Source organism: Paractinoplanes toevensis, assembly GCF_018332695.1.
Taxonomy (GTDB): Bacteria; Actinomycetota; Actinomycetes; order Mycobacteriales; family Micromonosporaceae; genus Actinoplanes; species Actinoplanes toevensis.
Genome location: NZ_BOQN01000010.1, coordinates 1 through 56,489, shown reverse-complemented (window position 1 = coordinate 56,489; position 56,489 = coordinate 1). Strand labels below are relative to the sequence as shown.

At 70.4% G+C, this 56,489-nt stretch carries 53 protein-coding genes and 2 tRNA genes (1 of these 55 running past the window's edge); 26 read left to right on the top strand and 29 right to left on the bottom strand.

The genetic code is table 11. The annotated features are described in order from the left end of the window. On the top strand, positions 1-2,050 hold the 3' portion of the coding sequence (locus Ato02nite_RS03720; RefSeq protein WP_213004928.1) for a serine/threonine-protein kinase. 11 nt of this gene lie to the left of the window's left edge; only the last 2,050 of its 2,061 coding nucleotides appear in the window; its start codon lies off the left edge, out of view; its stop codon occupies positions 2,048-2,050. On the opposite strand, the gene Ato02nite_RS03715 is transcribed toward Ato02nite_RS03720, so the two are convergent. The 3 genes from Ato02nite_RS03715 to Ato02nite_RS03705 form a co-directional block, all read right to left on the bottom strand. Further along, positions 2,051-2,857, bottom strand: coding sequence for an alpha/beta fold hydrolase (locus Ato02nite_RS03715; RefSeq protein ID WP_246606029.1), 807 nt, complete (start codon positions 2,855-2,857; stop codon positions 2,051-2,053). Between the two features lie 63 nt (positions 2,858-2,920). Further along, the gene (locus Ato02nite_RS03710) at positions 2,921-3,829 is read right to left on the bottom strand and encodes an RNA polymerase sigma factor (protein ID WP_246606028.1); all 909 of its coding nucleotides are present in this window, start codon (positions 3,827-3,829) and stop codon (positions 2,921-2,923) included. Continuing rightward, the gene (locus Ato02nite_RS03705; protein ID WP_213004927.1) at positions 3,789-4,469 is read right to left on the bottom strand and encodes a class I SAM-dependent methyltransferase; all 681 of its coding nucleotides are present in this window, start codon (positions 4,467-4,469) and stop codon (positions 3,789-3,791) included. The genes Ato02nite_RS03710 and Ato02nite_RS03705 overlap by 41 nt, the downstream gene beginning before the upstream one ends. A gap of 129 nt (positions 4,470-4,598) precedes the next feature. Here Ato02nite_RS03705 and Ato02nite_RS03700 point away from each other — a divergent pair, with 129 nt between their 5' ends. Continuing rightward, positions 4,599-5,015, top strand: coding sequence for an RpiB/LacA/LacB family sugar-phosphate isomerase (locus tag Ato02nite_RS03700; RefSeq protein WP_213004926.1), 417 nt, complete (start codon positions 4,599-4,601; stop codon positions 5,013-5,015). Between the two features lie 44 nt (positions 5,016-5,059). Here Ato02nite_RS03700 and Ato02nite_RS03695 read toward each other — a convergent pair whose 3' ends face one another. Next, on the bottom strand, positions 5,060-6,019 hold the full coding sequence (locus Ato02nite_RS03695) for an NPCBM/NEW2 domain-containing protein (protein WP_213004925.1): 960 nt from the start codon (positions 6,017-6,019) through the stop codon (positions 5,060-5,062). Positions 6,020-6,321: 302 nt separating this feature from the next. Here Ato02nite_RS03695 and Ato02nite_RS03690 point away from each other — a divergent pair, with 302 nt between their 5' ends. Then, positions 6,322-7,041: a pectate lyase gene (locus tag Ato02nite_RS03690; RefSeq protein WP_246606027.1), complete on the top strand. Its 720-nt coding sequence runs from the start codon at positions 6,322-6,324 to the stop codon at positions 7,039-7,041. 205 nt (positions 7,042-7,246) lie between these two features. Beyond that, positions 7,247-8,101, top strand: coding sequence for an SGNH/GDSL hydrolase family protein (locus Ato02nite_RS03685; RefSeq protein WP_213004923.1), 855 nt, complete (start codon positions 7,247-7,249; stop codon positions 8,099-8,101). A 47-nt stretch (positions 8,102-8,148) separates the two neighbouring features. Here Ato02nite_RS03685 and Ato02nite_RS03680 read toward each other — a convergent pair whose 3' ends face one another. Then, the gene (locus Ato02nite_RS03680) at positions 8,149-8,625 is read right to left on the bottom strand and encodes a VOC family protein (protein WP_213004922.1); all 477 of its coding nucleotides are present in this window, start codon (positions 8,623-8,625) and stop codon (positions 8,149-8,151) included. A gap of 198 nt (positions 8,626-8,823) precedes the next feature. On the opposite strand from Ato02nite_RS03680, the gene Ato02nite_RS03675 reads away from it, so the two are divergent. Next, entirely contained in the window at positions 8,824-10,440 is a 1,617-nt protein-coding gene (locus Ato02nite_RS03675; protein WP_213004921.1) for a cellulase family glycosylhydrolase, read from the top strand. 112 nt (positions 10,441-10,552) lie between these two features. On the opposite strand, the gene Ato02nite_RS03670 is transcribed toward Ato02nite_RS03675, so the two are convergent. The 5 genes from Ato02nite_RS03670 to Ato02nite_RS03650 form a co-directional block, all read right to left on the bottom strand. After that, positions 10,553-10,753 (bottom strand): DUF7489 domain-containing protein, encoded by a 201-nt coding sequence (locus tag Ato02nite_RS03670; RefSeq protein WP_213004920.1) that lies wholly within the window; start codon positions 10,751-10,753, stop codon positions 10,553-10,555. Positions 10,754-10,784: 31 nt separating this feature from the next. Next, positions 10,785-11,471, bottom strand: coding sequence for a hypothetical protein (locus Ato02nite_RS03665; protein ID WP_213004919.1), 687 nt, complete (start codon positions 11,469-11,471; stop codon positions 10,785-10,787). 468 nt (positions 11,472-11,939) lie between these two features. Continuing rightward, positions 11,940-12,016, bottom strand: a tRNA-Ile gene (locus Ato02nite_RS03660). 47 nt (positions 12,017-12,063) lie between these two features. After that, on the bottom strand, positions 12,064-13,326 hold the full coding sequence (locus Ato02nite_RS03655) for an NAD(P)/FAD-dependent oxidoreductase (RefSeq protein ID WP_213004918.1): 1,263 nt from the start codon (positions 13,324-13,326) through the stop codon (positions 12,064-12,066). Positions 13,327-13,733: 407 nt separating this feature from the next. After that, positions 13,734-13,806: transfer RNA gene (locus tag Ato02nite_RS03650), tRNA-Asn, on the bottom strand. 187 nt (positions 13,807-13,993) lie between these two features. Between Ato02nite_RS03650 and Ato02nite_RS03645 the strand changes: the two genes are divergently transcribed. Next, complete coding sequence (locus Ato02nite_RS03645) at positions 13,994-14,284, top strand: hypothetical protein (protein WP_213004917.1); 291 nt, start codon at positions 13,994-13,996, stop codon at positions 14,282-14,284. Positions 14,285-14,330: 46 nt separating this feature from the next. Here Ato02nite_RS03645 and Ato02nite_RS03640 read toward each other — a convergent pair whose 3' ends face one another. The 3 genes from Ato02nite_RS03640 to Ato02nite_RS03630 all read right to left on the bottom strand — a co-directional run bounded on the left by Ato02nite_RS03640 (position 14,331) and on the right by Ato02nite_RS03630 (position 18,656). Beyond that, complete coding sequence (locus Ato02nite_RS03640) at positions 14,331-15,614, bottom strand: Lsr2 family DNA-binding protein (RefSeq protein WP_213004916.1); 1,284 nt, start codon at positions 15,612-15,614, stop codon at positions 14,331-14,333. A 186-nt stretch (positions 15,615-15,800) separates the two neighbouring features. Further along, positions 15,801-16,235, bottom strand: coding sequence for a hypothetical protein (locus Ato02nite_RS03635; protein WP_213004915.1), 435 nt, complete (start codon positions 16,233-16,235; stop codon positions 15,801-15,803). A gap of 90 nt (positions 16,236-16,325) precedes the next feature. Continuing rightward, positions 16,326-18,656 (bottom strand): NPCBM/NEW2 domain-containing protein, encoded by a 2,331-nt coding sequence (locus tag Ato02nite_RS03630; RefSeq protein ID WP_213004914.1) that lies wholly within the window; start codon positions 18,654-18,656, stop codon positions 16,326-16,328. A gap of 97 nt (positions 18,657-18,753) precedes the next feature. Between Ato02nite_RS03630 and Ato02nite_RS03625 the strand changes: the two genes are divergently transcribed. Next, positions 18,754-19,749 carry a LacI family DNA-binding transcriptional regulator gene (locus Ato02nite_RS03625; RefSeq protein ID WP_213004913.1) on the top strand — a complete coding sequence of 332 codons (996 nt, stop codon included), beginning with the start codon at positions 18,754-18,756 and terminating at the stop codon, positions 19,747-19,749. A gap of 158 nt (positions 19,750-19,907) precedes the next feature. Next, positions 19,908-21,281, top strand: coding sequence for a cellulase family glycosylhydrolase (locus Ato02nite_RS03620; RefSeq protein ID WP_213004912.1), 1,374 nt, complete (start codon positions 19,908-19,910; stop codon positions 21,279-21,281). Between the two features lie 202 nt (positions 21,282-21,483). On the opposite strand, the gene Ato02nite_RS03615 is transcribed toward Ato02nite_RS03620, so the two are convergent. The 3 genes from Ato02nite_RS03615 to Ato02nite_RS03605 all read right to left on the bottom strand — a co-directional run bounded on the left by Ato02nite_RS03615 (position 21,484) and on the right by Ato02nite_RS03605 (position 24,045). Further along, a complete protein-coding gene (locus Ato02nite_RS03615) occupies positions 21,484-22,320 on the bottom strand; it encodes an SDR family NAD(P)-dependent oxidoreductase (protein ID WP_213004911.1) in 837 nt (278 codons plus the stop codon). Between the two features lie 114 nt (positions 22,321-22,434). After that, positions 22,435-22,842 carry a peptidoglycan-binding domain-containing protein gene (locus tag Ato02nite_RS03610; RefSeq protein ID WP_213004910.1) on the bottom strand — a complete coding sequence of 136 codons (408 nt, stop codon included), beginning with the start codon at positions 22,840-22,842 and terminating at the stop codon, positions 22,435-22,437. Positions 22,843-22,899: 57 nt separating this feature from the next. Beyond that, a complete protein-coding gene (locus tag Ato02nite_RS03605) occupies positions 22,900-24,045 on the bottom strand; it encodes a DUF1996 domain-containing protein (RefSeq protein ID WP_213004909.1) in 1,146 nt (381 codons plus the stop codon). A 116-nt stretch (positions 24,046-24,161) separates the two neighbouring features. Here Ato02nite_RS03605 and Ato02nite_RS03600 point away from each other — a divergent pair, with 116 nt between their 5' ends. Beyond that, positions 24,162-26,150, top strand: a complete 1,989-nt coding sequence (locus Ato02nite_RS03600) for a prolyl oligopeptidase family serine peptidase (RefSeq protein ID WP_213004908.1) — start codon at positions 24,162-24,164, stop codon at positions 26,148-26,150. A gap of 44 nt (positions 26,151-26,194) precedes the next feature. Here the strand turns inward: Ato02nite_RS03600 and Ato02nite_RS03595 are convergent, their stop codons facing one another. Then, on the bottom strand, positions 26,195-27,028 hold the full coding sequence (locus Ato02nite_RS03595) for a Tat pathway signal sequence domain protein (RefSeq protein ID WP_213004907.1): 834 nt from the start codon (positions 27,026-27,028) through the stop codon (positions 26,195-26,197). 257 nt (positions 27,029-27,285) lie between these two features. Here Ato02nite_RS03595 and Ato02nite_RS03590 point away from each other — a divergent pair, with 257 nt between their 5' ends. The 9 genes from Ato02nite_RS03590 (at position 27,286) to Ato02nite_RS03550 (ending at position 35,997) form a co-directional block, all read left to right on the top strand. Beyond that, entirely contained in the window at positions 27,286-27,567 is a 282-nt protein-coding gene (locus Ato02nite_RS03590; protein WP_213004906.1) for a DUF1905 domain-containing protein, read from the top strand. Positions 27,568-28,227: 660 nt separating this feature from the next. Beyond that, complete coding sequence (urtA, locus tag Ato02nite_RS03585; protein WP_213004905.1) at positions 28,228-29,526, top strand: urea ABC transporter substrate-binding protein; 1,299 nt, start codon at positions 28,228-28,230, stop codon at positions 29,524-29,526. Between the two features lie 108 nt (positions 29,527-29,634). Further along, on the top strand, positions 29,635-30,519 hold the full coding sequence (gene urtB / locus Ato02nite_RS03580) for an urea ABC transporter permease subunit UrtB (protein WP_213004904.1): 885 nt from the start codon (positions 29,635-29,637) through the stop codon (positions 30,517-30,519). Further along, positions 30,516-31,613, top strand: coding sequence for an urea ABC transporter permease subunit UrtC (gene urtC / locus Ato02nite_RS03575; protein ID WP_213004903.1), 1,098 nt, complete (start codon positions 30,516-30,518; stop codon positions 31,611-31,613). Before urtB ends, urtC begins: the two co-directional genes overlap by 4 nt. Further along, positions 31,610-32,413, top strand: a complete 804-nt coding sequence (urtD, locus tag Ato02nite_RS03570; RefSeq protein ID WP_213004902.1) for an urea ABC transporter ATP-binding protein UrtD — start codon at positions 31,610-31,612, stop codon at positions 32,411-32,413. Before urtC ends, urtD begins: the two co-directional genes overlap by 4 nt. A 1-nt stretch (position 32,414) precedes the next feature. Next, positions 32,415-33,098, top strand: coding sequence for an ATP-binding cassette domain-containing protein (locus Ato02nite_RS03565; RefSeq protein ID WP_213004901.1), 684 nt, complete (start codon positions 32,415-32,417; stop codon positions 33,096-33,098). A gap of 84 nt (positions 33,099-33,182) precedes the next feature. Further along, the gene (locus Ato02nite_RS03560; protein ID WP_213004900.1) at positions 33,183-34,859 is read left to right on the top strand and encodes a purine-cytosine permease family protein; all 1,677 of its coding nucleotides are present in this window, start codon (positions 33,183-33,185) and stop codon (positions 34,857-34,859) included. Beyond that, positions 34,859-35,425, top strand: coding sequence for a TetR/AcrR family transcriptional regulator (locus Ato02nite_RS03555; RefSeq protein ID WP_246606061.1), 567 nt, complete (start codon positions 34,859-34,861; stop codon positions 35,423-35,425). The genes Ato02nite_RS03560 and Ato02nite_RS03555 overlap by 1 nt, the downstream gene beginning before the upstream one ends. Beyond that, positions 35,422-35,997, top strand: coding sequence for a TetR/AcrR family transcriptional regulator (locus tag Ato02nite_RS03550; protein ID WP_213004898.1), 576 nt, complete (start codon positions 35,422-35,424; stop codon positions 35,995-35,997). Before Ato02nite_RS03555 ends, Ato02nite_RS03550 begins: the two co-directional genes overlap by 4 nt. A 395-nt stretch (positions 35,998-36,392) precedes the next feature. Here the strand turns inward: Ato02nite_RS03550 and Ato02nite_RS03545 are convergent, their stop codons facing one another. Next, on the bottom strand, positions 36,393-37,457 hold the full coding sequence (locus Ato02nite_RS03545; RefSeq protein ID WP_213004897.1) for a substrate-binding domain-containing protein: 1,065 nt from the start codon (positions 37,455-37,457) through the stop codon (positions 36,393-36,395). Positions 37,458-37,484: 27 nt separating this feature from the next. Here Ato02nite_RS03545 and Ato02nite_RS03540 point away from each other — a divergent pair, with 27 nt between their 5' ends. From Ato02nite_RS03540 to Ato02nite_RS03525, 4 genes are read left to right on the top strand one after another with little or no spacing between them, the layout of a single operon-like run. Beyond that, positions 37,485-37,916 carry a MarR family transcriptional regulator gene (locus Ato02nite_RS03540; protein ID WP_213004896.1) on the top strand — a complete coding sequence of 144 codons (432 nt, stop codon included), beginning with the start codon at positions 37,485-37,487 and terminating at the stop codon, positions 37,914-37,916. Positions 37,917-37,955: 39 nt separating this feature from the next. Continuing rightward, a complete protein-coding gene (locus Ato02nite_RS03535) occupies positions 37,956-38,528 on the top strand; it encodes a flavoprotein (RefSeq protein ID WP_213004895.1) in 573 nt (190 codons plus the stop codon). 44 nt (positions 38,529-38,572) lie between these two features. Then, the gene (locus Ato02nite_RS03530) at positions 38,573-41,176 is read left to right on the top strand and encodes an ATP-binding protein (protein ID WP_213004894.1); all 2,604 of its coding nucleotides are present in this window, start codon (positions 38,573-38,575) and stop codon (positions 41,174-41,176) included. 10 nt (positions 41,177-41,186) lie between these two features. Next, positions 41,187-41,990: a class I SAM-dependent methyltransferase gene (locus Ato02nite_RS03525; protein ID WP_213004893.1), complete on the top strand. Its 804-nt coding sequence runs from the start codon at positions 41,187-41,189 to the stop codon at positions 41,988-41,990. On the opposite strand, the gene Ato02nite_RS03520 is transcribed toward Ato02nite_RS03525, so the two are convergent. Both Ato02nite_RS03520 and Ato02nite_RS03515 read right to left on the bottom strand, forming a co-directional pair. Continuing rightward, positions 41,987-42,487, bottom strand: coding sequence for an SRPBCC family protein (locus Ato02nite_RS03520; protein ID WP_213004892.1), 501 nt, complete (start codon positions 42,485-42,487; stop codon positions 41,987-41,989). The genes Ato02nite_RS03525 and Ato02nite_RS03520 overlap by 4 nt on opposite strands. 50 nt (positions 42,488-42,537) lie before the next feature. Next, positions 42,538-42,984, bottom strand: a complete 447-nt coding sequence (locus Ato02nite_RS03515) for a protein-tyrosine phosphatase family protein (protein ID WP_213004891.1) — start codon at positions 42,982-42,984, stop codon at positions 42,538-42,540. 149 nt (positions 42,985-43,133) lie between these two features. Here Ato02nite_RS03515 and argS point away from each other — a divergent pair, with 149 nt between their 5' ends. Then, a complete protein-coding gene (gene argS, locus Ato02nite_RS03510) occupies positions 43,134-44,753 on the top strand; it encodes an arginine--tRNA ligase (protein WP_213004890.1) in 1,620 nt (539 codons plus the stop codon). A 120-nt stretch (positions 44,754-44,873) separates the two neighbouring features. Beyond that, positions 44,874-46,691: a bifunctional metallophosphatase/5'-nucleotidase gene (locus tag Ato02nite_RS03505; RefSeq protein ID WP_213004889.1), complete on the top strand. Its 1,818-nt coding sequence runs from the start codon at positions 44,874-44,876 to the stop codon at positions 46,689-46,691. A gap of 38 nt (positions 46,692-46,729) precedes the next feature. Here Ato02nite_RS03505 and Ato02nite_RS03500 read toward each other — a convergent pair whose 3' ends face one another. The 4 genes from Ato02nite_RS03500 to Ato02nite_RS03485 all read right to left on the bottom strand — a co-directional run bounded on the left by Ato02nite_RS03500 (position 46,730) and on the right by Ato02nite_RS03485 (position 50,054). Continuing rightward, positions 46,730-47,572 carry a MerR family transcriptional regulator gene (locus Ato02nite_RS03500; RefSeq protein WP_213004888.1) on the bottom strand — a complete coding sequence of 281 codons (843 nt, stop codon included), beginning with the start codon at positions 47,570-47,572 and terminating at the stop codon, positions 46,730-46,732. Between the two features lie 36 nt (positions 47,573-47,608). Continuing rightward, positions 47,609-48,985 carry a serine/threonine-protein kinase gene (locus Ato02nite_RS03495; RefSeq protein ID WP_213004887.1) on the bottom strand — a complete coding sequence of 459 codons (1,377 nt, stop codon included), beginning with the start codon at positions 48,983-48,985 and terminating at the stop codon, positions 47,609-47,611. A gap of 73 nt (positions 48,986-49,058) precedes the next feature. Continuing rightward, complete coding sequence (locus tag Ato02nite_RS03490) at positions 49,059-49,631, bottom strand: YdeI/OmpD-associated family protein (protein WP_246606026.1); 573 nt, start codon at positions 49,629-49,631, stop codon at positions 49,059-49,061. Between the two features lie 63 nt (positions 49,632-49,694). Then, positions 49,695-50,054: a hypothetical protein gene (locus Ato02nite_RS03485; RefSeq protein WP_213004885.1), complete on the bottom strand. Its 360-nt coding sequence runs from the start codon at positions 50,052-50,054 to the stop codon at positions 49,695-49,697. 317 nt (positions 50,055-50,371) lie between these two features. On the opposite strand from Ato02nite_RS03485, the gene Ato02nite_RS03480 reads away from it, so the two are divergent. Further along, a complete protein-coding gene (locus Ato02nite_RS03480) occupies positions 50,372-50,731 on the top strand; it encodes an STAS domain-containing protein (protein WP_213004884.1) in 360 nt (119 codons plus the stop codon). A 15-nt stretch (positions 50,732-50,746) separates the two neighbouring features. Here Ato02nite_RS03480 and surE read toward each other — a convergent pair whose 3' ends face one another. The 4 genes from surE to Ato02nite_RS03460 all read right to left on the bottom strand — a co-directional run bounded on the left by surE (position 50,747) and on the right by Ato02nite_RS03460 (position 53,925). After that, a complete protein-coding gene (surE, locus tag Ato02nite_RS03475; RefSeq protein ID WP_213004883.1) occupies positions 50,747-51,598 on the bottom strand; it encodes a 5'/3'-nucleotidase SurE in 852 nt (283 codons plus the stop codon). Further along, positions 51,595-52,527, bottom strand: coding sequence for a 1-phosphofructokinase family hexose kinase (locus Ato02nite_RS03470; protein ID WP_246606023.1), 933 nt, complete (start codon positions 52,525-52,527; stop codon positions 51,595-51,597). The genes surE and Ato02nite_RS03470 overlap by 4 nt, the downstream gene beginning before the upstream one ends. Positions 52,528-52,581: 54 nt before the next feature. Beyond that, positions 52,582-52,893, bottom strand: coding sequence for a hypothetical protein (locus Ato02nite_RS03465; protein WP_213004882.1), 312 nt, complete (start codon positions 52,891-52,893; stop codon positions 52,582-52,584). Between the two features lie 117 nt (positions 52,894-53,010). Further along, positions 53,011-53,925 (bottom strand): cation diffusion facilitator family transporter, encoded by a 915-nt coding sequence (locus Ato02nite_RS03460; protein WP_213004881.1) that lies wholly within the window; start codon positions 53,923-53,925, stop codon positions 53,011-53,013. Between the two features lie 139 nt (positions 53,926-54,064). On the opposite strand from Ato02nite_RS03460, the gene Ato02nite_RS03455 reads away from it, so the two are divergent. Continuing rightward, the gene (locus Ato02nite_RS03455; protein WP_213004880.1) at positions 54,065-54,973 is read left to right on the top strand and encodes an NHL repeat-containing protein; all 909 of its coding nucleotides are present in this window, start codon (positions 54,065-54,067) and stop codon (positions 54,971-54,973) included. On the opposite strand, the gene Ato02nite_RS03450 is transcribed toward Ato02nite_RS03455, so the two are convergent. Further along, a partial coding sequence (locus tag Ato02nite_RS03450; protein ID WP_213004879.1) for a HelD family protein occupies positions 54,954-56,489 on the bottom strand: 1,536 nt, incomplete at its 5' end. The two genes, Ato02nite_RS03455 and Ato02nite_RS03450, sit on opposite strands and share 20 nt — an antisense overlap.

Below are 56,489 nucleotides of genomic sequence, written 5' to 3'. Positions count from 1 at the left end.
ACTATGGCCGGCCGATCCGCGGCGGCTCGGCGACTACGAGCTGCTCGGCCGGCTCGGCGAGGGCGGCATGGGCGCTGTCTACCTCGGCCGGGCGCCCGGCGGCGGGCTCGTCGCGGTGAAGGTCATCCGCCCGGAGTACGCGTGGGACACCGAGTTTCGCGGCCGGTTCCGCAGCGAGGTCAACCGGGCCCGCGAGGTGCCCGGCTTCTGCACCGCCGCGGTGCTCGACGCCGACCCCGACCACGCCACGCCCTACCTCGTCGTCGAGTACGTCGACGGGCCCAGCCTGCGCGAGGTGATCAAGGAGCAGGGCCCGCTCTCCGGCGGCACTCTGCACAGCGTCGCGGTCGGCGTGGCCACCGCGCTGGCCGCCATCCACGGCGCCGGGGTGATCCACCGCGATCTCAAGCCGGAGAACGTGCTCTTCTCGCTCGGCACTCCCAAGGTGATCGACTTCGGCATCGCCCGGGCGCTGGAGGTGACCAGCCGGCACACCCGCACCGACCAGATGGTGGGCACGGTCTCCTACATGGCCCCGGAGCGGTTCGAGTCCGATCAGGACGCCGGGCCGCCCGCCGACGTGTTCGCCTGGGGCGTGGTGGTGGCGTACGCGGCGACCGGGCGCACCCCGTTCCGGGCCGACTCGCCCGCCGCGACCGCGGCCCGGATCCTCACCCAGCCACCCAACCTGACCGGCCTGGACGGGCCGTTGCGCGAGCTGGTCGGCCGGGCCCTGGCCAAGAAGCCGGAGGACCGGCCGACCGCGAACGAGCTGCTCGACCTGCTGCTGGCCACCGATTCCCGGCAGGCCCTGGCGGAACGGCCCGAGCTGCGCCGGGCCGCCGAGGCGGCCGCGCACACCGGCCGGTTGCGACCCGATCCGGTACGCACCGACGCCGTTCCGCGACGCCGCCGGACCGCCCGGATCCTGGCCGTCGCCGGCGCGGCGGTGGTGCTGGCCGGTGCCGGCCTGTTCGCCACCGAGCCCGGCCGCGGCCTGCTGGCCGGCCCGCGGGCCCAGCCGACGTTCGAGGAAACCTCCGCGGCGCCGCCGGCCGGCAAGACCCAGCCGCGGGTCCAGGGCGCGTCGGTGATCGACCCGCTGAGCCGGCCGGGCCAGTGGAAACAGACTCGGCCCACCGAGGACTCGGCCGGTTGGTGCCTCTTCGGCGGCGGTCGCCTGCTGGCGACCACCCATGAGTCGAACGTCTACACCTGCGCCGGGCCGACCGACACGTTCGCCGGTGATCAGCGGATCGCGGTCGACGTCACCGTGGCCACCCCGAACGCGTGTGCGGTGATCTGGTTCCGGGTCGTCGACCGGAGCGGCTACCGCGCCTCGTTCTGCACGAAGCAGGTGCGGATCGGGATGGACAACGACGGCGAGGTCACCGGCGAGCAGGCGACCCCCTCGACGGCGTTCCGGCTGGGGCAGACCCACCGGGTCGCGATCGCCGTGATCAACGAGGCCGCCGAGGTGTCGGTCGACGGCGCGGCCGTGCTGACCGCGGAGCTCACCGACCCGCTGCTGGTCGGCGGGCGGGTGCAGCTCGGCGCGCTCAACGACGAGAACAGCGGGGACGCCGGCGCCGCGTTCGCGAACGCCGAACTCCGGTCGCCGACGGTGAGCCCGCAACCGGTGCAGTTCGCCGACCTCAACGGCAAGGGCGAGGTCTCGTCGGTGGTCAAGCTCTACTCGTACGACCCGGTCGCGCACGCCGCGGTGGTCGAGCCGGTGCTGTACCTGTCCGGCCCGGACTACTGCACGCTGCTGAAGATCGAGCCGACCGATGCCCGGTGTGAGCAGGAGACCACGATCGTCGAGAGCCACCTGAAGGTCACCCTCCCGGTGGTGAAACAGCCGGCCCTCACCACCTGGGACGACCCCGGTAGTGAGGGCGACTGCATCGGCACGATGACCAGCGGCGGGATCTGCCCGATCAAGCTGGCCGCGTTCGCGAAGTGGCTGAAGGCCGAGCCTCAGGGCCTGGCCGCGGTCACCACCGACGCGGGCGTCGCCACCCGGCTGGCCGAGATGTACATGCCCTGATCAGCGGACCGACAGTGCGGCGCGGGCGAACTCGGCCGGCTGCTCCAGATGGCCGAAGTGGCCGCTGGAGGCCAGCTCGACCAGCCGCGAGCCGGGGATGCCGGCGTGCAGCATGGCCGCCCACCGCGGCCTGCAGATGAAGTCGTGGACACCGGCGATCACGACGACCGGCACGGCGATCTCGCCCAGCCGGGGGCGTACGTCGAACGGCTCCGCGTCCTGCGGAACCACCCACGCGCGGATCCCGGCGACGAACGCGGCGAACTCGGAGCGCCGGCCCGGGAAGTCGGCGAAGTAGATCGGGACCGCCTCGCGCAGCGCCGCGGTCATCGTCTCGTCGTCGGCCGCGGTCACGGCACGCTGGAACGCGGCCGGGACCTCGGGGGCGACGGCGGCGTACGCGGCGACCCCGGCCATCGCCGACGCCCAGAACTCCGGGCCGGTCACCGGCGACGTGTCGTACAGGATCAGGCCGGCGATCCGGTCCGGGTGATCGAGGGCATAGCGCTGCACGACGAAGCCGCCGTGCGAGTGGCCCAGCAGATACACCCGCGGCGCCTGGAGCTGATCGACCACGGCGGCCAGGAAACGCACGTACGTCGTAAGGCCGTACCCGTCGAGCCGCCCGGACCCGCCGGTGCCGACCGGCTCCAGGTAGACCATGGTGAAGTGCTCCTCGAGCCGAGGCATCCGCAGGTACGCCCAGTCGATGCCGGGCCCGCCGGAGTGCGCCACGCAGAGCGGTCCCCGGCCGGCGACGTGGTAGACCTGCCGGACGCCGTCCACCGTGAGTTCGTGGGTGTTCAAGAAAATCTCCGATCCGGATGAGTGCTGACCGGACCGGATGCGCTCAGGGGCGGAAAAGTTCGCTCACCCGGCGACCGGATGGAAGAGGGTCACCGTCCGCGCCCGCCCGCCGGACAGAGCGTGCAGCCAGACGGCGCCGGGCGGGCAGTGCTCCGGATCCGACGACGGGCTGAGCAACTCGGTCTCCCAGATGAGCAGATCGTCGGCGGCCACCACCGAGATGAGCCGCTGCCGGACCCCGGCCTCCAGATCACACTCCATTCCCCGTACGGCGAAGTCGGTCCCGCCCCGGCGCGCGGCCACCGGCGCGACCAGCTCGGCGTCGGGCCACCAGAGGTCGTCGACGACGTACCGGAAATCGCCGCGCATCGCCGCCGCCATCGCGTCCGCTGCCTCCCGCTCGCGCGCCCCGATCTGCTGGGCGCTGTCCGGATGGGCCAGGTCGGCGGTGTTCCGCAGCGATGCCAGCAGGCTGCGGCGGGCGTGGCTCAGCCGGCTGCGCACGGTGCCGACCGGCACCCCGCAGACGGTCGCGATCTGCTCGTACGATCGGACCCCGCTGAAGTGGCGCAGCACCGTGACCAGCCGATCGGTCTCGGACAGCGCGCCGATGGCGTGCCACACCCAGTCCCGCAGCGCCGCCCGCTCGAGGAACTCCTCGGGGCCGCCGGCGGGCGGCAGGAACCACTCGGCGTCGGCGACCGGCTGCGGCCGCCGGGCCCGCAGCAGCATGCGGCAGTTGTTGCGCACCACCGAGCGCAACCACGCCCCGGCCGCGACCGGATCCCGGACCGCCCCGATCGAGCCGATCGCGGTGACCATCGCGTCCTGAACGGCGTCCTCGGCGTCCGGCCCGTAACCCAGCAGGCTCAGCGCGACCGCCCGCATGCCGGCCTCGTGCCGCCGCACCAGCACCCCCAGCGCCCCGGCATCACCGTCCCGCGCCAACCGCACCAGCTCGGCATCCTCCACCCGGCGATGGTAGCCACGGCTCCCGGGGACGCCGGCAGATATGCACGAACGCCGGCGGCAGGTTGGCCCACACCGTGCGCCCGGTGACCACCTCCTCGAAGTGATCGCCGAGCGCCCGCCGCAGCCGCCGGGCGCCCGGCGCCGCGCGGAAGAGCGTGTAGCCGAACGCGGTGAAGGCACCCGCCGGGGCGAGCGCGCCGGCCACCGCACTCAGCAGCTCGTCCTGCCGGGCCGCGGTGAACGCCGCCCACGGCAGCCCGCTCACGATCACGTCGGCCCGGTCGAGGCCCCGCCCGGCCAGCACCTCGCGAAGCCGGAACGCGTCCGCCACCGCGACGTCGACCTGCGGGAACCGGGCGGCCAGCACCCCCGCGAACCGTTCGTTGATCTCGATCGCCAGATGGTGACCGCGGCCGGCGAGCCGGCGCTGGACGGCCGCCGTGAACGCCCCGGTGCCGGCCCCGAGCTCGACGATCACCGGGTCGCCCCGGTGCGGCACCGGCGCGGTGACCAGGCCGGCGAGCGCCCGGCCGCTGGGCGTGACCGCGGCGACGGAGAACGGGGCACGAACGTATTCGCGCAGAAAGGCGGCCCGGCTCCAGGCGTCGGTCACGTCGTCCTCCCGGGCGGTCAGCCGCAAGATCCCGATGATATCGATCGAGATCCACCGCCCCCGATCAATAAATCGATGGGTGACAATGCTCGGCCCCGCGGATATGAGTTCGCCGCTGCCGCCATCTGGCCGAGCGCCGGGAATTAGGCTGCCGGCATGCGGATAGCGTTCGCCAGCGACGACGAGAACGAGACGACCCGGGCGGTCGTCGAGGCCTTGGCCGCCGCCGGGCACGAGATCGTCCGGCCGGGCGACGCGGGGAACTGGCCCGACCTCGGCCGGTTCGTCGGGCAGGCGGTCGTCGACGGCCGGGCCGACTACGGCGTGGTGATGTGCTGGACCGGCACCGGCACGGCGATCGCGGCCAACAAGGTGCCCGGCGTCCGGGCGGCCCTCGCCTGGGACCCGTGGATCGCGAAGGGCGCCCGGCTCTGGAACGACGCGAACGTGCTGGCGATGAGCCTCAAACGGCTCGCCCCGGACGTGGCGGTCGAGGTGCTGCAGGCCTTCCTGGACACTGCGGAGCCCGACCCGGACGAGGCGGCGAACATCGCCGCGATCGAACGACCGTAAGGACGGTCGCCTCCTCGGCGGTAGGTCATCAGGCCGTACTCCGGTCACTGGGTGAGGATCGGGTCACCGAAGGACGTACGCGTGTTGTGCTCCTTGTTGGTCTTGGCGATCCGTCCGGAGCAGGTGGCCCGCAGGCTCACCGCACCCTTGAGGTTGAGCGACACCTCCTTCGGATGGCCCACCGACACCTCGACCGGCTTGGGCACCAACTGGTGGCCGTCCTGGTCGTAGAAGAGGATGCCGACGACCACCCCGAACGTGTTCTGCGTCTCGTCGTCGATCCCGGCCGTCGTGGTGAAGTGGCCGTAGCCGGCGACGTTCCACTGCAGCCGGCTGTCGGCGTCGGTGTCGCAGTAGAAGGAGATCCCCCGCGGGTAGCGGTGCGCCGAGAAGGTCACGGCGATGGCGTCGTATCCACCGTCCAACGCGGGCTGGGTGTCGAGGTACTTGGTGGCCGGGGTGTCCAACGGGATGTCCGCGGGATCGGTCGGGTCGGCCGTGTCGCTCGGGCGGGCCGTGTCGCTCGGGTCGGCCGTGTCGGTCGGGTCGGCCGTGTCGCTGGGGGAGACGTCGGTGGTCGGCTCCGGTGTGGTCGGTTCCGGCGTGACCGGTTCCAGCGTGGGCGTGGTGGTCGCCGCGGCCGGCGGTGTCGCCGCGTCGGCGGTCACCACGCGCAGTGCGGTCAGCGCCCCGGTGGCCAGTGCGAAGAACGCGACTCCCAGGGTCAGGATCAGCCACTGACGCAACTCCATGGCGCGCATCAGCCGGCTCGGCGGGACGTTGTGCTCGAGTTCGAGGCGGCGGCCGCGCCGGTAGCCCAGCGCGATCCGGACGGCGGCGATCACCAGGACGAACGCGACCAGCGCGCACCCGGCGAGCAGGAAGACCGCCCGGCTGCGGTCACCGGCGTAGACGAAGTACAGGACCGCCCCGCCGACCAGGGCGATGAGTAAGGTGGTGAACACGAGGCCGGCGGCTCGTGTGCTGCGGTTCGAGGGAGACATGTGCCCAGCGTGGCGATCCGCTAGCCGGACTGCATCGGGCCGAGGTACGGCGGCAATCGGACGGCCGGGGTGCCCCTCCACAGCCGAGTGGCCCAGTTTGCAGACGTTTGCATAAACAAGACATTTATGCTTGTCAATAGCATGTTGCAGCAATACTAGCCTTGAAAAAAGCATCGATTAAAGCTCTCTTAAGACATTCATCGATGCTCAACCCCTTTCTGGACCGCCGTACCGGCATATGTTCCTCCCGTACGTCCCGCCTTGACCGAAAGAAGGTGGGTACCCGAGGAAAGGTCCAGAAAATGAAAAGACCACGCTTGCTCATCGGCGCCGCCGTTCTGGCCACCGCCCTCGCCGCCTCCGTGGCGACGGTGGGTCTGGCATCTGCCGCCACCGACGTGAAAGTCACCGCGTCGATCAAGGTGACCGGCACGTTCGACGGTGGCGGGAAGCGCTACATCGGCTCCGGCGACCTCGGCAGCGGTGGTCAGGCCGAGGGTCAGGACCCGCTGTTCGACCTGGCCGCCGGGGCGACCCTGAAGAACGTCATCCTGGGTGCGCCGGCCGCCGACGGCGTCCACTGCGCGGGCAGTTGCAACCTCACCAACGTCGTCTGGCAGGACGTCGGCGAGGACGCCGCGACCTTCCGCGGCAGCAACGCGACCGTCGTGATCGACGGCGGCAGTGCGGCGAGCGCGTCGGACAAGGTGTTCCAGGACAACCGCGGTTCCGGCGGGTCGGTGACCATCAAGAACTTCAAGGTCAGCAACTTCGGCAAGCTGTACCGCTCCTGCGGTAACTGCTCCACCCAGGCCGCCCGCAAGGTGACCATCCAGAACGTCACCGCGACCAGCGGCAAGGTGATTGCCGGCGTCAACACCAACTACGGCGACGTCGCGACGTTGAAGGGCAACAGCATCGGCAGCATCCCGACCTGCTGGCTGTACACCGGCAACAACACCGGCGCCGAACCGGTGAAGACCGGCTCCGGCGCGAACGGCAAGAACTGCATCGTTTCCTGACCGGTAGTCGCACGGCCCCCAGGCGTACGCCGCCCGGGGGCCGTGCTTCTCTTGATTTATGATCTTCAATGTAAAATGTCCACCACCTGCGGCCATACCGCTCGTCGCACGGCGTCTACCGTCCGGCGCAGTGGCCAGGTAAGCGCTTGCCCGGCGATTTTTCGGGGCGTCACGCTGAGGGCTCCGTCCCCCTTCAGGAGGAACCATGCGTACGGTTCGCCTACTGCTCCTCTCCGCTCTCGTGATACCCCTGTCGCTGGTGGCGCCGGGTGCCGCCGCCTCCGCCGCGATGATCGCCCCACCCGGCTGCAGCGTCCGGGCCGATCCGGAGGCGGCCACCGTCGCCGCCGCGGCGACGACCAACGTCTGGATGGCCGGCGACTCGACCATGGCCAACCCCAGCTCCACCTGTCCGGTCGGCTGGGCCACCGAGTTCGACGGCCAGTTCCACACCAACATCGTGGTGAACAACCTGGCGGTTTCCGGTCGCAGCATCCAGACGTGGCTCTACGAGGGCGGCGTGACGTCGACCAAGAACTCGGCCGGTGAGTGCGCCCTCAGCTCGACGACCCCTTCGACCAACTGGCAGAAGACGCTCAACGGCATGAAGGCCGGCGATTACCTCTTCATCCAGTTCGGCATCAACGACGGCGACACCGCCTGCCCCCGGCACGTCGGCAGCGCGCGCTACCAGCAGCTGATGACGATGATGGCGCAGACCGCACAGGCCCGGGGAGCCTTCCCGGTCCTGGTCACCCCGGTCGCGGCCATCGCCTGCTCGGGCAGCACGGCGACGCTGAACCGCGGTTTCTACCCGGAGACCTTCGCGGCCGGCTCCGCTACCGGTGCCCCCGTCATCGACCTGCGGACCCTCAGCGTCAATTACTACAACTCGCTGGGACTTTGCCCCAACAACGGCGACTACACCGCCGGGCTGGTGGGCCAGTTCTTCTGCAACGACCACACCCACTTCGAGGCGTACGGCGCCCGCCGGATCATGCGGCTGGTGACCGGCGCGCTGAGGACGCAGAACATCGCGCTGGCCGGATCACTGCTGTAGCGGACCGGCGACACCGCCGAGACGCGTACGGCCGTGGGTGAACGCCGTCAGGGCCGGTCCTTCACCGCCGGGGGCCCGTCTTTCACCGCCGGGCGCCGGTCTTTCGGCGCCGGGTCCAGGGGCGATCGGTCGCCGACGGACCAGATGTGACCGAAGGGATCGGTGAAGCCGCCTTGACGGTGCGTGCCCCAGGGCGCACGGCGATCCTCGATGTCCGGCCCGGCGGTGGCACCGGCGGCGACGGCGCGCTCGATGATGTCGTCGGGGTCGTCGGTGAACATCTCGACCCGGGCACTCGTGACGCCGGCCCGGCCGGGTTCGGTCTCGGCGGGGTTGTCCGGGTTGACCGCATGAAGGAAGAAGGGTGCGCCGGCGATCTCGAGGCCGACCACGCCACCCAGGTTCCACAGCTCGGTCGCGCCCAATGCCGCCTTGTACCAGGTGGTCGCGGCGCCGGCGTCCGGAACGACGAGCATCACCGAGATCACCGGCGGGGCGGAACGGTCCTTCGGCACCTCGGTCATGCCCACAGCATGCCGGAAATCGCGCGTGGCGTGCACCGGGCGACCCCCGGCCGCATCTGGGGATTCGCCGGCCCTTGACCGCACGGCCATCGAAGCGCTTCGATGGCCGTGCTGGCGCGCCCTCGCGAGACCCTTCGCCGGGCGCGGACCGGAGACACCGCCGGTTCCAGCGCTCGAAACCGTACGAGAGGAAGATCCATGAGTACGAAAGTAAGGAAGGCCGGGCTCGCGTTCTTTGCCGCCGCCCTGGCCTTCGCCGGAGCCGTGTACGGCGTGACCAGGCCGGCATCGGCCGACGTCACCGCCCAGCTGACCGCTCCTCAGCTGGTGGCCGACATGGGCGCCGGCTGGAATCTGGGTAACCAGCTGGAGGCCAACGCCAACGGAATCCCCAGCGAGACGGCCTGGGGCAACCCCGTCGTGACACAGGCTCTCATCGACCGGGTGAAGGCGTCGGGATTCAGGACGATCCGCATCCCGGTCTCCTACCTGGGAAACATCGGGGCCGCCCCGAACTACACGGTCAATTCCGCCTGGCTCAGCCGCATCGCCGAAGTCGTCAACTACGCCTACAGCCAGGGCCTGTACGTGCTGATCAACATGCACGGTGACGGCTACAAGTCGGTCACCGGCTCCTGGCTGATCTGCGATTCGTCCGACCAGACGACGATCAAGGACAAGTACCAGAAGGTCTGGCAGCAGGTGGCGACGAAGTTCCAGAGCTACAACGAGCACCTGATCTTCGAGTCCATGAACGAGGAGTTCGACGGCCAGTACGGCAACCCGACCTCGGCGTGCTACTCGAACATCAACGCCTACAACCAGATCTTCGTGGACACCGTCCGTAAGACCGGCGGCACCAACGCCTCGCGGTGGCTGCTCGTCCCGGGCTGGAACACCAACATCGAGTACACCGCGGGCAACTACGGCTTCGTGCTGCCCACCGACTCGAACCGGTCCAGCACGATCCCCAGCGGCGAACAGCGGATCATGATCTCCGTCCACTACTACGACCCGTGGGACTTCGCGGGCCAGGAGGACGGCACCATCACCCAGTGGGGAGCGGCCGCGACCAACCCGGCCAAGAAGTCGACCTGGGGCCAGGAAGACTACATGGACACCATGCTGAAGAAGATGTACGACACCTTCGTCACGCGCGGCTATCCGGTGTTCGTCGGTGAGTACGGCTCGATCGACAAGACGACGTACGACTCGGCCAACAACACGTACCGGGCGAACTACGCGAAGGCCCTGGTGTCCACCGCCAAGAAGTACGGCGCGGCCACCGCCTACTGGGACAACGGTTACAACGGCCAGCACGGCTTCGGCCTGTTCAACCGCAGCTCCAACACGGTGACCCAGCAGGGCATCATCAGCGCCATCATCACCGCGGCCGGCGGCACGTCCACCACCACCGCACCCACCACACCGTCGACGACCGGCCCCACCACGCCGCCGACGACCGCTCCCACCACGGCCCCGACGACCAGCCCCGGCGGCACCAGCACCTGCCGCGTCAGCAACGCGATCAGCGCATGGAGCAACGGCCTGGTCAACAACATCACCATCACCAACACGGGCACCGCCGCCATCAACGGCTGGACCCTGGCCTTCACCCTGGCCACCGGACAGACGATCACCTCCGGCTGGAGCGCCACCTACGCCCCGACGAGCGGCACGGTGACCGCGACCAACGCCGGCTACAACGGCTCCCTCCCGGCGGGAGGCTCGGCCACCATCGGTTATCAGGCCAACCACACCGGCAACGCGGCCGCCCCCACGGCCTTCAAACTGAACGGCACCACCTGCAGCTGACCCACGACGAGGGCCGGGGCCGCTCAGCGACCCCGGCCCATCGTTCGTCCCTGCCCGGTGGCCGGGATCTCCGAAGACCAACGCCAGGCCCAGCTCGCCGGAGGCTGACGTCCTACTGCTTGACCGGGTCTTCTCCGGCGGCCTTGGTCACCTGGTCGCCTTCGGAAACGGCATCCCACAGGTCCCGGCTGACCCGGACCTTGACGGTGCTGCCGTCGGTGAGCCTGAGTTCCAGGCGCCGGTACATGGACGAGCCGTCCAACAGGCCGCGCGACTTCTTGGTCACGGTGCCGTCCCAAGCTTCCTTCGTCATGGTTGATTCCCTCCTCGGCGATTCCCTTTGTCTAGCTGGTCCGGGCGGCCGCCGTAGGCAGATCACGCCGGTCGGCGGCGCTCCGCGTGCGGAGGATCGCGAGCCCGAGTGCCCCGGTCCAGAGCATGAACAGCGCGCCGATACTGGCGGTGCTTCCCCAGCCGTTTGCGGCGTAGAAGTTTGCCGGCTCCGTCCCGTAGAACAGCGAGGGAACGAACCCCACGTTCACGACGGCCAACAACACCGACCCGATGCGAGCCCACTGCGGCAGCGTGCCGGTCCGGCCGGCTCCGACCGCCAACGCGACCAGAAACGTGGCGATGAGAACGCGGGCGATCGGGCCGTGCAGCAGCACCATGCCGTTGGCCAGCGGACCATCGACGGTCGGGTCCTGGGAGCCGTCCGGGTACTGCAGTGCCACTCCCGCTTCCAGCGAGGCGGCCACCAGCGTCATCGCGGCGTACACGACACCGGCCACCGCAACGATGTCCCCGGCCAGGCCCGCGCGAGCGCCGAGCATCCGCCGCACCCCGCTGACAAAGACCAGAAAGACCGCAAAGGTCACGACCGTAATCAGGTTCCGGACGAGAACGTTGTCGGCCGGCGGCGGCCCGGCGTAGACGAAGTACAGCGGGATCATGATCAGGGACAGCGCACAGGCGAGCAGGGCGCAGGTGCCGGTGAGTTTCCGATCCGCACGAGTGAACATCTCGGTCATGACACCGACGCTAGGGACCGCCTGTCGACAACACCTCCGTCGATGGACGGGTCTTCGCGCTACGACTTCAGGAGGAGCACCACGCCCGAACCACTCCGAGGTCGCACGCCAGGACGACGGCACATTCGATTCCGCGGGACGATCCCGCGACTGCTGCTGTCAACGCTCGCCAGCTGTCTAGCGGCCGCCGGTGACCGACCACGAGTAGTCATTACTATCGCCGGCCGGGACATCGAAGTGGACCTGAAGCCGCTGATAAGGCCCTGATCGCCCAATCTCCACCACGCGAACGTCAAGGGCCGACCTCGGTTGATCTCCACCGAGCGCGCCACATCGGCGACCGTCGGCTCGTGATCTCCGAAGGCGTGAGAGCCGGCCGTAGCGGGCAAGCCGACGAAAGGCGCGACCGCCCCGCCCGGCGCAACCACCGCACCGTGGGGTGTCCGGGGGTCGCCCCCGGAGAGGATATGGTGGGGCGGACGGGACTCGAACCCGTGACCGATCGATTATGAGTCGACTGCTCTAACCCGCTGAGCTACCGCCCCTTACCGGCGGCGATCCTAACCCGGCACATATCTCGCAGGCCACCGATCTACGCCGGTACCCGCGCCCCCAGCCAAGCCAGCACCGCCCCCGCGGTTCGCCAGCCCCCCGCCAAGGCCCCCTGTATCGATGGGCTGTCGCGGTGGTCGCCGGCTACGAACAGGCCGTCGCCGAGGGATACCGGCTTGCGCAGGTTGGCTTGCGGGCCCCGGGCGGACGGCAGTGCGTGGGGGATGCTGACCACGTCCAGGAGTTCCCAGGGCTCGGCCGATACCCCGTACATCCGGGATAGTTCCACCCGTATCACCGTCTCGGAGGCCGCGGACGGTGCCGACACGCCGACCACCGACGCGGCGATCAGGGACTTGCCGCTGGGGGCGTACTCGGGGGCCGCGTTGCTCACCACCACCGTGTTGGCGATGATCTCGCGGCGGTCGCCGTCCAGGAGCAGGGTGGGCTCGTCCAGCGGGGCGCGGTCGGCGCCGAAGTAGAACGTCGTGAGGCCGTGCATGTCCGGCGCGGGCAACTGGGGCAGGAGTTCCGAGGCGGTGCCGGGGTCGGTGGCGACCACCACGGCCTTGCAGTGGATCTCGCCGGCTTCGGTGACGACGATGCCGGGGCCCAGTGACAGGGTCCGCGCGCCGATCAGCAGCTGGGGGTAGGGGAGCGGGCCGGCGATCGCGGCGGGTAACGCGGCCATGCCGGCCGCGGGGACGCCGATGCGACCGCGGGTGAACGATCGCAGCACCATCGAGAAGACGTGGCTCGACGTCTCCAGCGACCGGTCGGCGAAGACCCCGGACAGGAACGGCCGCAGGACCTCCTCGATCATCCGGTGCGACAGCCCGGCCCGGCGCAGCATCTCCTGGGTGGTGGTCTCGCGAGCTTCGAGCAGTTTCGCCGGTGGCGCGGTGGCGCAGCGGGTGGCGAGGGCCGCGAACCTCAGCCGGTCGCTCAGCGTGCCGACCCCGGAGGTGAGGGAGGCGGCCGCGGCCAGCGGCTCGGTCAACGGGTTGACCAGGCGGTGCAGGTCGGCGCCGCGCCGGACGAGGACCCCGGAGGTGAAGAAACGCAGGTCCAGCGCATCGATGTCGATCAGCGCGGGGATCCGCGGATAGGCGGTGTTGAGCACCTGGAAGCCCCGGTCGAGATGCCAGCCGTCGACGATGTCGGTGGTGACGCGCCCGCCGATCCGGTCGGACCCCTCAACGAGCAGCCACTCGACTCCGGCCCGGTCGAGCCGCCGGGCGGCGGCGAGGCCGGCGAGTCCGCCGCCGACGATGACGACGTCCACCTCCACGGGTTGCGACACGGGCACCTCACAAGGGGACGAAACAGGCAAGCCTCAGACTAACGGCGCCGAACCGGCAAGGCAGGCGATTCGGTCACCCTCAAGATGACGTACGCACCACGCCGTCCCATCCCAAAAATGACCGCCCCCACCTACAAGCAACCACCAAGCAAGCCCAGTGCGAAGCGCACCCGACCGCCGCATCGCGGCCCGCAGTGAATCGCAGTGAACGAGTGCGGAGCGCAAGTGGGTCTTTCAACGCGACCACAACATCGCGGGCCGCAGTGAACGAGTGCGGAGCGCAGGTGGGCACTTTCCACCGCGACCACAACATCGCGGGGCGTCCGGGGGCTCGGCCCCCGGAGCAGATATCGAGAAGTCCCCTCGGCCCGCGCTATCAGCGGGCAGAAGGGACTCAGGACTTCTCGCTCCCCGAATAGGACTCGAACCTATAACCTGCCGGTTAACAGCCGGCTGCTCTGCCAATTGAGCTATCGGGGATCGTGCAGCACCGGTGGTGTCCTCGGTGCCGGGGAACAGAGTACATGACCGGGCGGCCGGTGCGCGAAGGGGTTACCCGGGCACGCCGAGACTGGGTGAAACCCATGGTGCATGAGTACAGAACGGGCAGGATGGGTATGGACCCTGCAGAGACGCACAAGCGTCACGTTCGGAAGGAGCCGCCAACATGCGCGGAAAGATGTTGTTCCTCACCGGCCTAGCGGCGGGCTTCGTCCTCGGCAGCCGGGCAGGCCGGGAGAAGTACGAGGAGATCCGGGAAAACGCCAAGAAGCTGTGGGAGAGTCCGTCGGTCCAGGAGGCCGCCGGTGTCGCCCAGGCGCAGGCCAACAAGCTCTACACCGAGGGCAAGGACAAGCTCCAGTCCTCGAAGCTCGGCGAGAAGGTCGGCGAGAAGCTTCACTCGACCACCGGCGATTCGCTGGCCGGCTCGAACAGCAAGTCGCCTGGAACGCTCTGAGACAAGCGCTCCCCCGACGGCCGCTCCGCAAGGGGCGGCCGTCGTCTCATTCCCGCCCGTGTGCGGCCCGGAATGCCTCGTGCACGTGCCGGGGCAGCCGCCCGCGTGGTCCCACTATGTGCCCGTGGGCGTTCGCCCAGGCTCGGACGGTCGCCGCCGGCACCGCCGTGCGGGCCGGTCCGGCCGGCTGCACGTGGGCGGCCAGTTGCTCGAACACTTTGGGCGTGACGATCCGGATGCCGGCCCGCTGAGCCGCCAGCCCTTTCGTCGAGCGGGGCCGGGAGTGCCCGCTGACCAGCACCGCGGTGCGCGCGGCCACGCTGTTGACGACCCGCAGCCCAGCCAGTTCGGCGGCCAGTTCGAGGCGGGACCGCCGGTAGGGCTCGCCGCCGGTGAACGCCACGGCTTGCCCGGCGCGCAGCGGTTCCCCGTACGCCCAATCGTGCGGAAGCGGCCGGAAGCCGCCGCCGAAAGTCGTGCTGAGGTCCCCGCCCGCCTCGGCCAGAATGGCCTTTACCCCGCCGGTCGGAACGCCGAGCGCCTCGGCCGCGGCAACCAATGCCTGCTGTACGGGACCGGTCGTCGCGCCGGCCACGACGGCCGCCCGGGCCAGGGCCGGCACGAACCCGCGGTGCAGTTCCGCGAGGTCGTCCCGGCTGAGCCCGACCGCCCGGCCGTGTTCGGCGAGCCCTTCGACCGTGTGTTCGCCGAGTGCGCCGTCCTCGGTGACCTGCGCGACGAGTTCGAGGTAGCTGCCCGCGGTCACCGGCAGGTCGCTGGACAGGGTGTCGCCGAGCGGCAGGTCGTCGAGCAGCGCCGCCAGCACCCCACGAGCGGCGGGTTCGGTCGCGATCACCCGGCGCCGCGGTTTCACCCGGCTGCTCGGGATGTCCGGCCAGCGGACCGCCGCGGCGAGCGCCGGTAGTTGCCGGTGGACCGGCCCGGCCAGGAAGGAGCGCAGCAGGCCGGCGGCGGCGCGCGCTTCGGCCAGCGGCCCGGCTCCGACCGCCGGGTAACAGTCGCGGAGCCGCCGCCGGGCGAGCCCGGGCAGGTGGATCCGGCTCGCGTCGCAGGTGCAGAGGATCGGGACGGCGGGCATCTCCACCTGCGCCCGCCGGAATTCCGCGGCCAGGAACCGTTGCCCGATGGCCGCCTGATGCCCGGCGATCACCCGCCCGGCCAGCAGCCGGGACAGCTCTCCGGCCAGGTCGGGGAACCGGGGTGCGTCGGCCGAGAGGTCGGGGTCGAGCACGGTCGTCCACTCGCTGCCCGGTCGCCCGCGGGGGTCGGTGGTAACGACCGCGATCTCGATGATCCGATCGCTATCCACGGACAGCCCCGTGGTCCGGACGCTCACCACCGCGAACCCGACTTCCACCACCCAGCCCTCTCCCCAGCGAGAACGCCGATGGTGGCCGAGCGGTGTGAACCGGGGCTTCCCCCGAATAGCCAGCAAAAAACGGATTTCGCCGGTCGGCGGCGGCGTTCCGGTGCTGCCGCCGACCCGGGAGATCGACTAGGTGGTGGTCCCGCTGACGGTGCCCTGCTGCTGGGTGGTCCCCGAACCGTCCTGGGTGGCACCACCCTGTTGTTGCTGGGTGGTGCCGCCCTGCTGGCTGCCGAAGCCGCCGCCGCCCATGCCGCCGCCCGGCCCGCCGTTCCCGCCGCCCGGGAACTGGCCCTGCTGGGTGGTGCCGCCGCCGGAGTCGACGGCCATGCCGATGCCGAAGCCGGCACCCCCGGCGAGCGCGGCGGTGAGCGCCACCGCCGCCGCGACCTTCTTCCCGGTCCACCGGCCGGCGCTGGATTGCGCCGGGCCGGTGGTGGCCGGGACGGAGGCCCATCCCTCGGTGGGCGGCACCCATTCCGTTTCTGGTGAGTGGGCGGAAGGTGAGTGGGCGGAAGGTGAGTGGGCGGAATTGATGGCCGGCGTCACCTGGTCAGTGCTCATCGTGCGGGTCCCTTCGACGGAAGTTCGGGCTCACTCGTCGAAGGTGCGTGACCTCCCTGTCGACGGGCTGTGACCGGCGTACTTGTTTGCTTATTCGGCCCGGACGTCGTCGATCGAGACGTCCCCGCCGGTGTTCAGGAAGACCCAGACGGCCCGGATGTCGGCCGGGTCGAGGGTGACCCCGGCCGGGCAGCTGATCTCGTCGAACGAGCGGGTGACGGTGCGGCTGCCGCCCGCGCCGGTCCACGTCCACTGCCCGCCCTGGCACCAGCTGAACGCGTCGCCGACCTGCACCGCGATCTCGCCGACGCTGCCGGCCGTCTCGACCCGCATGTCGAATTTCAGGCGCGCGAAACCGGTCAGGTCGAGCGGCGCGTCGAGGGCCCGGCCGAACCAGTTGCCGTTGACCGGGGTGTGCACGAGGAGCCCCGCCGTGCCCTCGGTGTGGAAGGCGGTGGCCGGTTCGACGCTGCCGCCGCCGTCCGCGTTGGCGATGGTGAAGCCGTCGGTGCCGCCCTCGAACGAGAACAGGGTGCGTTCGGCCGGCTGCACCGGGCCGGGTTCGCCGCAGGTGAGGATCGGTGCGGCCCAGTCGGCCGGCCCGGCGCCGGTGGTCGTCAGGCGCAGCCAGGTCGCACCGGTCAGGTCGGCGGTCAGCGACTGCGGGGTCGTCGCGGTAGCGGCCACGGTGTCGTCCGCGTAGATCGTGAAGTCGGCCCCGCCGCCCACATCGGTGGTCAGCGAGCTGCACTCGCCGCCCAGGTAGTAGCGGATCGACGTGGGTGCGGTGGTGCCGATCCCGCGGGTGTAGACGTGCTCGCCGATGGTGATCAGGTTGCCGCCGATGGTCTGATCGAGCGCCATCGAGCCGGTGAAGTCGGCGGCGCGCACCGTGCTCAGATACCGGCTGCCGCCATCCGGCGGCGTCACCACGGCCGCCACCAGGATGCTTGCGCTGCTGCTCCGGTGCCGGCCGCCCCAGGTGTACGAGGTGGAGAGGGTCAACGGATACGACCCGGCCGTAACCGTCGCCGGCGCGGTGACCGTCCACGTGGTGACCAGCGATTCGTCGCTGCCCAGCGACCGGTCGCGGGCCGGGGTGCCGGCCGTGACGGTCCACCCGGCCGGCCCGGCGACGGTGACCCGCACGTCGGTGAGCGAGCCGACGCCCCGGTTGGTGACCGTGGTGGTCAGCGGGGTCCCGGCGGCGGGGGTGACGGTGGCGATGGTGCCGCCGACGGTGACCGAGGGCGCGACCGGCCCGGTGTCCCTGATCGGCCGGACCTTGTAGACGACGGTCCCGTGCGCGGGAACGGCTGCCTCGATCCGCGAGCGCGCCTGGGTGACCGCCCCGGTCCACACGTCGGTGAGCCGATGCGGCCGGGTCACCGGCGTCCCGATCGTGGCGAGCACGTCGGTCGAGTTGTAGAGCGCGATCGCGTGCTCCCCGTTCGCGAGCGGCTTGTCGAGCACCATCAGGCCGCCGGTGTCGGAGACCACCCGCCCGGCCACGCCGAGCTTGTCCTGGTCGATGCCGATGATCTCGCGGTTGGTGAGGATGCTGAGGGTCTCGGCCGACGCCGAGCGCAGGTCGGTGCCGATGATCAGCGGGGCGGCCATCATCGCCCACATGCTCATGTGGGTGCGGTACTCGGTGGCGGTCATCCCGCCGTTGCCGATCTCCAGCATGTCCGGGTCGTTCCAGTGCCCGGGCCCGGCGTACGGCGCGAGCGGCGCGTTGGCCGCGATGATCGACCGCAGCGACGGCCAGTTGTCGCTGATGTCGCCGGTGGTCCGCCACAGGTGCCCGACGTCGGCACCCCAGGTCCACGGCTGCGACGTCCCCCACTCGCAGATGGACAGGACGATCGGCCGGCCGGTGGCGGCGAGCGCGTCCCGCATCGCGGTGTACCGCCGGATGTAGTCTGCCTGCGACCCGTCCGACTGGTTGTAACAGTTGTCGTACTTGAGATAGTCGACGCCCCAGTCGGCGAAGGTCTGCGCGTCGAGCGTCTCCCGGCCGAGACTGCCGGGATATCCGGCGCAGGTGTTGGTGCCGGCGTCGCCGTAGATGCCGAGCTTGAGGCCCTTGCCGTGGACGTAGGCGGCGGTAGCGGCGATCCCGGACGGGAACTTGACCGGGTCGGGGACGAGCCGCCCGGTCGCCGGATCGCGTTCCTTCAGCGACCAGCAGTCGTCGATGTTGAGGTACGTGTAACCGGCGTCGCGGAGTCCCTCGGTGATGAACAGGTCGGCGGTCTGCTTGATCAGTTCCTCGGTGACGTCGCAGCCGAACGCGTTCCAGTCGTTGAAGCCCATCGGCGGGGTGCGGGCGAGCCCGTCGTCGAGGGCGAGAGCGGGGGCGGCCGGTGCGACGGCGACGGCCGTCGCGACCAGCAGGGCGGTCAGAATTCGGTGCATGTGAACTCCTCGGTGGGTGGGAGTCGATTGCAACGTTTGTAATACGTCCGCACGGTACGCCAGTAGATTCACATGAATCAATGAGTAGGCTGATCATGTGGCCGACAGCAACGGCATGCGCGAGGTGGCCCGGGCGGCCGGCGTCTCGGTGTCCACCGTGGCCAACGTGCTCAGCCGCCCGTCGATCGTGGCGCCGGAGACCCGCCGCCGGGTGCAGCAGGCGATCGACCACCTCGGTTACGTGCCGAGCGGCCCGGCCCGGCAGTTGCGCGGCGTGCCCAGCCCGATCGTCGGCAGCGTCACGCTCGATCTGGCCAACCCGTTCCACGCCGAGGTCAACCGCGGCATCGAGGACTGCCTCGCCGGGGCCGGCTGCCTGGTGCTGGCCTGCAGCACCGACCTGCGCCCGGCCACCGAGAGCCGCCTGCTGCACCTGCTCCAGCAGCAGAACGTGCGCGGCATCATCATCTCGCCGGCCGGCCCCGACCCGGCCCAGCTGCTCGAGGTGAGCCGGCGCGGCACTCCGGTCGTGCTCCTCGACCACCCGAAGGGCGAGATCGACCTGTGCGCGGTCGCCGTCGACGACGGCCTCGGCGGCCGGTTGGCCGGCGAACACCTGCGGGAGCTGGGACACCGACGGATCGCCTACCTCGGGGCCACCGTCGATCCGGGCCCGGTGGCCCGGCGCCGGCAGGGCCTGCGCGAGGCGGTGGGAACAATCCTCGATGTACGGATGGACGTGCACCCACCGGCACTGGGTGAGGCCGCCGCCGCAGCTGCCGAGCGGATAGTCGCCCTGCAACCGACCGCGGTGGTCTGCCTCAACGACACCGCGGCACTGGGTCTGCTCGACGGGCTGGATGCTCTCGGCGTACGCGTGCCTGATGATCTTTCGGTCGTCGGTTACGACGATCTGCCGTTCGCGCGCCGCCTCGCGCCGCCGCTGACCACCGTGCGCCAGCCGACCTACCGGCTGGGGTTCGCGGCGGCCGAGCTCCTGCTCGACGAGGGGCGACCCGGGCACACCCATCGCGAGGTGCGGTTCGAGCCGGAACTGGTAGTGCGTTCCTCGACCGGGCCGCCCATGCATTGACGGATGGCGATGCGGTCGGTAGTTTGGCGGCACGTCTGTTACAGACGTTACAACGGTGTCTTCACGACATCCCGAGAGGGCGAGCATTCGTTGCCGCGACGGCGACGGGCTGGGGTGCGCACTTTTCCCCTTCCCCGATCCCCGTTCAGAGGCAGGTCATGAAGAAACGTCTCATCGCCCTCGGTGCCGTGCTCCTCGCCGTCGCCGCATCGATCGTCGGCCTCGGCAGTCCCGCCTTCGCGGCCACCGGGCTGCACATCTCCGGCACCAACATCGTCGAGTCCAACGGCAACGTCTTCGTGATGCGCGGCATCAACCACGCGCACACCTGGTACACCAGCCAGACCAGCTCGTTCGCCAACATCAAGGCGACCGGCGCCAACACCGTCCGGGTGGTGCTCTCGGGCGGCCGCTGGACGGCCAACTCGGCCAGTGACGTCGCCAACGTCATCGCGCTGTGCAAGGCGAACAAGCTCATCTGCGTCCTCGAGGACCACGACACCACCGGGTACGGCGAGGACGGCGCGGCCTACACCCTCGACCAGGCCGTGAACTACTGGATCGGCCTGAAGAGCGTGCTGGTCGGCCAGGAGGACTACGTCGTCATCAACATCGGCAACGAGCCGATCGGCAACACCAACCCGGGCCAGTGGACGGCCGCCACGGTCGCCGCGATCCAGAAGATGCGCAGCAACGGCTTCCAGCACCTGCTGATGGTCGACGCGCCCAACTGGGGCCAGGACTGGCAGTACACGATGCGCGACAACGGCCAGACCGTGCTGAACGCCGACACCCAGAAGAACACCATCCTGTCGATCCACATGTACGCCGTCTTCAACACCGCCGCCTCGATCGTGTCCTACCTGGACACCTTCAAGAACAACGGCTGGCCGCTGCTGATCGGCGAGTTCGGCTGGCAGTTCTCGTCCGGTGAGGTCGACGACCAGACGGTGATGTCCGAGGCGGTCAAGCGGAACCTCGGCTACATCGGCTGGTCCTGGGCCGGCAACACCGACCCGATCCTCGACATGACCAACAACTTCGACCCCGCTTCGCTCACCACGTGGGGCCAGCGGATCGTCAACGGCCCCAACGGCCTGAAGACCAACAGCAAGCAGGCCACGATCTACGGCGGCACCACGCCGACGACCCCCACCACCCCGCCGACCACCACCCCGACCACTCCGCCCACGACCCCGCCGACCACGGCCCCGACCACACCGCCGACCGGCGCGGGCTGCGCGGCCGCGTACGCGGTGACCGGCTCGTGGCAGGGTGGCTTCCAGGGCGAGGTCAAGGTGACCGCGGGCAGCGCGGCCATCAACGGCTGGACGGTGAACTGGACGTACGCGAACGGCCAGACCGTAACCCAGTCCTGGAACGCGGCCGTGACCAGCAGCGGCTCGACGGTGACCGCCAAGAACGTCAGCTACAACGGCAAGCTGTCGGCCGGCGGCTCGGCGACCTTCGGCTTCCTCGGCTCGTGGAACGGCACCAACAGCATCCCCGCGGTGACCTGCACAGCCAGCTGACCGTTATCGGTTCGCTATCGCCCTCCTGCTCGGCGCCTGCGACAACGGTGCCGAGCAGGTCGGCGGCGGCCGGCCTCGTCACCGCGAAACCGTCGGCCAGCTCGAAAGGCCGCGACCGGGCCGGTGCTGGGGCCGAACGGCTTCAAGACTCTCCAGCTCGCATGTCCGCCGAGATTACGTTGCAGTACAAGAAGCAGGACTGCTACGAATAGTCGGCTCTTCGCGAGAGCGCCTCGGACGAGCGGATGTCGGCCAGGGCGCTCTCCAGCGTCGCGGTGACCGCGTCGAAGCCGGCGCCGCCGAGCACCAGACGCCTCGGCGGCACGGGCCGGGTCATCGCGGCGAGCACGGCCTCGGCGCCGCGGGCGGGATCGCCGGGCTGCTTACCGTCCTGGTCGACCATCGCGCTGCGGACCGCGTCGAGCATCGGCCGGTACGCGGTGATCGTCTCGTCGATCTCCTCGGTGGCGAAGCCGGCGTAGGCGCTGGTCCGGAACGCGCCCGGTTCGACCGCCAGCACCCGGATGCCCAGCGGGGCCACCTCCTCGCGCAGCACCTCGGTGATCGCCTCGATCGCCGCCTTGGTGGCGCTGTAGTAACCGAATCCGGTCACCCCACGCAGTCCCGCCACCGACGACATGTTGACGATCCATCCGCTGCCCCGGGCGCGCATGCCGGGCAGCACCGCCCGCAGCACGGACAGCACGGCGAAGAAATTCAGGTCGAACATCCGGCGTACGTCTTCGTCAGCCGCGCCCTCGACCGAGCCGTACCACCCCCGGCCGGCGTTGTTGACCAGCACGTCGATGCCGCCGAAGCGCTCCTCGGCGGCCCGCACCGCCGCGCGCACCTGATCGCCGTCGGTGACGTCGAGCGGCAGGACCAGGACGCGGTCACCGTGTCGTCGCGCCCACTCGGCCAACTCGGCCGGCCGCCGCGCGGTCAGCGCCACCCGGGCGCCGGCCGCCAGCGCCGCCTCCGCATAGGCCATGCCGAACCCACCCGGCGTGCCGCCGGTGATGAACCATGTTGCTGTCATGGGACTACCTTCGGGGCTCTCCCAGGGGGAGAGTCAAGAGGGCGTGCCGGTCGGCACGGTCAAGTCGCGCATCCACTCCGGCCGGGCCGGCCTGCGCGAATACCCGGCCGGCGCCTAGCGTCCCGCGGAGTCCCGCCGCTCCTGCAGCCCGCGGATCCGGATGTCGCCCTGTTCCTCCTCGGCCCGGTCGCGGCGCGGCGTAGGCGCCGGCGGGGACGCGAACAGCTGGGCGAAGTCGTCGGCCCAGACCTGGCCGAAGAGCTTGGTGCCGGGCATCTCGGCGCGCTGGAAGCGGGCGACCGCGTCGGCCGTGGGCTTCTCGAAGACGCCGTCGGCCCAGCCGGAGTCCGGGTCGGTCACGCCGGGCACGTACCCCTTGCGGATGAGCTGGCTCTGGATCTTTCGGACCCAGACCCTCTCGTCCTGGGTGAAGCCGCCGCGGGACGCGGCCGGGCCGGTGATCAGGCCGAAGTAGTGGCCGCGCGGGAGCGGCCACCGGGTCGAGAACGTTGGAAGAGGCATGCCTTCGACTGTCGGGGCCGGGCGGCCGCGGCGACAGTCAACTGTCCTCGATCCGCGTCAATCCAGGTAGCCGTTGTTGTCGCAGGTGCGGCGCTGGACCACGCAGTCCTTGGTGCGCTTGTTCATGGCGTCGGTGTCCCACACCAGGAAGGCGTCGCCGTGCATCGACGAGGCACTGCGCCCGACCGGGTCCGAGGAGAGGTAGTAGCCCTGCTGGGTGCCCTTCACGCCGTACTGGATGTCGAAGGTCAGCGCCGGGATCCGCACCGGGTGGCCGGCCGGGCAGCCACTGTCCGACCCGTACGCGACATGGTCTTTGTGGTTGGGACTGTCCAGGTTCTTGCCGTCCCAGCAGTCCGGGAACTGCAGCATGAAGTGCAGGGTGGCGGGCTCGCCGCAGATCGGCCAGTTGCCGTTGGTGCTGCGGGCGACGCCGTCCAGGTCGCCGGGACCGTAGAAGGCGCAGTAGAACTGGCCCTGGGCGCCGCGCGGGGTCGGCACCTTCTTCTTGGCGTCCCCGGCGATCATGCGCAGGCCGGTGGGGATCGGCATGACACCCTTGGAGTTGTTCCGGATCGAGCGGTAGTAGACCCGGAAACCGGTGGTCTCGACCGGCTTCTTCGTCGCCGCGTCGTAGAGCGCCGGCACCCAGTAGGACGAGTGGTCCACCACCGGCTTGCAGGTGGTGGCGGTGTACCTGGTCAGGTCCGCGGCGGTGGTGTCCGCGTCGACCGCCTTGTTGCCGACGAACGAGTGCATGTGCGAGGCGCCCGGCAGCCCGGGGAAGACGATCGGGTCGTCCGCCCGCCGGTGACTGTAGGTGCAGTCGGCCCGGAACTCCGGCAGGTTGCCCACGCCGGCCGGCACCGGGTCGACCTTGCGGGCCTGGAACGCGGCGACCTGCTTCTGCCAGGCCGCCGGGTCGACCGGGATCCAGCCACCCTTCGCGACCGGCGCGGCCTTGCCGGTGGCGGCCGGCTTCGAGGCGGGCGGCTTCGAAACCGAAACCGAACTCGGAACCGAACCGGAAACCGAGACCGGAACGGAAGGGCTCGGCGTGACGATCTGCGCGACGTTCGCCGCCGGCCCGGCGGCCGACGACGAGCCATTCAGATGTACGGCGATCGCCGCCACGATGATCGCGACGACGGCCGCGCTGACCAGTACGGCAGCCCGCCGCCGCTTCGGTTCGGTGATCGACACGGGCAGGAGCATAGGAACCGCGCAGCACCGGTTCCTACCTGCTTAAGACGCTGCTAAGAAGGTGTGCCCGTTCGTCCGCCCTTGGCAGCGGTTCGCGTTGGTGCGATCGTCTGGGCGTGGACGACGACATCTACCTCTGGCTGGAAGAGCTGGACGATCCCGATGTCCTGCGGTGGGTGGCGGATCGCAACACCGAGACGCTGACCGCGTTCGCGGGCGAGAACTTCATCCGGACCCGGGACGCGATCCGGGAGGTGCTCGACAGCAAGGACCGCATCCCGTACCCGGACTGGATCGGGGACGGTTTCTACTACAACTTCTGGCGGGACGCCGACCATCCGCGCGGGCTGTGGCGGCGCACCGACGCCGAGCAGTTCCGGCGCGACGAGCCCGACTGGGACGTGCTGCTGGACGTCGACGCGCTGAACGCGGCCGAGGGCGAGAACTGGACGTGGGGCGGCGCCGCGGTGCTGCACCCGGGCTACGACCGGGCGCTGATCAGCCTGTCCCGGGGCGGGGCCGACGCGGTGGTGGTCCGCGAGTTCGACCTGCGGGCCCGGGGTTTCGTCACGGGCGGGTTCACGCTGCCCGAGGCGAAGAGCGACGTCGACTGGATCGACGCCGACCACATCTTCGTGGGCACCGACTTCGGGCCCGGGTCGCTGACGTCCTCGGGCTATCCGCGGATCGCCAAGCGGTGGCGGCGTGGCACGCCGCTGGCCGAGGCGGAGACGATCTTCGAGGGGCAGGCCGACGACGTCGCGGTCATTGCCGGCCACGACTCGACGCCCGGGTACGAGCGGGACATCGTGAGCCGCTACCGGGACTTCTACCACGCCGAGCACTATGTGCTGGCGCCGAGCGGGGAACTCGTCCGGATCGACGTGCCGGATGACGCCTTCTGCGACGTACACCAGGATTGGCTCGTTGTTCGTCTGCGGTCCGGATGGACCGTCGGCGGGGTCAGCTATCCGGCCGGGGCGCTGCTCGTCACGAAGTTCGGCGAGCGGGACTTCACCGTGCTGTTCCAGCCGGACGAGCACACCTCGTTCAGCTCCTACGCCTGGACCCGCAATCACCTGCTGCTCGCCACGATGACCGACGTCAAGACGCGGCTGTACCTGCTCACCCCGGACACGCCGCAGTGGCGGCGGGAGCCGCTGCCGGGCACCGCGGAGTTCGACCGAACCTGGATCGCCGACACCGATCCGGACAACGACGACTCGTACCTGATCTCCGCCGAGGGTTTCCTGCGCCCGGCGACTCTCGGCATCGCGACCGCCGGCGGCGAGGTCACCGTCCTCAAGCACGAGCCGGAGTTCTTCGATCCGGGCGGCCTGACGGTGCGCCAGTTCTTCGCCGTCTCGGCCGACGGCACGCGGGTGCCCTACTTCGTCGTGGGTGCCGGTGCCGCCGGGCCGGCGCTGCTCACCGGGTACGGCGGCTTCGAGATCTCGCTGACGCCGGACTACGACGGGGTGATCGGGCGGGGCTGGCTCGCCCGGGGCGGCACCTACGTGGTCGCGAACATCCGTGGTGGCGGCGAATACGGCCCGGACTGGCACCGGGCCGCGCAGCGGGAGAACCGGCCCCGGGCGTTCGAGGACTTCGCGGCCGTCGCCGAAGACCTGGTGGCCCGGGGGATCACCACGCCGGCCCAACTCGGGGTCGAGGGCGGCAGCAACGGTGGCCTGCTGATGGGCGTGATGCTGACCCGCTACCCGGAACTGTTCGGGGCGGTCGTCGCCACCGTGCCGCTGCTCGACATGCGCCGCTACACCGAGCTGCTGGCCGGCCGGTCGTGGATCGCCGAGTACGGGGATCCCGGCATCGAGGCTGACTGGGCCCACCTGCGGGAGTTCTCGCCGTACCAGAACGTCCGTCCCGGCCGCCCCTACCCGCCGGTCCTGCTGATCAGCTCGACCCGCGACGACCGGGTGCATCCCGGGCACGCCCGCAAGATGCTCGCCCGGTTGCGCGAGTGCGGCTACGACGCCTCCTACTACGAGAACGTCGAGGGCGGCCACGGCGCGGCCGCGGACAACGAGCAGGCCGCCACGATCGCGGCCCTCACTCTGGAATTCCTCTGGCGGAACCTGGGGTAATGGCCGGCCGGGCCGCTCGCGCGACCCGGCCGGGGAACCGGCGATCAGACGACGGGGGTCTCGCTGGGCGTCGGGTCCGTGGTGGGAGTGGGATCGGTCGGCTCGGGGGTAGCCGTGTCGGTGGGCTCGGGGGTCGCGGTGTCGGTCGGCTCCGGCGTGGCCGTGTCGGTGGGCTCCGGGGTCGCGGTGTCGGTCGGCTCCGGGTCCGGGGCGGTCGCGTTCACGAAGACCGGGCCACCCTGGGTGGTGTCGCTGACCGGTGCGTAGGCCGCCGTCCAGTACGCGGTCGACAGGCACAGCACCGAACCGGTGATCTTGTTGAACTGCTGGTTGGCGAACTTGATCGAGTTGGTCGTGTTGTCGGCGGCACCGGCGAGCGAACCGGCGACCGGCTGGTAGACGCAGGTGACCGTGCCGAGGATCGTGCTGATCACCACGGTGGCCTGGATCGGGCCGGCGCTGCCCGGGGCGACCGCCACCGCGCCGGTGGTGCCGTCCACGCTGACCGAGTAGGGCAGGTTGTTCAGCGTCACGCTGCGCACCCCGGTGGTGCCGACGATGTTGCTGGTGCAGCCGCTGAAGGTCTGCGCGTCGACGGTCTCGGTGGCCACTCCCGGCGCGGGCGGGTTCGCCGTGACGGTCGAGGAGAGGGTCGAGGCCGTGCACTTGACGCCGCTGGTGCCGTTGGTCGTCGAGTAGAAGGTGGCGGTGGTGCCACTGGCCAGCGACGCGGCGACGGTGTCGCCGACCGCGACGTTCGTGCCGCCGACCGCGCCGACCGTGAGCACGGCCCCGCTGTCGGCGAACGCGGTGGACGCGAGGAGGGTCGCGCACAGCGCGCCGCCCGCCACACTCGCCAGGTACAGGTATTTACGCATTACTGCTCCTACTCCGCTGGTTGCTTTTGTCGGTGGCCTACAAAGCGGTGCCCCTAAATTGGAAATGGCATCCAATCGGGAGAGGGAAAAGCGCGGCGGGGGAGGGCAAACCCGCAGGTGGACGCGGTCTTCCCAGGTGGACGGTAAGGCGATCGCATTGATACCGGTCAGTAACAAGTGGATTTATATGCCGCGCTCGGCCGATTCGTCAAGGCCATGAAGAAGGTCTATTTGTATACGCGAACTATGCTGGCGCGATGGATCTCGAGTTCAGCGGCGAGATGTGGTTCTGGCGGGGGCCGGCGCCGTGGCACTTCGTCACCGTGCCCGAGCGGGAGTGCGAGGCCATCGCCGACGCCGCCTCGATGGTCACCTACGGCTGGGGGATGATCCCGGTGACCGCCCGGATCGGCGGCACCGACTGGACGACGTCGCTCTGGCCCAAGGACGGCCGCTACATCGTGCCGATCAAGACCAAGGTCCGCGCGGCCGAGCAGATCGACCTGGGCGACACCGTCACCGTGCGCCTCACCCTCTGACGGCGCCGCGGGCCTGCCTACTTCCAGTACTTCGTCTCGACGTTCGGGTCGACCGGGTCGCCGCCGCCGTAGACGTACGCCCTGGCGGCGCTGTCGCCCAGCTGGGCCAGCAGGAACTGCGCCGTCCAGCGGCCGATCGTCTCGACCGCGGTGGCCTGGGCCAGGGTCTGCGCCGAGCCGTCCGGGATGGCCCCGGCCGGCTTCTGCGCGTCGATGATGCCGTAGCGGTTGGCGCCGACGCGACCTTGCGGGCGAAGGCCGAGTAGAAGCCCTTGTCACGGTCGCGCCCTGCAGCAGCAGGACGACCGGCCAGTCCTTGTGCGACGCGGACGTCACCGGCGAGCCATGTCCGAAAAGGACTAGACGGTGAGTGCCTGGCGCGCCGCCGATGTCAGAACTGTGCCATCTCCGTCGCGGCGCCGCGAAGTGTGGCAGAACTCTGACATCGCCGTTCCCCGAGTTTCCGCTGTTTTCTAGGGCTGTCGCCTCTGGACAGGGCCGGTGGCTACAGAGTTGGAACAGTTAGGAAATGTCAGAGTAATGACTCGCGGCCAGTCTGCTCTCACTAGCAGCGGCCCGTCCTGGACATCTGCATCGACACGATCCGCCGTGCCGCGACCCCGGCGTCACGCCCCCTCACCAGGAACGGAGTTCTCACATATGTTCACCACCAGCAAGCGGCTGCGTGCGCTTGTGGCAACGGGCGCCATCGGGACGACCATGGCCCTCGTGCTCGCCGGCTGTGGCGCCCGAGCCAGTGACGACACGGCCGGTGCCGGGTCATCCGCGGCAGCCAGCTGCGTCGACACCTCCGGCGACACCATCAAGCTGGGCTTCCTCAACTCCCTTACCGGCGGCATGGCGATCTCCGAGAAGACCGTCTCCAACGTGCTGCACATGGCCGCCGACGAGATCAACACCAGCGGCGGCATCCTCGGCAAGAAGATCCAGTACGTCCAGGAAGACGGTGCTACCGACTGGCCCACCTTCGCGGAGAAGACCGAGAAGCTGCTCACCCAGGACTGCGTCGGCGCGATCTTCGGCGGCTGGACCTCGTCATCCCGCAAGGCCGTGAAGCCGGTCGTCGAGAAGCTCAACGGCCTCTTCTTCTACCCGGTGCAGTACGAGGGCCTCGAGGCGTCGCCGAACATCTACTACACCGGCGCGACCACCAACCAGCAGATCATCCCGGCAATGGACTTCCTCGCCTCCAAGGGGGTGAAGACGCTGTTCCTGGCCGGCAGCGACTACGTCTTCCCCCGCACCGCGAACGCGATCATCAAGCTCTACGCGGCCAAGCTCGGCATCAAGATCGTCGGTGAGGAGTACGTACCCCTCGACAAGGACGACTGGACCAGCCAGGTAGCGAAGATCGTGGCGGCCAAGCCCGACTTCATCTTCAACACCATCAACGGCTCGTCGAACGTCGGCTTCATCAAGGCCTACTACGACGCCGGCCTGACGCCCGCGAAGACTCCGATCATCTCGGTGTCGATCGCCGAGGAGGAGGCGCCGGCCATGGGCCACGCGGTCACCGGCAACTACGCGTCCTGGAACTACTTCCAGTCGCTCAAGACCGACACCAACCCCAAGTTCATCCAGAGCTGGAAGGCCTACCCCAACAGCAGCGGTGTCACCTCCGACCCGATGGAGGCCGCCTACATCTCGCTGTACCTGTACAAGGAACTCGTCGAGGCGGCCGGCTCGTTCGACGTCAACGCGGTGAACGCCGCGGCGAAGTCGAAGACCATCACGTTCGACGCGCCGGAGGGCAAGGTCTCGCTCAACGGCACGAACCACCACATCTCCAAGCCCGGCCACATCGGCCAGATCAACGCCAACAACCAGTTCGACATCGTCTGGGCCTCCGACAAGTTCATCGAGCCAGACCCGTACCTCGAGGGCTACGACTGGTTCCCGGCGGACATCCGTAAGCAGCTCGCGGGTGCAGCGGGCTGATCGTCCGCCCCGTACGGACGCGGGGTTGCGTGTCGCCCGCGGCAGGCAACCCCGCGCACCCGGACTCGAATCCTTGAACGCCCGTCTCCGCACAGAGAGCGAAAGCACGTGGACGCACTGATCCCACAGCTGCTGAACGGCAGTGCACAAGGTGCGCTGCTCCTGCTCGCCGCGCTGGGCCTCTCGCTCACCTTCGGCCAGATGGGCGTGATCAACATGGCCCATGGCGAGTTCCTCATGCTCGGCGCCTTCACCGCCTACCTTGTCCAGCAGGTCATCGCGGCCAGCGACCTGTCGATCCCGGTCGCGCTGCCGGTCGCCTTCGTGGTCGCCGGCCTGTTCGGCCTCCTGCTGGAGGTCACCATCATCCGGTGGATGTACCGCCGGCCCCTCGACACCCTGCTCGTCACGGTCGGGGTCAGCCTGATCCTGCAGCAGGCGGCACTACAGATCTTCCCGTCCCAGGGCGTCCCGGTGGAGAAGCCCAGCTGGCTCGACGGGCAGCTGAACATCCTCGGCTACGAATGGCCGCTGCGGCAGCTGTTCACCATCGTGCTCGCGGCCGTCTGCGTCGCCGCGCTGTCGGCCTGGCTCAAGTACACCTCGTTCGGCCGCCGCATCCGGGCGACCGTGCACAACCGGGACCTCGCCGAGACCACCGGGATCTCCACCCGCACCATCGACCGCCTCACCTTCTTCGTCGGGTCGGGTCTAGCCGGGGTCGCCGGAGTGGCCGCGTCACTCATCGGCGGCACGAACTCCCAGATGGGCGCGCAGTACATCATCCCGGCCTTCCTCGTCGTCGCCGCCGGTGGCATCGGCCAGCTCAAGGGCACCATCATCGCCGCGTGGGCGGTGGGCGTCGCCCTCTCGTGCTTCGCCTACTGGACGACCGGCAGCCTGGCGCAGGTGCTCGCCTTCATCCTCGTGATCGTCTTCCTGCAACTACGCCCGCAGGGCCTGTTCACGGTGCGAACCAGGAGTCTGGCATGACCAAGCTGAAGCCATGGATCTCCCTCAGCGGCATCGGGATGTTCGCCGTCGTGCTCCTCGCGGTCGCTCCCCTCGTACTTACCGATCACTGGCTCACCAACCTCGGCAAGTACTGCTGCTGGGCCATCGCCGCCGTCGGCATCGGCCTCGCGTGGGGCCGGGGCGGGATGCTCGTGATGGGGCAGGGGGTGTTCTTCGCCCTCGGTGCCTACGCGATGGCCATGCACCTCACGCTGGAGACCGCCGGTGACCGAGTTCCGGGGTTCATGGTGCTCTACGACCCGCTCGCGCCGCTCCCGGCGTTCTGGGAGCCGTTCCGCAGCGCGGGGTTCACCCTGCTGGCGATCGTGCTGCTCCCGGTGATCGCGGCCGGCATCCTCGGCTACGCGCTGTTCAAGCGCCGCGTGAAGGGCGCGTATTTCGCGATCCTGACGCAGGCGCTCGCCGTCGCGCTGGCCACCCTGATCAGCTCCACGATCCGCGAGACCGGCGGCGACACCGGGCTCAGCGACTTCAAGCTTTTCTTCGGCTTCGTGCTGAACGACCCGGCGAACAAGGTCATGGTGTACCTCATCGCGGCCGGGCTGCTCATCGTGTGCCTGCTCGCGGTGTGGCAGTTCTATCGCAGCCGCTTCGGTGAGCTCCTCGTCGCCACCCGGGACGCCGAGGAGCGGGTGCGCTTCCTCGGCTACGACCCGGCCAACATCAAGCTCGTCGCCTTCGTCGTCTCCGCGCTGATGGCGAGCATCGGCGGGGCGATGTTCGTGCCCATCGTCGGCATCATCACCCCGGCCGAGATCGGCGCCGCCGCCTCGATCCTCATGATCGCGGGCGTTGCCTTCGGCGGCCGCGCATCGCTCTTCGGCCCCGCGCTCGGCGCGATGGCGGTCGGATGGGGGCAGTCGAGCCTCGGCTCGACCTGGCCCGACGGCTGGACGTACATCCTCGGTCTGCTGTTCGTCGTCGTCATCCTCCTCCTGCCGAACGGACTGTCGTCGCTGCCGGCCAGGTTCACCGGGTGGACGCGCCGGAGCCCGGCCGAACAGCCCGCCCCGGCGTTCGACGCCGCAGAGCTCGAAGAGGTGCGGTCATGACCGACGCTTCCCTGGTTGTCACCGATCTCCACGTCGAGTTCTCGGGTTTCGTCGCGGTCGGCGGCGTCTCCTTCGACGCGCATCCCGGCGAGGTCCGGTTCCTCATCGGCCCGAACGGCGCCGGCAAGACGACCTGCATCGACGCCATCACGGGGCTGACCAAGGGCACCGGGTCGGCCAGACTCGGGGAGAAGGAGCTACTCGGCAAGCAGGTACACAAGATCGTCCGCCTCGGGGTCGGCCGCACGTTCCAGACCGCGAGCGTCTTCGACGAGTTGACCGTGCTGCAGAACCTCGACATCGCCGCCGGGCTCCACCGCTCAGCGTTCTCGCTGCTGCGGGCCCGGCACGGCATCGACCCGTCGATCGAGCAGGCGTTGGCGGAGACCGGACTCGCCGCCGAGCTCGCCACGCCGGCCGGCATCCTGTCGCACGGCCAGAAGCAGTGGCTGGAGATCGCGATGCTGCTCGTGCAGGACGCGAAGGTGCTCCTGCTCGACGAGCCGGTCGCCGGCATGAGTCACGACGAACGCACCGCGACCGGCGAGCTTCTGCAGCGCATCGCGGCGAAGCGCATCGTGCTCGTGGTCGAGCACGACATGGACTTCATGCGCCGCTTCGCCACCCGCGTGACAGTGCTGCACCAGGGCAAGGTGCTCTCGCAGGGCACGGTGGCCGAGGTTCAGGCCGATCCCAAGGTGCAGGAGGTCTACCTCGGCACCGCGGGCGCCGCCACCACGGCCGCCATGGCGGTCGTGCCAGAAACGGTGGCCGAGACGCTGAAGCTGACGGAGGACTGACATGCTCGAGATCACCGACATCGAGGCCGGCTACGGGCGCACGCGGGTGCTGCACGGCGTGACGGTGCCGGCCGGCAAGGTGGTGGCCGTGCTCGGCCACAACGGCGCCGGCAAGACGACCCTGCTCCGTCTCGCGATCGGCCTCCTCAAGCCGTCGAAGGGCCGCGTGCTGTTCGACGGCGAGAACATCGCGGCGCTCGCCCCCAACCAGCGTGTTGCTCGCGGCATGGCGTACGTGCCGCAGGGTCAGCAGGCGTTCGGCCAGCTCACGACGCTGGAGAATCTGCAGCTCGCCGCCGACGGGCGCCGGCGCGGCAAGGCTCTGATCGAAGCGCAGATGGCCCGCTTCCCCGCCCTGGAGAAGTTCGCCACCCGGAAGGCGGGCCTGCTCTCGGGCGGGCAGCGCCAGCAGCTCGCGATCGCCCGCGCCCTCATCACCGAGCCGAAGCTGCTCATCCTGGACGAGCCGACCGAGGGCATCCAGCCCACGATCGTCGCCGAGATCGAGCAGACCATCATGCAGCTGGCCGGCGAGGGCATCAATGTGCTGCTCGTCGAGCAGCACATCGGCTTTGCCCTCGAGGCCGCCGAGCGTTACGTCGTGCTCGCCTCGGGCTTCGTCACACATACCGGTGATGGTGGTTCGGCAGCGGCCTCCACCGTGCGAGCCGCCATGGCGATCTGAGGCGATGTGACCCACGTCGGCAATGCCGTCGTAACACCGGACAGCGATGCTTCCCCCACGCAAGGTGCCTTAGGGGATGCCACTGTGTCGACGTACAACGCGCGCGCGGCCGCAGAGGACAGCCTGGAGGACTACGCCTTCCGCTATGTGCCGCGCACGTTCCGGCGCTGGAGCGCGGCCTCGGTCGGCGCGACCGCCCTCGGGTCCATCGCGTTCCTCGCCGACTTCTCGATCGGCGCGAGCATCGGCATCGACCACGGCACCCCCAACGCCGTGCTCGGCATCGTGTTCGCGTCGGTCATCATCCTCATCGTCGGTGTGCCCGTCGCCTACTACGCCGCCCGCTACAACCTCGACCTCGACCTCATCGCCCGCGGCTCCGGATTCGGCTACTACGGCTCCATCATCACGACCGTCGTCTTCGCGGGCTTCACCTGCATCTTCTTCGCCCTGGAGGGCGCCATCATGGCGCAGGGGCTGCAACTGGCGACGGGGATGCCGCTGTGGATCGGCTATCTCATCTCGACCGTCGTCGTGATCCCGATCGTCATCTACGGCATGCGTGCGCTGGAGCGCCTGCAGTTCTGGACGACGCCCCTATGGCTCGCCCTCGCCCTGTTGCCGCTGCTGTGGATCGTCGTCTCCGACCCCGAGGCGGTCCGCTCCTTCACGTCGTTCACCGGCAACTCCGACGGCTCGATCAGCTTCGGCGCCGTCGTCTCGAGTGCGGCCGTGTGCTTCGCACTCACCCCGCAGCTGGCGGAGCAGATCGACTACCTTCGCGCCATGCCGCCGCGTACGCCGTCGAACGCCCGCTCGTGGTGGACGTCGTTCGCGTTCGCCGGTCCGGGCTGGGTCGTCTTCAGCGGCACCAAGCAGGTGATCGGGGTGTTTCTCGCCGTCTACCTCCTCGTGCGGGTCGAACCCGGTCTCGGGCACCAGGCGACCGAACCGGTCAAGCAATTCGTCGTGATGTACCAAACCCTCATCCCCGACTGGCTCGCGATCGTTCTCGCGCTGGTGCTCATCGTGGTCGCGCAGGTGAAGATCAACGTGACGAACGCCTACTCGGGCTCACTCGCGTGGTCGAACGTCTTCACCCGGGTGGCGAAGCACTACCCGGGTCGCACGATCTTCGTTCTGTTCAACCTCGTGATCGCCTACACGTTCATGATGTTGGACGTCTTCACCCTCATCTCCTTCGTGCTGAGCCTCTACGCGAACGTCGTCATGGCCTGGCTCGTGACGATCGCCACCGATATCGCGATCAACAAGTGGGTGCTGCGTATCTCGCCGCGCTTCCCCGAGTTCCGCCGCGGCATGCTGCACGACTGGAACCCGGTGGGGCTCGCGTCGGTGGGGCTGGCCTCGGTGCTGTCGCTGCTCGCGTTCGCCGGGTTGCTCGGCGCCGCTGTCAAGCCGTTCTCGGTGCTCATCGCGATCGGCGTCGCGTTCGTGACCACGCCGGTCATGGCCCTCGCCACGCGGGGGCGCTACTACCTGCGCCGCCACTCCGACGGCATCGACTCCCCCCGGTTCGACGAGCACGGCAACCCCTCCGGCGAGCGGCTCCGCTGCCATGTCACCGGCTATACGTTCGAGCGGCCGGATATGCTGGCCTCGGCCGAGAGGGGACCGCGCGGCGAGGTGCAGTACGTCTCGTCGCTGGCGCTCACACTCGACAATTCCGATCGCTACGTGCTCCCGCCGGAGGTCGCCAGGCCCACGCACTGGGCGACCACCCGAGGGAGGGGGACGTGATGGAGGAGCCGGTCGACACCGCGACCGCGATTCTCGCGAGCGCCGCGGTGCTGCTGCGCGAGCGCACGTTCGACGACATCTCCTATCGTGTCCTCGCCGACGAGGTCGGCATCTCGGAGCGCACGATCTACCGCCAGTACCCCACGCGTGCGCACCTGCTCGCCGCCCTCTCGAACTGGATCGAGCAGACCCGCTTCCCGCTGCCGCCGTTCGTGACCGTGTCCGATTTCCGCGCCGCCGTGCACGAGCGCTTCCGCGCTTTCGACACGTTGCCCGCGTACGCGTACGTCGGCGCACGGGCGTCCGCGATCTCGCCGACGCTCGACACCGAGCCGGCCTACATCACGCGTGCGATCGAGGCGATGCTCGACGTGGCGGCGCCGACGCTCAACCGGCGGGATCGGCGGCGGGTCGCGGCATCCCTGCGCTACTTCTCGTCGGCGATGTTCTGGGCGCGCCTGCGCACGGGCTTCGACCTGGATGCCGGCGAGATCTGCGACGCGTTCGATCGCGCCGTCGACACCGTGCTCGCCAAGCTGCCCGACGCCACGTGGGCGGAGCCGTGACCGAGCCGACGGCCGTCCCGGCGCTGAGCGGCACGCAAGAGGCGATCCTCGCCGCCTACGCCGGACTGATCGAGGAGGTCGGCAGCGACGACGTGTCGAACCGGGTCATCGCGCGCCGGGCCGGCATCGCCGAGCGCACGGTGTTCCGCAACTACCCCACGCGGGTCGACCTGCTGCTGGCGACCGCGGCGTGGCTCGAGGCGACGGTGTTCGCCCGCGAGGAGTCACACTCGATCTTCGACATCCCCCTCGCGATCCGCGACGCGATGCAGCGGTACGACGCGCGCCCGGAGCTCGCGCACGTCGTCGCCGAGACGGCGATGCGCGGCGTGAACGGCGCGACGCCGTCGCCCGGCCGGGCGCAACTCGAACGATTGCTGGACGGTGAGGTGCCATCCCTCGACGCGGCGCAGCGCAGGGCGGTCATCGCGGCGCTGTCGCACCTCGACTCCGTCGGGACGTGGGTGACGTTCCGCCGCGAGTTCGGTATGGACCGGCGAGACATCGCCGACGCCGCCGCGTGGGCGGCGGAGGCGGTGCTCGACCGCATCCGCGACCGCGTCGCCCCGTAACGGGGCGGATAAGCCCAGCTCGCGGGGTGTTCGCGAATGCAGACCTCCAGATCTTTTCGGGTCGAGGTCTCGTCAATTCCAGACCTCCCTTCTTTGAAACGGAGGGCGGGACGCTTTCAAGCGGAAGATCTTTCGGTACGCGCCGGCTAACTCTCGTGGCACGCGGTCCCGGCAGGCGCAACTCACCCTCCGCGCGCCCGCTGCGGGCGGGCCCGGCCCAGGCCCGCAACCCCAACCCGCCCACCGAACAGTCCCGGGCGACGGCCAACGACCTCCCGCATGGCGGTCGCCGCTCTCGGATACCGGGTCGCCGTCCCCGGGCATGGTCCCGCCTGATGAGCAGCGAGCCGGACGGTTCGGACCCGAACAGCGCCGGTCCGACTCGCAGATACAGATCAGGTTTGTCCAGAGAGCTGGGTCAGGACGTCGAACTCCGTGCCGCGCGCCCGGGCCAGATAGATCCGCTGGCTCACGTGCCGGCGCTCCAGACGCAGCAGGCCGCGCGGGCCCTCGTAGGACACCGTGTCGGCGGTCGCGCCGATCGCGCGGACATCGAGCGTGCGGGCCCGCCGGATCAGCGCCGCCAGCAGCAGCACACCCTCGTAACAGGACTCGCCGAGGCTGCCCAGCGGCGGTGCCTCGGCGCCGAACCGGGCGGCGTACCGGCCGTGGAAGTCCAGGCTCTCCGGCGTCACCATCGAGGCGAAGAAGCCCGCCGTCGAGTGCAGGTCCCCGGTCGCGGCCGGGCCGCTGGCCAGCAGCATGTTCTCGTCCATCAGGGTGCTCAGCCGCAGGCAGCGGGCGTCCAGGCCGGTGCGGGCGAACTGCCGGTTGAACCGCACCGCGTCGTTGCCGACCAGCAGCATCAGCACGGCATCGGCCTCCGACTCGGTGATCCGGCGCAGGATCGGACCGAAGTCATGGGTGCCGAGCGGAACGTACGCCTCGGTCGTGGGGAAGCGGCGGCGCACTGCCTGCGCCGTACGCCGCGGCCAGACGTAGTCGTTGCCGATGACGAACCAGCTGCGTACCGCCCGCTCCTGGGTGAGCAGCCGCATCGCCGGGAACAGCTGGGTGCCGGGAGTCTCGCTGGTCAGGAACACCCCCTCGGTACGTTCGCCGCCCTCGTAGAGAGCGGTGTAGACGTATGGCACCCGGCCGGCCACCCGCGGCGCCACCGCCTGCCGCACCGACGAGATGTGCCAGCCGGTGAGGCCCTGCACGGCGCCCGTCGACACCAGGGCCTCCACCTCGGCGGCCACCGCGGCCGGCTCGGCCCCGCCGTCCACCGGCAGCAGCGCCAGCTCCCGGCCCAGCACCCCGCCCGCCGTGTTGACCTCCTCGGCGGCCAGCTGCGCGCACAGCTCGGCGCCCGGGCCGAAGATGCCGGCCGGGCCGCGCAGCGGTACGACGAGGGCCACCCGTACCGCGTCCGTGCTGAGGTCGAGCAGCTCGGGCATGCGGCCATTCTCCCGTTAGCATGAGCCATGCGTCGATCCGCGGATCTGATGGAGCTGCTGACCCGAGCCGAGCGCCTGATGGCCCGCCGCCTCGCCGCGATCCTGGCCGCCGAGGGGCAGAGCCTCGACGCCTGGCGGGTGATCTCGCTGCTCGCCGACGGCCGCGGCCACTTCATGACCGAGCTGGCCGACGGCGCGTTCCTGCCACCCGGCAGCCTTACCCGTCTCGTCGACCATCTGGTCGACACCAACCTGCTCTACCGCCGGATCGACGACGCCGACCGCCGCCGCATCCGCGCTTACCTCACCCCGCGCGGCCACCGCCTGCACCAGCGCGTCGCCGACGCCGTCCGGGAGAGTCTGCCGGCCGACGAGGAGCTGGAACTCCGGCTGGCCGCCCTCGTCGACGACCTGGCCGCACCGGCCCCGGCGGCGGACGCGGAAATAGTCTCCTCGTAAGTGACCATGGAGCTGTGCCGTGCGTCACAATCGGAAGCTATGGGTGACTTACGGATCGTGGTTTGTGGCGGCGGGGCCGCCGGGGGCGTTGTCGGGCTCATCCAGGAGGCCATGCGGCGCGGCTGGTCGGTCGATGTGACGGCCACCCAGAGCGGGCTCGAGTTCTTCGAGAAGGCCGAGGTGGCCCGGGCCAGCGGGAAACCGGTGCGCACCACCTACAAGTTCGCGCCCGACGGCCGCCGGATCTCGCCGCCGGCCGACGCGCTCATCGTGGCGCCGGCGACGTTCAACACGATCAACAAGCTGGCCGCGGGCATCGCCGACACCTATCCGCTCTCCTCGGTGGCCGAGGTCATCGGGCGCGGGATCCCCACCGTGGTGGTGCCGGCGGTGAACTCGGCGCTCGCCGCGCGGCTGCCCTTCCGGCGGGCGATCGACGACCTGCGCGCGGAGGGCGTACGGGTGCTGTTCGGCGCGGAGGACGGCTGGGAGCCGCTGCCGCCGGGCCAGAACGATCCTCGCAAGTTCCCCTGGATCCGGGCGCTCGACCTGGCCGAGGAGGCATTCGGGCTGACCACGGTCGATCAGATCGGTGTACCGATGCGGGCGTGACGGAGGATGTCCGGGCTCCGGCCGGGCACTTAGCCTGACCCCTGATGGACCTGCTGGAACGGGACGACGAACTGGCCGCCCTCGGCCGCCTGCTGGCCGAGAGCGCGGCCGGCGGCCGGGTCGCGATCGTCAGCGGCGAGGCCGGTGCGGGTAAGTCCACCCTGGCCGCCGCGTTCGCCGAGGCCGCCGGACCGCGCGCGCACGTGGTGTGGGGCGCCTGCGACCCGCTGCTCACCCCGCGCGCCCTGGGCCCGCTGCACGACATCGCCCGCGCGCTCGGCGGCCGCCTGCGCGACCGGATCGCCGACGCGCCCCGGGTCGAGGTCTTCGATCTGTTCCTCACCGCGCTCGACCGGCCGCCGCAGGCCGCCCGCCCGGTCGTGGTGCTGGAGGACCTGCACTGGGCCGACGAGGCGACCCTCGACATGGTCGCGTTCCTCGGCCGCCGTCTCGCGCTGTGCCGGGCGCTGCTGCTCATCACGTACCGCGAGGAGGAGATCGCCCCCGACCACCGCCTGCGGACCGTCCTGGCCGGACTTCCGCGCGGCCTCACCCGGCGGGTGAGCCTGCCGCCGCTCTCCGCGGCGGCGGTGGCCGAGATGGCCCGCCGGGCGGGCCGGAACTCCCCGGATGTGTACGCCGTGACCGGCGGTAATCCGCTGCTCGTCACCGAGGTCCTCGCCGCCCGCACCGAAGGGGTCCCGCCCACCGTCCGCGACCTGGTGCTGTCCCGGCTGGCCGCGCTCACCGAGCCGGCCCGCGACGTGGCCCGGCTGGTGTCGGTGGTCCCCGCGCACACGTCCGCGGAACTGCTGGCCGGCCGGGCCGCCGCCGTCGACGAATGCCTGGCCGGCGGAATCCTGACCGCGAAGGGCGACGGCGTCGCCTTCCGTCACGAGCTGCTGCGGCGGGCGGTGGAGGAATCGCTGTCCCCGGTACGCCGGATGGCCCTGCACGCCGAGGTTCTCGCCGCGCTGAGCAGCCGGCCGGGAGTGGACCCGGCCCGTCTGGTGCACCACGCCCACCACGCCGCCGACACCGCGGCTGTCCTGCGCTGGGCGCCGGTGGCCGCCCGCCGGGCCGCGTCGCTGGGCGCGTATCGCCAGGCCGCCGCCCTCTACGTGATCGCCCTGCCGCTCACCGCGGACCATCCGCCGGCCGAGCGGGCCGCCCTGCTGGAGGAGTACGCGGACGCCGCGTACCACGGTGGGCTCAGCGGCGAGGCGATCGACGCCCGGCGCCGGGCGCTGGCCCTGCGCGAGGAGCTCGGCGACCCGCGACGGGTGGGTGGCAACCTGCGCTGGGTGTCCCGGCTGCTCTGGTGGAACGGCCGCCCCGACGAGGCCCGCGCGGCCGCCTGGCGTGCGGTCCGGGTGCTGGAGGCGGTGCCGCCGGGCCGGGAGCTGGCCGCCGCGTACAGCAATCTGTCGCAGTTGTTCATGCTGGCCGGCGAGCTGCCGGAGGCGATCTCCTGGGGGCGCCGGGCACTGGAGCTGGCCCTGCTGACCGGCGATCGGGACACCGAGCTGCACGCCATGGTCAACATCGGGTCGGCCCGGTGGAACGCCGGCGACCGGGCCGGCATCGCCGAGCTGGAGCGCGCACACGAGCAGGCCGCCGCGGCCGGTCTCGACGACCACGCCGGCCGGGCCCTGGTCAACCTCGGCACCAGTGCCGTGGATGCCTGTGATTTCGCCACCGCCGAGTCGACATTCGACCGGATGGTCGCGTTCCTGTCGGCCCGAGACCTGGACGGCTACACCCGGCACGTGCTCGGCCACCGGGCCCGCCTCGAGTTGTTCCGCGGCGACTGGCGGGCCGCCCTCGACGACGCCGAACAGGCCCTCACCGGGCCGCCGGTGCCGGGCCCGTCGCTGGTCCCGGCGATCGCCGTCCGGCTCACCGTGCGGGGCCGGCTGGGCGAGTCGGGCCTGCTCGGTGCGGCGCGGGACGCGGCCGATCGGGCCTACCGCAGTGGCGAGATCCAGTTCGTCGGGCCGGCCGCGGTCCTGCTCGCCGAGCTGTACTGGCTGGCCGGCGACGACGAGCGGGCCGCCGCCGAGGCGCGCCGCGGCCTGGCCGTGGCCGAGCGGGGCGGGCAGCAGGCCGGGCAGCCGTGGTTCCTCGGCGAACTGGCGTTCTGGCTGTGGCGGTGCGGTGGCCTGGAGGCGCCGCCGGCGAGCACGGCCGAGCCGTACCGGCTGCTCATCACGGGGGAGTGGGAGCGGGCGGCGGCCTGGTGGCGGGAGCGCGGCTGCCCGTACCCGGAGGCCGAGGCACTGTCGGGCGGTGATCCGGTGGCCGCCCTGCGGATCTACGACCGGCTCGATGCCGTCCCGGCCGCCCGGCGGTTGCGGGCCACGCTGCGCGAACGCGGCCTGCCGGTGCCGCGCGGGCCGCGCCCGGCCACCGCGGCCGACCCGACCGGGCTGACCGGCCGCCAGCGGGAGGTCCTCGCCCTGCTGGCGGAGGGGTTGAGCAACGCCGACATCGCGGCCCGGCTGACCCTGTCGGCGAAGACCGTCGACCATCACGTGTCGGCGGTGCTGGCCAAGCTCGGGGTATCGACGCGGGGACAGGCGGCGGCCGCGGCCCGCCGCCTCAACATAGGGAGCTCTCCCCATGTGGGAGGCACCGGGGATTCCTAGCGTCGAACGCATGACGGAACTCGTACTGGACGGCCTCAAGGCCAAGCAGCAGAAGACCTGGGCCAGCGGCGACTACGGCGCCGTGGCCGCACTCATCCAGCCGATCGCCGAGGAACTCGTGCAGGCCGCCGATCTGTCGGCCGGCAGCCGGGTGCTGGACGTCGCGGCCGGCACCGGCAACGCGGCGATCGCGGCGGCCCGCTGCGGCTGCCGGGTGGTCGCCACCGACTACGTGCCGGAGTTGCTCGACCGGGGGCGGGAGCGGGCCGCCGCCGAGCACCTGGCGATCGACTTCAAGGTCGCCGACGCCGAGAACCTGCCCTGCGACGACGGCGAGCACGACGCGGTGCTCTCGGTGGTGGGCGCCATGTTCGCGCCCGACCAGGAGAAGGTCGCGGCCGAGCTGGTCCGGGTGTGCCGGCCGGGCGGCACGATCGCGATGGCGAACTGGACCCCGGACGGTTTCATCGGCGAGATGTTCCGGACCGTGGGGCGCCGGGTGCCACCGCCGCCCGGAGTCCGCGGCCCGGTCGAGTGGGGAAACGAGGCCCGGGTTCGGGAGCTGCTCGGCGGCCGGGTGCGCGAGTTGCAGGTGATCCCCAAGACCTTCGTCTTCCGCTTCACCTCGCCCGAGCATTTCGCCGACTATTTCCGGGAGCACTACGGCCCGACCCTGAAGGCGTTCGAGGCGCTCGGCGCGGACAGCAAGCCGCTCTACGACGACCTGGTCGAGCTGGCCGCCCGCCACAACACGGCCGGCGACGGCACCTGCAAGATCCCGTCGGCGTACCTGCAGGTGCTGGCCGTCCGTTAGAGACCGGTCTCCTCGGCGGGGGTCGGCATCCGGCTCGGCGTGGCGGCGCCGAGCCGGCGGCGGGCCGCCGCCGGCTCGAGAGCAGCGGTCACCGCGGAGACGCCGGCGGTGGCGAGTTTCTCGAACTCGCCGCGCAGGATCGGGGTTGCCAGTTTTGCGAGGCCGTGCAACTCCAGGTCGACCCGGTAGGTCACCTCGGTGCCGCCCGGCACCGGGTGCAGCATGACCGTCTCGACGCAGGTGGCGTTCTCACTGCGGCCGTGGAAGACGAGCCGGCCCGGTTCGGCGGTGATCAGCGTGTAGATCAGTTCGGTGGTCACGCCGTACAGCTTGCGGACGTGCCGCCAGTGCGCGCCGCGGGTGATCGGCCCGGCCCCGACCCGGCTTGTGTGCTTGGCCGAAGGATCCCATTCCTGGGCGTTCGCGAAGTCCTGCAGGTAGCCCAGCACGGCGCCCGGGGCGGCTGTCACGGTGAACGTGCGCTCCACGACGATCATCGGTCCCCCAGGGCGTCGGCGTGCGGTCCCAGCGTAATGGCAGCTTCTGATCAGTGCCCGTGTTTCACCTGGTCGTTGAAATGCCGCACGAATCGGCGCTGCCACGGGGTTTCGACAGCCTTCGGGTGGTAGTGCTCGCGGACGTAGGCGACCGCCTCCGCGGCCGGCACGCCGTCCAGGACGGCGAGGCAGGCCAGGGCGGTTCCGGTGCGTCCGCGGCCGCCGTAGCAGGCGAGCTCGACCCGCTCGCCGCCGGCGCGGGCCAGCGCCTCGCCCAACACCTCGCGGGCGTACGCCGGATCGGCCGGTAGCCGGAAGTCGGGCCAGCGCAGCCAGCGTGACTCCCAGCCGAACTCCGGCGGCTCCGAACCGAGCAGGTAGATCCCGAACGTCGGCGGGTGCCCGGACGGCATCGGGTGGCTCAGTCCACGCCCGCGCACCAGCCGGCCGGACGGCAACGACAGCACGCCTTTCTCGCGCGCGTCCCACAGATTCATCCTGTTACAGTGCCTGACATGTCCAGCTTCAGCGAGCGACGCCGGCGATCTGACGACCGCCGCTGAAGTCTGCTTGTCCGCCGGCGGGTCGATCCCGCCGGTGACCTCCGTTCATCCGGCCGACCCGCGTATTCCTCGATGGGTTGCCGATGAACCTCGAAGCTCTCCTTGCCGACCGGCTGGCCGCGGCGTTCGCCGCCGTTGCCGGCGCTCCGGTGGATCCCCTGGTCCGGGCGTCGCAGCACGCCGACTTCCAGTCCGGGGCCGCGCTCGCCCTGGCCCGGTCGCTGGGCCGGCCGCCGCGTGACCTCGCGGCCGCGGCTGTTGCCGGCGCCGACCTGGCCGGACTGGCCGACGCCGAGGTGTCCGGTCCCGGCTTCCTCAACCTGACCGTTCGCGACGACGTGCTGGCCGCCGGGGTGGATGCGCTCGACGACCGGCTCGGCGTCGCCCGCACCGCCGCACCCGAGCGGGTCGTCATCGACTACTCCGGACCCAACGTGGCCAAGGAGCTGCAGATCGGCCACCTGCGGTCGACCATCATCGGCGACGCGCTCGCCCGGCTCTTCACCTTCGCCGGGCACGACGTGGTGCGGGTCAACCACCTCGGCGACTGGGGCACCCAGTTCGGCATGCTCATCGAGCATCTGCTGGCGGTCGGTGGAGAAGATCACTCGCCGGGCGACCTGACCGACTTCTACCGGGCCGCCCGGGCCAGGTTCGACGCCGACGACGAATTCAAGGCTCGGGCCCGGCAGCGGGTGGTGGCACTGCAGTCCGGCGACGACCTCAGCCGGCGGCTGTGGCACCGGCTGGTCGAGCAGTCCGAGGTGGACTTCCTGGCCGTCTACGACCGGCTCGGCGTGACCCTCGCGCCGGACGACTTCGTCGGCGAGAGCTTCTACCAGGACCAACTGGCGTCGGTGCTGGCCGAGCTGGGGGAGAAGGGCCTGCTGACCGAGAGCCAGGGCGCGCTCTGCGCCTTCCCGCCCGGTTTCACCGGACGGGACGGCGAGCCGCTGCCGCTCATCGTGCGCAAGAGCGACGGCGGATTCGGGTACGCCGCGACCGACCTCGCCGCGCTCCGGCACCGGGTGCGGGAGATCGGTGCCACCCGGCTGCTGTACGTGGTGGGCGCACCGCAGCGGACCCACTTCCGGATGGTGTTCGCGGTGGCCGCGCTGGCCGGCTGGCTGCCCGACGGAGTGACCGCCGAGCACATCGAGTTCGGTGCGATCCTCGGCGCCGACGGCAAGATGTTCAAGACCCGGTCCGGCGCGAACGTCCGGCTCTCCGCCCTGCTCGACGAGGCCGACGAGCGGGCCAGCACGCACGCGGTAGGCATCGGCGCGATCAAGTACGCCGACCTGTCCGGCGACCGGCGCTCCGACTACGTCTTCGACTGGGACCGGATGCTGGCCTCCACCGGCAACACCGGCCCCTACCTGCAGTACGCGTACGCCCGGATCCGCTCGATCTTCCGGAAGGCCGGCGGCGAGCCCGGCCCGGTGGTGCTCGGCGAACCGGCCGAGCGGCGGCTGGCCCTGGCCCTGCTCGGCTTCGAGTCCGTCGTGGACGCCGCGATCGCGCAGCGGGAGCCGCACCGGCTGGCCGGCTACCTGCACGACCTCGCGGTGGCCTTCTCCGGCTTCTACGAGACCTGCCGGGTCGACGGATCGCCGAGCCGGCTCACCCTCGCCGACCGGACCGGGCGCACCCTGCGTGTCGGCCTTGATCTTCTCGGCATCGATATGCCGGATGAGATGTGAGAAGCGGGATGGTAGCTGTGACATGAACGGGTAGCGATGTCCTCGCACGTGGAAGCATCGGTGGTTATGGTGCCTGAGGCACGCCCACCAGGTGTGTGTTCCGATTCTGAAAGGTTCGTGATGACTACTCCCGCCGGTGTATCGCGGCGCACTGTTGTCGCCGCCTCGGCTGCCGCCGCCGTCGCGGCGCCGTTCGTCGCCGCCGAGTCTGCGCAGGCCCACGGCAAGGGCGGCCACGGTCACCCCGCGCCGAAACCGCCCGCCACCTACCACCTCACCGTGCTGGGCACGTCGGACACCCACGGCAACGTTTACAACTGGGACTACTACAAGGACGCCGAGTACGACGACAGCGCCCACAACGACGTCGGCGTGGCCAAGCTGGCCGCCCTGGTGAACAAGCTGCGCGCCGATGCGACCGGGGCCACGCTGGTCCTCGACGCCGGCGACACCATCCAGGGGACGCCGCTCGCGACGTACTACGCGAAGCAGGAGCCGATCACCACGACCGGTGCGAAGCACCCGATGGCCCGCGCCATGAACGTGCTGCACTACGACGCCGTGACCCTGGGCAACCACGAGTTCAACTACGGCCTGCCGCTGCTGAACCTGTGGATCCGTCAGCTCGGTTTCCCGGCGCTCGCCGCCAACGCGGTCAGCGCCAAGACCGGCAAGCCGGCCTTCACGCCGTACGTCATCAAGCAGGTCTCCCTCGGCCGGCACGCGCCGACCCTGCGGGTCGGCATCCTCGGCCTGACCAACCCGGGCGTGGCCATCTGGGACAAGGGGAACGTCGAGGGCAAGCTCCAGTTCCTGGACATGGTGACCACCGCCGCGAAGTGGGTGCCGGAGATGCGCCGCCGCGGCGCGGACCTGGTGATCATCTCGGCGCACGGCGGCGACAGCGGCACCTCCAGCTACGGCCCGGAGCTGCCGAACGAGAACCCGGTCGCGCTGATCGCGCAGAACGTCCCGGGCATCGACGCGATCCTGTTCGGCCACGCCCACCTGGAGATCCCGCAGCGGTTCGTGACCAACACCAAGACCGGCAAGCAGGTGCTCACCTCGGAGCCGTCGAAGTGGGGCCAGCGGCTCACCAAGATGGACTTCGACCTGGTCCGCGAGCACGGCCGGTGGAAGATCACCAGCTCGGCCGCGACCACCCTGAACACCAACACCGTCGAGGCCGACCCGAAGGTCCTCGCCGTGGTGAAGTCGCAGCACGACAAGACGGTGGCGTACGTCAACCAGGTCGTCGCCACGTCCACCGAGACGCTGTCCGCGGCCACCTCGCGGTACGAGGACACCCCGATCCTCGACTACATCAACAAGGTGCAGACCGACACGGTCACCGCGGCTCTGGCCGGCACGGCCTACGCGTCGCTCCCGGTGCTGTCGATCGCGGCGCCGTTCAGCCGCACCGCGGTCTTCCCGCAGGGTGACGTCAAGATCAAGGACGTGGCCGGGCTCTACATCTACGACAACACCCTGGAAGCGGTCGTGCTGACCGGCGCCGAGGTGAAGGCGTACCTGGAGTACTCGGCGAAGTTCTTCGTCACGCTCGCGCCGGACGCCCCGGTGGTCGCGGCGAACATCAGCGACCCGGGCATCCCGGACTACAACTACGACGTGCTCTCCGGCGTCGACTACGACATCGACATCAGCAAGCCGATCGGCTCGCGGATCACCCGCCTGCAGATCGCCGGTGCCGACGTCGACCCGGCCGCGCAGTTCGTGGTGGCGGTGAACAACTACCGGCGCTCCGGCGGCGGCAACTTCCCCGGCATCGTGAAGACCCAGGTCTACAACGCGCAGCAGGAGATCCGCCAGCTGCTCATCGACTGGGCCCAGGCCAAGGGCGCGATCAACCCGGCCGACTTCTACGTCAAGAACTGGCAGCTGGTCCGCAACGGGGTACCCGTCGTCTTCGGATCTTGATGGGAAGGGGCGCCCGCTTCGGCGGGCGCCCCTTTTGTCTATCGGATGACCGCGACCTGCATTTCGGTCACCCACTTGTCGAAGTCGTCCGGCGGGCAGTCCAGGTAGATCTCGCGGGCGTAGCCCGGCGGCACCGTGCGGTAGCCGTTGTCGTCGATCCAGGTGGCGATCTTCTGGCCGGTGCGGAACGCCTCGCTCATCGAGCCCTCGTGCAGCGCCGTCGCCGCCTGCTCGATCGCCGGCAGCACCGTCACCTCGAAGCCCGCGTCGGCGCCCACCTCGGCGTCGCCGATCGGGAAGGCCGCGTGCACGGTGATCGTCTCGTCCTCCGGCCCGGTCGGGGCCGGCCGGTAGTAGGCGATCGGCGATCCGGTCATCGCCACCCCGGCCTTCTCCATCAGCTCCATCAGTCGTGGATAGAGCGGACTCAGATTTTCGGTGATCGACGACGGATCGTCGTAGCTGGTCGCGACGGCGGACAGCTCCGCCACCCGTAGCGGGGCGATGCTCTTGATGACGACGTCTCCGGTGTCCATATGGCCCTCGATCTCGATCATGCGGAGACGCGCGTCGACCTGAGCCAGGCGTAGATTGTCGCGGTTCACCTGGGCGGCCAGCTCGGCCCGGCGCAGCCGCAGCATGCCGCGCATCTCCCCGGAGTCGACCTTCTCCTCGATCAGCGTCTGCACCTGCTGCAGCGTGAAGCCGAGGTCCTTGAGCGCGACGATCCGGTTGAGTGTGCGCAGCTGGGCCGCCGCGTAGTAGCGGTAGCCGCTGTGCCGGTCGACGTGGGCGGGGCGGAGCAGGCCGATGGCGTCGTAGTGGCGCAGCATGCGCACCGACACCCGGCCCAGGCCGGCGAAGTCTCCGATACTGAACATGGTCCTCGTAGCCTCCGGCCTGACACGGTGTCAGGGTCAAGTGCCGGCGTTGGCACCCGTCCCCGTGCCCGGCGGTGTCGTGGTCGGGTCGGTGGTCGGCGGGGTGGTCGTCGGCGGCGTGGTGGTCGGCTCGGTGGTCGGCGGGGTCGTCGTCGTCGGCGTGGTCGACGGGGTCGCGCTGGTCGACGGGGTCGTGCTGGTCGACACCGAGGAACTAGGAGCCTTCGTCGAGGAGCGCGGGGTCGCGTTCGGCTTCACGCTGGCCCGGGTGCTCGACACGTCCGGCGCGGGCAGCAGCGGATCGTCGGTCTGGTCGTCGGTCGCCGTGGAGGGCACCGTGATCGGCTTCTCCACGCGGTTGTTGTCGCCGGTGTTGTGGAACAGGATCGCCATGGTGAGCCCGATCGCCAGCACGGCCATCACCACGATCGCGGCCAGCAGCGCCGTCTGGCTGCGCTGCGGGCGCCGGGCGGGCGGCGGCACCGCGAGCGGCATGTTGCGCGGCACCGGCACCGTGCGGGTCGGCGCCGCCGGGCTGAGCGGGGCGACCAGGGACGTGCCGGTCATCCGTTTCCAGTCGAGCGGGCCGGCCGCCTCGTAGGCGGCGGCGGCGAACTCGGCGGCCGTCTCGAACCGGTCGGCCGGCTGCTTGGCCATGGCCCGGGCGATCAGCTCGCGGACCGCCTGAGGCACGTGCTCGGGCAGCGGCTCGGGTTCGTCCTCCAGGTGACGCAGTGCCACCTGCAGGGCGTTGTCGCCGTCGAACGGCGGGTTGCCGGCGATGCAGTGGTAGGCCACGGCGCCGAGCGCGTAGATGTCGGTGGCGGCCGTGACCTTGCCCTTGGCGACCTGCTCGGGGGCCATGTAGAGCGCGGTGCCGACGATCGCGTTGAGCTGAGTGACACTGGTCACGGCGGCCGAGCGGGCCACCCCGAAATCGACCAGAACGACGGCGCCGGTCGGCTTGACGATCAGATTGCCCGGTTTCACGTCCCGGTGGACGACGCCGACCTCGTGCGCGGCGTGCAGCGCGTCGGCCGCCTGCGCCACGATCGACATGGTCTCCTCGACCGGCACCGTGCCCTGCCGGACCCGCGCCGAGAGGGGTTCGCCCTCCACGTACGCCATCACCAGGTAGGCGACCTGGTCCTCGGCGGAATCGCCGTCACCGGCACCGGCGTAGTCGTAGACCTCGACGACGCCGGGGTGCCGGAACGAGGCCATCATGCGGGCCTCGCCGTAGAACCGAGCCGCGAACTCGGGGTCGGCGAGCATGGCCGTCTTCAGCACCTTGACGGCGATGACTCGGCCGAGTATGACATCGGTGCCGCGCCAGACCTCGCCCATGCCACCTGTGGCGATGCGCTCGTCCAACCGATACCGGTTGCCCAGGAGGTTCCCCGCAGACAGCACCGACGGACCTTATCTGATCAGGTGGCCATGCCACAGCAGCCGAATGTCGCCCAACTCTACAGACGCCCCGCCCTCAGCGGGGGGCGAGCGGAGGCACCCTGCGCCCGGCCCCGGAATCCGCGATGAGCTGGGAAAGGCGCCGTTCGCGGGTCTCCGGCCGCTTGGCGCTGATCACCCAGTGACTGGCCGCCCGCCGGTAATACGCCGATTGGCCTTCGAACCACTCCCAGGCCGCTTTTTGCGTCTTAAACCGGGCGATCTGCTCAAGATCGAGCTCCGCACCGCCCTGCTCGTACGAGTACGCCGGCGCCGCGTCGATCTTGCGGCTATCGAAGGCCCGGGTGCCGGCCGGGCGCATCAGCCCGCGCTCGGTCAGCTCGGCGATCTTGGCGACGTTGACCTCGCTCCACACGCTGCCCTTGCGGCGCGGCGTGAAGCGGACCCGGTAGCTCGCCTCGTCGATGCGGCGCGCGATGCTGTCGATCCAGCCGAAGCAGAGCGCCTGCTCGATGGCCTCGGGATGGCTTACCCCGGCGCGGCCCGAGCCCTTCTTCCAGTAGCCGACGAACAGCTCGAGCGCGCTCTCGTGATGCTGCTCGAACCACGCCCGCAGGTCATCGGCGGTATCGAAGAACTGTGCCTCCACCGGCACAGCGTAGGGCCGCCGGGCGGCAAAGGGCTCCGCCCGGCGGCCACGACTTTCGCGCCGTCAGGCCTCGGTGACGATCACCGCGGTGTCGTTGAGCTCGCGCTCCTCGGCCTCGGCCTGCTTGGCCAGGGCCGCCCGGGTGTACGTCGCCGCCGCGAAGCCCACCGCCGCACCGATCAGGCCGGCCGCGATCACCAGGCCCCACGGGGTGCTCTGCTTGCGCCCGGCCAGTGCGGCAGCCGCCGCGTTGGCCCGAGCCCAGGCCTCGTCGGCCTTGCCGCCGGCCAGACCGGCCAGCTCGTGGCCCTTGTCACCGGCGACCGAGGCAGCCTTCGACGCGGTGTCCGACATGGCGGACGACAGGTAGTCCCACGCCTGGGCCGCGGTGCGCTCGGCCTTGCTCAAGGTACTGGAAGACATGATCGTTCCCCTCCTGCGTTGGCCTACCCAGTCTCACCTGCCCATGTGCGTCATTCGGCAAACGCGTCCGCTGTGGACGACATCACGTTTTGGAAACGGCTGGACAGGCCCCGGTAGTCTTGGTCCCGGTTCACACGAGCCACTCAGGTGGCTAACAGGTTCGGGGCCTAACCTTTCGGTCAGTTTCACCGAACCTTTCAGGGGTAGTCTCGACTCCCCCTGGGGTGGGCAGGCTTACCGCGAAGCACTACGCTCCGTTGCGGCCCGCGCACAGAGGAGCTGACGCCCGGAGAAGCCGGGCGGGTGGAGGGAATGGCGTGACGCTGTCGATAATGACGTCGACGCTTGCCGACGGTGTGGTGGAGATCTCGCCCAGCGGTGAGATCGACGTGGAAAACGCATACGAGATCCGGGAGACCGTGGCGGGCTTGCTCGCCGATGGCCGCCCCACCCGCATCGAGCTCAACATGCAGCACGTGACCTTCATCGACTCGGTTGGCATCAGCGCGCTCGTCGCCGCCTTCCAACTCGCCGGGGTCAGCGAGGTCAAGCTGGTCGTCACGCGACCCAGCCGGTTCGCCCACCGCCAGTTGTGGGTGACGGGTCTGCTCGGTCTCTTCGGTAATCCGCAACCGTTCGGCGGCGCCGAGTCGAAACAGCCGACCGTCTCCGCCTGAGGCAGGCCTGAGTTCTCAGGCCAGCACCCTCGAGTGCACCTGCACCGTTTCCAGGTTGAACCGCACGTCCGCCGCCTCCACCGGGGCGCGCAGCGGCGTGACCACGGCGAAATGCTCGGCCAGGGCCGCCAGGTCGGTCTGCGGTTCGAGCAGGTCGTCGGCGGCCTGCACCGCGGTGCGCACGAATCCCTCGCCGGCCTCGGCGATGCTCATCTGCACCTGCCCGAACTGGGCGAGGGCGGCCCGGCGCAGTCCGCGGATGCCGTCCAGGTGCAGGTCCGGCACGTTGAGGTTGAAGACCGTGCCGGCCGGCGTGTGCAGCAGCGTCGGGATCAACCGCGCGGCCAGGTCGGCGGCGCTGCTCCAGTGCCGCTTCTCGTCGTCGGCCTCGCTGATCACGTCCATCGCGGCCCCGCCGCTGCGCGACGACGCCACCCGGGGTGACAACACGTCCAGCGAGACGGCCAGGCCGTGCAGGCCCGCGTACGAGCCGGTGAGCGTGGCGCCGACCGTCCCGGAGTGCACGACCGCCGACCCGGCGTTGGCGCCCCGGTTGATGCCGGACAGGATCACCGTGGGCGGCTCACCGAACGCCTCACGCAGCGCCAGCAGCACGATGTAGGCCGGTGAGGCGGCCACCGCGTACGCCGGGATGTGCTTGGCCTGTGGCAGTTCCCGCTTGTGCAGGATGATCTTGCCGTGCTCCTCGATCGCGGTCATCGAGGCGCTGCTGCCGCTCGACTCGGTGATCGGCGCCGCGACGACCACGTCGTGGCCCTCGCGTGCGGCGGCCCGTGCCAGGTACCGCAGGCCCGGAGCTTCGATGCCGTCGTCGTTGGTGACCAGAATTCTCGTACGGGTTGTCATCGCGCCTTCTTGATCGGGGTGAGCTGGACCCGCTCGGTGAGCACCTGGACCGCGTCCAGGTGTCCGGTTCCGAGACCGTGCCGGGTGACGTTCAACGCGCCTGCGGCCGCCCCGGTGCGAACCGCCTCGCTCATCTCGCCGCCACGGGCGAGCACCGCGGCCACGCCGGCCGTCATCGAGTCGCCGGCGCCGCGGCCGTCGGTGAGGGTCAGCTTGGGGGTGCCGACCCGGTAGATCTGTTCGTTGATCAGGGCGAGCGCGCCGGCGTCGGCCCGCGAGACGAGTGCCGCCTCGGCCCCGTCGTCGTGCAGCTTGAGCAGCGCGTCGGTGAGGTTCTTCTCCGAGTCGTCGGCGGAGAGCCCGTCGGCGATCAGTTCCTCGTGGCTGACCTTCACGACGCTCAGCCCGGACGAGAGCACCGCCTTGAGGTGATCGCCGCACAGGTCGGCGATCACCTTGCAGCCGTTCGCCCGCAGGTCGGCGGCGAGCCGCTGGTAGACCTCGGGCTTGATGACCGACGGGTGGGCCGGGCCGCTGAGGATGGCGATGCCGGCCCGCAGCCCCTCGGCGAGGGCCAGGTTGTAGAGCTCGTCGAGCTCGTGCCGGGTGAACGGGGAGCCGGCGATCTCGGCCAGCGAGCGACGCTGGCCGTCCCGGCGGTCGTGGACGTACCAGCCGCTGCCGCTCTCCCGCGGGATGGTGCGCAGCGTCACGCCCTTGAAGTCGAGCAGCGGCTTGAGCACCCGGCCGACCTCGCCGCCGACGGCCGCGCAGAGGATCACCTCGGCGCCGAGTGAGGTGATCATGCGGGTCTGCCAGATGCCCTGACCGCCCGGGTGAACGTGCAGTTCGGGCTGATCGTGCTGCTGTTCGATGGTCACCGTGAGTTGAGGTGCTGGCGCGAAGACCATGACCCGAGCGTCGCTCATATCCGACATTGTTCACTTTTACTCGCGCTCGGGCGGGGAAAAGACGATTAAAACTCAGAGATCGAGGGCCTCATCGGTCAACTCACGCACCGCGACGACCAGTTCCGGGCTGGCGCGCAGCAGGTCCTCCAGGCGCACCCGCCACTTGCCGGCCTCCACGTCGCCGGCGTGCCGGTCGCCGCCGGTCTCGACCAAAGCCGTCAGCAGGCGCTGCCGGGAGTCGGCGAACTGTCCGTAGACCTCGCTGCCGAGCCGGCTCAGCACCCGGGCGGCGAACGTCTCCGAGTGCGGGCTGCCGGCGGCCCGGACGAACGCCCGGGCACCCTCCCAGGCGACCCGCTGGTGGTGAATGACGCTCTGGGTCATGGCTGTGTCCCTCCGTGATGGCATGGCCACCAAGCGTAGAGACGGCGCCGGGAACCGGGACGGAGGTTGGCGCACGCGGTGGCCCCTGGGATCAGCGTGCCTCCTGAGGTGTGATGATCACCACCCCGCGGGCGCGCACCGTCCGTTGGAGCCGACCGGCTCGACCTGGAGGGTGGCGTGGTCGATGTCGAACTCGTCGTGCAGCGCCTCGCGGGCCGTGTCGAGCACGGCCGCCAGTTCGGCCGCCGGTTCCAGGCTCAGGTGCGCCGAGGCCACGTCCATGCCCGAGGTCAGCGTCCAGACGTGCAGGTCGTGGACGTCGCAGACGCCGGGGACGGCGGCCAGCCGGGCCCGCACCGCGGTGATGTCCAGGTGCTCCGGGGCGGCCTGGACGAGGATGCGCACGGCCGAGCGGCCCAGCGCGAACGTGCGCGGCAGGATCATCAGGGCCACGATCACGGCGACGATCGGGTCGGCATAGGACCAGCCGGTCAGCCCGATGATCACGGCGGCCACGATGACCCCGGCCGAGCCGAGCAGGTCGCCGACCACCTCGAGGTACGCCCCGCGCACGTTGATGCTCTCCTTGGCCCCCGACCGCAGCAGCCCGAACGCGATCACGTTGATGATCAAGCCGCCGATCGCCACCACCAGCATCGAGCCGGCCGGCACGTCCGGCGGATCGGTGAACCGGCGCACCGCCTGCACCAGCACGAACCCGGCCACCGCGGTGAGCAGGACGGCGTTGGCCAGCGCGGCCAGCACCTCGAGACGGTAGAGCCCGAACGTGCGGTGCGAGTCGGTGCCGGCCCGGCCGGCCGCGGTGATCGCGGCGAGCGCCATGGCGATGCCGAGCACGTCGGTGAACATGTGGCCGGCGTCCGACAGCAGGGCCAGCGAGCCGGTCATCAGCGCGGCGGCCGCCTCGACCACCATGAACGCGGCCAGCAGGCCGGCCGCCCACCAGAGGCGGGCGCGATGCTTCGCGCCGGCGTGCAACGCCTGCGTCCCGTGGTCATGCCCGGCACCCATGCCTCAACCCTCCGTCGGCGCCCCGCGCTCCGGCCAATGTATGCGTACATCGCTATATGTGCAACCCGAACCGATCGCCCGAACCCGGGGTATGCAATCACTGACAACTCAAAGCACCGCCTGGAAAGGATCCACCTCCGTGTCCAGACGTACTCTCGCGATTGTCGTCTCCACCCTGCTGGCCGTGACGCTCGGCGCGTCGCCGGCCGCGGCGCATTCCCCCGTCCGGGCTCTGCCCCTGCCCGACGGCTTCCAACCCGAGGGCATCGCCATCGGCGACCGCCCGTACGCCTACTTCGGCTCCCGCCTCGACGGCGACATCTACCGGGTCAGCCTCAGGACCGGTAAGGGCAGCGTTCTCAGCCAGGGCCCGGGCACCCCGTCGCTCGGCCTCAAGATCGACGATCGGGGCCGGCTCTTCGTGGCCGGCGGAAGCGGCGGCAACGCCCGGGTGATCGACACCCGGTCCGGCGCCGTGCTGAAGTCCTACCCCCTGCAGACCGTGCCGTCGTTCATCAACGACGTCGTCCTGACCGGCGGTGCCGCCTGGTACACCGACTCGACCAACCCGGTGCTGTTCAAGCTGTCCCTGGCCAGGGGCAATCTGCCGGCCGCGGCCACCCGGGTGCCGCTGACCGGCCAGATCGCCTACACCACCGGCAACAACGCCAACGGCATCGCCGCCACCCCGGACGGCCGGGCCCTGATCGTCGTGCAGTCCAACACCGGCAAGCTGTTCCGCACCACCTATGCCGGCGTGACCACCGAGATCGACCTCGGCGGCCAGCTCGTCCCGAACGGCGACGGCCTCTGGCTGCGCGGCCGGGATCTCTACGTCGTGCAGAACCGGCTCAACCTGATCGCCAAGATCCACCTGAACCGGGACGGCAGCGCGGGCACGGTGGTGTCCCGCACCACCGACCCGTCCTTCGACGTCCCGACCACCATCGCCGAGTACGGCAAGCGGCTCTACCTGCCCAACGCCCGGTTCACCACCCCGGCCGAGCCCACCACCACCTACAACGCGGTCAGCGTGCGGGTGCCGTAGCGGGCACCCACTCGGCGACCGTGCCCACCGTGGTCAGGCGCTGGGTGGCCCGGGACAGGGCGACGTAGAGCGTGCGGATCCCGGCGGCGTCCTTGGTGAGCGCCGCCGGTTCCACGAGCAGAACCGCGTCGTACTCCATGCCCTTGGCCTCCAGCGCCGTGACCACCTGCACCCGCTCCGGCAGGCCGGGCAGCCAGCCGGCGATCTCGTCCCGGCGCGGCACCGGGGTGATCACGCCGATCGTCCCGTCGACCTCGGTGAGCTGTTTCTCGGCCAGTTCCCGCACCAGGCCGGGCAGGCCGGCCGCGGTGGTGACCAGGTCGACCGGCTCGACGCCGGTGCTGCGTACGGCCGACGGCAGCGGCAGGTCCGGCATGATCGTGCGGATCACCCGCGCGGCCACCTCGAAGATCTCCGACGAGTTCCGGTAGTTCGTGGTCAGCGCGTAGGTGTTCCGCCGGCGCGAGCCGAGTGCCCGTTCCCGGGCCCGGTCCAGCTCCTCCGCGTCGCCCGACCACGCGGTCTGGGCCGGGTCGCCGACGATCGTCCAGGAGGCGTACTGCCCCCGCCGGCCGATCATCCGCCACTGCATCGGCGTCACGTCCTGCGCCTCGTCCACCACCACGTGCGCGTAGTCGCGGTAGTCGTCGTCGCGCTGCGTCAGATGGGAGCGGGCCGCCGCCTGACGGTCGGCGAAGGTGGTGACCTCCTGGACCCCGTCGCGTACGTGGAACGGATTTTTGCTCTTCTGCTGGGGCCGGCGAGGCCGGCCCATCAGCTCGTCCAGCTCGTCCAGCAACGCTACGTCGGCGATCGTCGGGCCCTGCTCGTCGAGCAGGGCGAACGAGCCCTCCAGCAGCCGGATCTCCTCCCGGGAGAGCAGCCCGTTGGCGTAGTCGCGCAGCCGGGCCGGGTCGGCCAGCCAGCGCAGCACCCGCATCGGGGTGAACCGCGGCCACCACGCCTTCAGGAACTCCCGGAAGTCGTTGCGGTCGGCCAGCTCGGCCTCGAACTCCCGCTTCTCCGGCAGCCCGGAGACCCGGGACTGGCGGGCCTGCGCCCAGAGCGCGTCGAAGAGCCGGTCGAAGCCGTGGCTGCGGACCTCGTTGCGCCGGGCACCGCGCGGCAGCGCCTTGCGGCGGATCTGGTCGAGATCGCCGGCGTTCAGCCGCAGCAGCGTGCCCCGGTAGAGCAGGCGCAGCTCGGTCGGCGCACCCGGCACCGCGTCGTGCGAGGCCCGCTCCAGCACTCGCCGGATGCGCAGCGAGCCCTTGATCGCGGCGACCGGACCGGGGTCGACCCGGGTCGACTCGTAGCCGGGCACCAGCGAGCCGAGGGAGCGCAGGGTCGCGGTGTCCTCGCCGAGCGAGGGCAGCACGGTCGCGATGTACTCCACGAAGACGCCGGACGGGCCGACCACCAGGATGCCGCCGCCGGCGAACCGGCCGCGGTCCGAGTAGAGCAGGTAGGCCGCCCGGTGCAGAGCCACCGCGGTCTTGCCGGTGCCCGGCCCGCC

Coding starts and splice junctions, on each gene's coding strand:
- Ato02nite_RS03700 (WP_213004926.1), top strand. CDS start 4,599: ATGCGGATAGCGTTCGCCAGCGACGACGAGAACGAGACGACCCGGGCG.
- Ato02nite_RS03695 (WP_213004925.1), bottom strand. CDS start 6,019: ATGTCTCCCTCGAACCGCAGCACACGAGCCGCCGGCCTCGTGTTCACC.
- Ato02nite_RS03690 (WP_246606027.1), top strand. CDS start 6,322: ATGAAAAGACCACGCTTGCTCATCGGCGCCGCCGTTCTGGCCACCGCC.
- Ato02nite_RS03685 (WP_213004923.1), top strand. CDS start 7,247: ATGCGTACGGTTCGCCTACTGCTCCTCTCCGCTCTCGTGATACCCCTG.
- Ato02nite_RS03680 (WP_213004922.1), bottom strand. CDS start 8,625: ATGACCGAGGTGCCGAAGGACCGTTCCGCCCCGCCGGTGATCTCGGTG.
- Ato02nite_RS03675 (WP_213004921.1), top strand. CDS start 8,824: ATGAGTACGAAAGTAAGGAAGGCCGGGCTCGCGTTCTTTGCCGCCGCC.
- Ato02nite_RS03670 (WP_213004920.1), bottom strand. CDS start 10,753: ATGACGAAGGAAGCTTGGGACGGCACCGTGACCAAGAAGTCGCGCGGC.
- Ato02nite_RS03665 (WP_213004919.1), bottom strand. CDS start 11,471: ATGACCGAGATGTTCACTCGTGCGGATCGGAAACTCACCGGCACCTGC.
- Ato02nite_RS03645 (WP_213004917.1), top strand. CDS start 13,994: ATGCGCGGAAAGATGTTGTTCCTCACCGGCCTAGCGGCGGGCTTCGTC.
- Ato02nite_RS03635 (WP_213004915.1), bottom strand. CDS start 16,235: ATGAGCACTGACCAGGTGACGCCGGCCATCAATTCCGCCCACTCACCT.
- Ato02nite_RS03630 (WP_213004914.1), bottom strand. CDS start 18,656: ATGCACCGAATTCTGACCGCCCTGCTGGTCGCGACGGCCGTCGCCGTC.
- Ato02nite_RS03620 (WP_213004912.1), top strand. CDS start 19,908: ATGAAGAAACGTCTCATCGCCCTCGGTGCCGTGCTCCTCGCCGTCGCC.
- Ato02nite_RS03615 (WP_213004911.1), bottom strand. CDS start 22,320: ATGACAGCAACATGGTTCATCACCGGCGGCACGCCGGGTGGGTTCGGC.
- Ato02nite_RS03610 (WP_213004910.1), bottom strand. CDS start 22,842: ATGCCTCTTCCAACGTTCTCGACCCGGTGGCCGCTCCCGCGCGGCCAC.
- Ato02nite_RS03595 (WP_213004907.1), bottom strand. CDS start 27,028: ATGCGTAAATACCTGTACCTGGCGAGTGTGGCGGGCGGCGCGCTGTGC.
- Ato02nite_RS03590 (WP_213004906.1), top strand. CDS start 27,286: ATGGATCTCGAGTTCAGCGGCGAGATGTGGTTCTGGCGGGGGCCGGCG.
- urtA (WP_213004905.1), top strand. CDS start 28,228: ATGTTCACCACCAGCAAGCGGCTGCGTGCGCTTGTGGCAACGGGCGCC.
- urtC (WP_213004903.1), top strand. CDS start 30,516: ATGACCAAGCTGAAGCCATGGATCTCCCTCAGCGGCATCGGGATGTTC.
- urtD (WP_213004902.1), top strand. CDS start 31,610: ATGACCGACGCTTCCCTGGTTGTCACCGATCTCCACGTCGAGTTCTCG.
- Ato02nite_RS03565 (WP_213004901.1), top strand. CDS start 32,415: ATGCTCGAGATCACCGACATCGAGGCCGGCTACGGGCGCACGCGGGTG.
- Ato02nite_RS03555 (WP_246606061.1), top strand. CDS start 34,859: ATGGAGGAGCCGGTCGACACCGCGACCGCGATTCTCGCGAGCGCCGCG.
- Ato02nite_RS03545 (WP_213004897.1), bottom strand. CDS start 37,457: ATGCCCGAGCTGCTCGACCTCAGCACGGACGCGGTACGGGTGGCCCTC.
- Ato02nite_RS03540 (WP_213004896.1), top strand. CDS start 37,485: ATGCGTCGATCCGCGGATCTGATGGAGCTGCTGACCCGAGCCGAGCGC.
- Ato02nite_RS03535 (WP_213004895.1), top strand. CDS start 37,956: ATGGGTGACTTACGGATCGTGGTTTGTGGCGGCGGGGCCGCCGGGGGC.
- Ato02nite_RS03530 (WP_213004894.1), top strand. CDS start 38,573: ATGGACCTGCTGGAACGGGACGACGAACTGGCCGCCCTCGGCCGCCTG.
- Ato02nite_RS03525 (WP_213004893.1), top strand. CDS start 41,187: ATGACGGAACTCGTACTGGACGGCCTCAAGGCCAAGCAGCAGAAGACC.
- Ato02nite_RS03520 (WP_213004892.1), bottom strand. CDS start 42,487: ATGATCGTCGTGGAGCGCACGTTCACCGTGACAGCCGCCCCGGGCGCC.
- Ato02nite_RS03515 (WP_213004891.1), bottom strand. CDS start 42,984: ATGAATCTGTGGGACGCGCGCGAGAAAGGCGTGCTGTCGTTGCCGTCC.
- argS (WP_213004890.1), top strand. CDS start 43,134: ATGAACCTCGAAGCTCTCCTTGCCGACCGGCTGGCCGCGGCGTTCGCC.
- Ato02nite_RS03505 (WP_213004889.1), top strand. CDS start 44,874: ATGACTACTCCCGCCGGTGTATCGCGGCGCACTGTTGTCGCCGCCTCG.
- Ato02nite_RS03500 (WP_213004888.1), bottom strand. CDS start 47,572: ATGTTCAGTATCGGAGACTTCGCCGGCCTGGGCCGGGTGTCGGTGCGC.
- Ato02nite_RS03485 (WP_213004885.1), bottom strand. CDS start 50,054: ATGTCTTCCAGTACCTTGAGCAAGGCCGAGCGCACCGCGGCCCAGGCG.
- surE (WP_213004883.1), bottom strand. CDS start 51,598: ATGACAACCCGTACGAGAATTCTGGTCACCAACGACGACGGCATCGAA.
- Ato02nite_RS03470 (WP_246606023.1), bottom strand. CDS start 52,527: ATGAGCGACGCTCGGGTCATGGTCTTCGCGCCAGCACCTCAACTCACG.
- Ato02nite_RS03465 (WP_213004882.1), bottom strand. CDS start 52,893: ATGACCCAGAGCGTCATTCACCACCAGCGGGTCGCCTGGGAGGGTGCC.
- Ato02nite_RS03460 (WP_213004881.1), bottom strand. CDS start 53,925: ATGGGTGCCGGGCATGACCACGGGACGCAGGCGTTGCACGCCGGCGCG.